This is a genomic window from Paenibacillus fonticola DSM 21315 (assembly GCF_000381905.1).
In the GTDB taxonomy this organism is placed as follows: domain Bacteria; phylum Bacillota; class Bacilli; order Paenibacillales; family Paenibacillaceae; genus Fontibacillus; species Fontibacillus fonticola.
In genome coordinates this window covers 102894-156986 of record NZ_KB907259.1, presented here as the reverse complement: position 1 = coordinate 156986, position 54093 = coordinate 102894, and the positions used below count along the sequence as shown (strand labels likewise).

General features: G+C 49.3%; 46 protein-coding genes, 1 tRNA gene, 1 rRNA gene and 2 other annotated features. Of the genes, 2 read left to right on the top strand and 46 right to left on the bottom strand.

Annotated features, from left to right (window positions below; all coding sequences use genetic code 11):
- From G358_RS0116280 to G358_RS0116045, 46 genes are all read right to left on the bottom strand, one after another.
- Window positions 1–82: ribosomal RNA gene (locus G358_RS0116280) — 16S ribosomal RNA — on the bottom strand; the annotation flags it as partial.
- A gap of 503 nt (window positions 83–585) precedes the next feature.
- Window positions 586–2304 carry a muramidase family protein gene (locus G358_RS31805; protein ID WP_019638303.1) on the bottom strand — a complete coding sequence of 573 codons (1719 nt, stop codon included), beginning with the start codon at window positions 2302–2304 and terminating at the stop codon, window positions 586–588.
- Window positions 2305–2459: 155 nt separating this feature from the next.
- Window positions 2460–3338, bottom strand: a complete 879-nt coding sequence (gene ilvE, locus G358_RS0116270; RefSeq protein WP_019638302.1) for a branched-chain-amino-acid transaminase — start codon at window positions 3336–3338, stop codon at window positions 2460–2462.
- Window positions 3338–4237, bottom strand: a complete 900-nt coding sequence (gene pheA, locus G358_RS0116265; RefSeq protein ID WP_019638301.1) for a prephenate dehydratase — start codon at window positions 4235–4237, stop codon at window positions 3338–3340. Before pheA ends, ilvE begins: the two co-directional genes overlap by 1 nt.
- On the bottom strand, window positions 4234–5202 hold the full coding sequence (gene thrB, locus G358_RS0116260) for a homoserine kinase (RefSeq protein ID WP_019638300.1): 969 nt from the start codon (window positions 5200–5202) through the stop codon (window positions 4234–4236). The genes pheA and thrB overlap by 4 nt, the downstream gene beginning before the upstream one ends.
- Window positions 5199–6269, bottom strand: coding sequence for a threonine synthase (gene thrC / locus G358_RS0116255; protein ID WP_019638299.1), 1071 nt, complete (start codon window positions 6267–6269; stop codon window positions 5199–5201). The genes thrB and thrC overlap by 4 nt, the downstream gene beginning before the upstream one ends.
- A 36-nt stretch (window positions 6270–6305) precedes the next feature.
- Window positions 6306–7592: a homoserine dehydrogenase gene (locus tag G358_RS0116250; protein WP_019638298.1), complete on the bottom strand. Its 1287-nt coding sequence runs from the start codon at window positions 7590–7592 to the stop codon at window positions 6306–6308.
- Between the two features lie 63 nt (window positions 7593–7655).
- Window positions 7656–8093 (bottom strand): ACT domain-containing protein, encoded by a 438-nt coding sequence (locus G358_RS0116245; RefSeq protein ID WP_019638297.1) that lies wholly within the window; start codon window positions 8091–8093, stop codon window positions 7656–7658.
- A gap of 264 nt (window positions 8094–8357) precedes the next feature.
- Window positions 8358–9668, bottom strand: a complete 1311-nt coding sequence (gene obgE, locus G358_RS0116240; RefSeq protein ID WP_019638296.1) for a GTPase ObgE — start codon at window positions 9666–9668, stop codon at window positions 8358–8360.
- Window positions 9669–9681: 13 nt separating this feature from the next.
- Window positions 9682–10425: a Spo0B domain-containing protein gene (locus tag G358_RS0116235; protein WP_019638295.1), complete on the bottom strand. Its 744-nt coding sequence runs from the start codon at window positions 10423–10425 to the stop codon at window positions 9682–9684.
- Between the two features lie 282 nt (window positions 10426–10707).
- Window positions 10708–11019: a 50S ribosomal protein L27 gene (gene rpmA / locus G358_RS0116230; RefSeq protein ID WP_019638294.1), complete on the bottom strand. Its 312-nt coding sequence runs from the start codon at window positions 11017–11019 to the stop codon at window positions 10708–10710.
- A gap of 1 nt (window position 11020) precedes the next feature.
- Complete coding sequence (locus tag G358_RS0116225) at window positions 11021–11371, bottom strand: ribosomal-processing cysteine protease Prp (protein ID WP_019638293.1); 351 nt, start codon at window positions 11369–11371, stop codon at window positions 11021–11023.
- Between the two features lie 14 nt (window positions 11372–11385).
- The gene (gene rplU, locus G358_RS0116220) at window positions 11386–11697 is read right to left on the bottom strand and encodes a 50S ribosomal protein L21 (RefSeq protein WP_019638292.1); all 312 of its coding nucleotides are present in this window, start codon (window positions 11695–11697) and stop codon (window positions 11386–11388) included.
- 13 nt (window positions 11698–11710) lie between these two features.
- Window positions 11711–11795 (bottom strand) — a sequence feature (ribosomal protein L21 leader region).
- Window positions 11796–11884: 89 nt separating this feature from the next.
- Window positions 11885–13078, bottom strand: coding sequence for an Rne/Rng family ribonuclease (locus G358_RS0116215; protein WP_019638291.1), 1194 nt, complete (start codon window positions 13076–13078; stop codon window positions 11885–11887).
- A gap of 60 nt (window positions 13079–13138) precedes the next feature.
- On the bottom strand, window positions 13139–13999 hold the full coding sequence (locus tag G358_RS0116210) for a M50 family metallopeptidase (protein WP_019638290.1): 861 nt from the start codon (window positions 13997–13999) through the stop codon (window positions 13139–13141).
- Entirely contained in the window at window positions 13992–14927 is a 936-nt protein-coding gene (locus G358_RS0116205; protein ID WP_019638289.1) for a M23 family metallopeptidase, read from the bottom strand. The genes G358_RS0116210 and G358_RS0116205 overlap by 8 nt, the downstream gene beginning before the upstream one ends.
- Before the next feature lie 162 nt (window positions 14928–15089).
- Entirely contained in the window at window positions 15090–16238 is a 1149-nt protein-coding gene (locus G358_RS0116200; RefSeq protein ID WP_026342302.1) for an FtsW/RodA/SpoVE family cell cycle protein, read from the bottom strand.
- Window positions 16239–16244: 6 nt separating this feature from the next.
- A complete protein-coding gene (minD, locus tag G358_RS0116195; RefSeq protein WP_019638287.1) occupies window positions 16245–17039 on the bottom strand; it encodes a septum site-determining protein MinD in 795 nt (264 codons plus the stop codon).
- A 3-nt stretch (window positions 17040–17042) separates the two neighbouring features.
- Window positions 17043–17705 (bottom strand): septum site-determining protein MinC, encoded by a 663-nt coding sequence (minC, locus tag G358_RS0116190; RefSeq protein ID WP_019638286.1) that lies wholly within the window; start codon window positions 17703–17705, stop codon window positions 17043–17045.
- A 77-nt stretch (window positions 17706–17782) separates the two neighbouring features.
- A complete protein-coding gene (gene mreD / locus G358_RS0116185; protein WP_019638285.1) occupies window positions 17783–18313 on the bottom strand; it encodes a rod shape-determining protein MreD in 531 nt (176 codons plus the stop codon).
- Window positions 18313–19188, bottom strand: a complete 876-nt coding sequence (gene mreC / locus G358_RS0116180; RefSeq protein WP_019638284.1) for a rod shape-determining protein MreC — start codon at window positions 19186–19188, stop codon at window positions 18313–18315. The genes mreD and mreC overlap by 1 nt, the downstream gene beginning before the upstream one ends.
- 128 nt (window positions 19189–19316) lie before the next feature.
- Window positions 19317–20348 carry a rod shape-determining protein gene (locus tag G358_RS0116175; RefSeq protein ID WP_019638283.1) on the bottom strand — a complete coding sequence of 344 codons (1032 nt, stop codon included), beginning with the start codon at window positions 20346–20348 and terminating at the stop codon, window positions 19317–19319.
- A gap of 39 nt (window positions 20349–20387) precedes the next feature.
- Window positions 20388–21077 carry a RadC family protein gene (gene radC, locus G358_RS0116170; RefSeq protein WP_019638282.1) on the bottom strand — a complete coding sequence of 230 codons (690 nt, stop codon included), beginning with the start codon at window positions 21075–21077 and terminating at the stop codon, window positions 20388–20390.
- A 145-nt stretch (window positions 21078–21222) separates the two neighbouring features.
- The gene (locus G358_RS0116165) at window positions 21223–21834 is read right to left on the bottom strand and encodes a Maf family protein (protein ID WP_019638281.1); all 612 of its coding nucleotides are present in this window, start codon (window positions 21832–21834) and stop codon (window positions 21223–21225) included.
- A 372-nt stretch (window positions 21835–22206) separates the two neighbouring features.
- Entirely contained in the window at window positions 22207–23271 is a 1065-nt protein-coding gene (locus G358_RS0116160; RefSeq protein WP_240480046.1) for an SPOR domain-containing protein, read from the bottom strand.
- Window positions 23272–23593: 322 nt separating this feature from the next.
- Window positions 23594–24913: a UDP-N-acetylmuramate--L-alanine ligase gene (gene murC, locus G358_RS0116155; protein WP_019638279.1), complete on the bottom strand. Its 1320-nt coding sequence runs from the start codon at window positions 24911–24913 to the stop codon at window positions 23594–23596.
- A gap of 59 nt (window positions 24914–24972) precedes the next feature.
- Window positions 24973–26349: a bifunctional folylpolyglutamate synthase/dihydrofolate synthase gene (locus G358_RS0116150; protein ID WP_019638278.1), complete on the bottom strand. Its 1377-nt coding sequence runs from the start codon at window positions 26347–26349 to the stop codon at window positions 24973–24975.
- A 176-nt stretch (window positions 26350–26525) separates the two neighbouring features.
- Window positions 26526–29201: a valine--tRNA ligase gene (locus G358_RS0116145; RefSeq protein WP_019638277.1), complete on the bottom strand. Its 2676-nt coding sequence runs from the start codon at window positions 29199–29201 to the stop codon at window positions 26526–26528.
- Window positions 29202–29283: 82 nt separating this feature from the next.
- Window positions 29284–29554, bottom strand: a binding site (T-box leader).
- An 88-nt stretch (window positions 29555–29642) separates the two neighbouring features.
- Entirely contained in the window at window positions 29643–31043 is a 1401-nt protein-coding gene (locus G358_RS0116140) for a LysM peptidoglycan-binding domain-containing protein (protein ID WP_019638276.1), read from the bottom strand.
- Between the two features lie 146 nt (window positions 31044–31189).
- Complete coding sequence (locus G358_RS0116130) at window positions 31190–32053, bottom strand: RluA family pseudouridine synthase (RefSeq protein WP_019638274.1); 864 nt, start codon at window positions 32051–32053, stop codon at window positions 31190–31192.
- Window positions 32054–32097: 44 nt separating this feature from the next.
- Window positions 32098–33399: a glutamate-1-semialdehyde 2,1-aminomutase gene (hemL, locus tag G358_RS0116125; RefSeq protein ID WP_019638273.1), complete on the bottom strand. Its 1302-nt coding sequence runs from the start codon at window positions 33397–33399 to the stop codon at window positions 32098–32100.
- Between the two features lie 247 nt (window positions 33400–33646).
- Complete coding sequence (gene hemB / locus G358_RS0116120; RefSeq protein ID WP_019638272.1) at window positions 33647–34648, bottom strand: porphobilinogen synthase; 1002 nt, start codon at window positions 34646–34648, stop codon at window positions 33647–33649.
- An 888-nt stretch (window positions 34649–35536) separates the two neighbouring features.
- The gene (gene cobA / locus G358_RS0116115) at window positions 35537–37081 is read right to left on the bottom strand and encodes a uroporphyrinogen-III C-methyltransferase (RefSeq protein ID WP_019638271.1); all 1545 of its coding nucleotides are present in this window, start codon (window positions 37079–37081) and stop codon (window positions 35537–35539) included.
- A gap of 8 nt (window positions 37082–37089) precedes the next feature.
- Window positions 37090–38064, bottom strand: coding sequence for a hydroxymethylbilane synthase (gene hemC, locus G358_RS0116110; protein WP_019638270.1), 975 nt, complete (start codon window positions 38062–38064; stop codon window positions 37090–37092).
- Entirely contained in the window at window positions 38061–38729 is a 669-nt protein-coding gene (locus tag G358_RS0116105; RefSeq protein WP_019638269.1) for a precorrin-2 dehydrogenase/sirohydrochlorin ferrochelatase family protein, read from the bottom strand. Before G358_RS0116105 ends, hemC begins: the two co-directional genes overlap by 4 nt.
- 262 nt (window positions 38730–38991) lie before the next feature.
- Window positions 38992–40467 (bottom strand): glutamyl-tRNA reductase, encoded by a 1476-nt coding sequence (hemA, locus tag G358_RS0116095; protein WP_019638267.1) that lies wholly within the window; start codon window positions 40465–40467, stop codon window positions 38992–38994.
- Window positions 40468–40727: 260 nt separating this feature from the next.
- Window positions 40728–41126: an adenosylmethionine decarboxylase gene (speD, locus tag G358_RS0116090; protein ID WP_019638266.1), complete on the bottom strand. Its 399-nt coding sequence runs from the start codon at window positions 41124–41126 to the stop codon at window positions 40728–40730.
- Between the two features lie 312 nt (window positions 41127–41438).
- On the bottom strand, window positions 41439–42026 hold the full coding sequence (locus G358_RS0116085) for a hypothetical protein (RefSeq protein ID WP_019638265.1): 588 nt from the start codon (window positions 42024–42026) through the stop codon (window positions 41439–41441).
- 209 nt (window positions 42027–42235) lie between these two features.
- On the bottom strand, window positions 42236–42856 hold the full coding sequence (gene yihA, locus G358_RS0116080) for a ribosome biogenesis GTP-binding protein YihA/YsxC (RefSeq protein WP_019638264.1): 621 nt from the start codon (window positions 42854–42856) through the stop codon (window positions 42236–42238).
- 14 nt (window positions 42857–42870) lie between these two features.
- Window positions 42871–45207 (bottom strand): endopeptidase La, encoded by a 2337-nt coding sequence (lon, locus tag G358_RS0116075; protein ID WP_019638263.1) that lies wholly within the window; start codon window positions 45205–45207, stop codon window positions 42871–42873.
- A 156-nt stretch (window positions 45208–45363) separates the two neighbouring features.
- Window positions 45364–47073: an ATP-dependent protease LonB gene (lonB, locus tag G358_RS0116070; RefSeq protein WP_026342297.1), complete on the bottom strand. Its 1710-nt coding sequence runs from the start codon at window positions 47071–47073 to the stop codon at window positions 45364–45366.
- Between the two features lie 376 nt (window positions 47074–47449).
- Window positions 47450–48574 (bottom strand): flavodoxin-dependent (E)-4-hydroxy-3-methylbut-2-enyl-diphosphate synthase, encoded by a 1125-nt coding sequence (gene ispG / locus G358_RS0116065; RefSeq protein ID WP_019638261.1) that lies wholly within the window; start codon window positions 48572–48574, stop codon window positions 47450–47452.
- A gap of 118 nt (window positions 48575–48692) precedes the next feature.
- Window positions 48693–49949 carry an ATP-dependent protease ATP-binding subunit ClpX gene (gene clpX / locus G358_RS0116060; protein WP_019638260.1) on the bottom strand — a complete coding sequence of 419 codons (1257 nt, stop codon included), beginning with the start codon at window positions 49947–49949 and terminating at the stop codon, window positions 48693–48695.
- A 12-nt stretch (window positions 49950–49961) separates the two neighbouring features.
- A complete protein-coding gene (gene clpP / locus G358_RS0116055) occupies window positions 49962–50552 on the bottom strand; it encodes an ATP-dependent Clp endopeptidase proteolytic subunit ClpP (RefSeq protein ID WP_019638259.1) in 591 nt (196 codons plus the stop codon).
- Window positions 50553–50818: 266 nt separating this feature from the next.
- Window positions 50819–52195: a trigger factor gene (gene tig, locus G358_RS0116050; protein ID WP_019638258.1), complete on the bottom strand. Its 1377-nt coding sequence runs from the start codon at window positions 52193–52195 to the stop codon at window positions 50819–50821.
- A 202-nt stretch (window positions 52196–52397) separates the two neighbouring features.
- Window positions 52398–53222: a hypothetical protein gene (locus G358_RS0116045; RefSeq protein ID WP_019638257.1), complete on the bottom strand. Its 825-nt coding sequence runs from the start codon at window positions 53220–53222 to the stop codon at window positions 52398–52400.
- A gap of 346 nt (window positions 53223–53568) precedes the next feature.
- Between G358_RS0116045 and G358_RS0116040 the strand changes: the two genes are divergently transcribed.
- A tRNA-Arg gene (locus G358_RS0116040) sits at window positions 53569–53642 on the top strand.
- Window positions 53643–53856: 214 nt separating this feature from the next.
- On the top strand, window positions 53857–54093 hold a 237-nt coding region (locus G358_RS33695; RefSeq protein ID WP_205621545.1), incomplete at its 3' end, for a hypothetical protein.

The window sequence follows — 54093 nt, the reverse complement described above, 5'->3', positions numbered from 1 at the left end:
TTCCAAAATAACCTCGCTCGACTTGCATGTATTAGGCACGCCGCCAGCGTTCGTCCTGAGCCAGGATCAAACTCTCCAATAAAGTTCGGATAAGTGCTCTTGCCCGAAAGCAAGAGGCCCTCCATCCGATTATCGAATAAGCTGATAGCTCATTTTGAATCTGACGAGATCAGATTTGCATCTGACTCTATTATTTAGATTTCACTTGCGTGAAACCCGCTCACTCGTTGTTCAGTTTTCAAAGATCAACTTCGTATCTTGCGTGTCACCGTTGTTTCAGCGGCGACTTAAATAATATAACATAGTCATCAAGCGATGACAAGTGTTTTTTTGATAGAAATAAATGTAATTCCTCTTTCTATCAAAATCCCTCGAAACTATTCAGACAATGTTTCGATGGAATGTTTACTATAACATACAATATAAACATAGAGCAAGCGATATAACAATCATCGAAAGTAGACAGATCGTGATTAGCAATAGTATTCCTTTCAGCTATATTGTGCAGCTCGCCAAAAGATTAATAAGTGCTAGAAACTTCAAAAAGGAGAGCAATAATTTGTATCTGCTCTCCTACTTATATATTTAATTATTAATCCAGGGATTTCGGCGGCTTCGATGCTTTTTTTTAGCGGATGGTTTGTTACCTTTAGATGCGGAATTACTGCTTTGTTGTTTACTTTTTTTATGTTCGGAGATTTTCGCTTCTCTCTCAGCACTCAGCTGTTGATCTGCAGCTTGAACTGTGTCTGGAGCCTTTCCAGTGGATTGTATTTCCGCTTGATTCTCTTCCTGCCTCTTTCCCCCTTTGTAGCATTCCTCATGCATGTGATCTGGGGCCCCGAATGCTCCCAAAGGTGCCATAGGTACGTTCGGGTGCCCCCCATAGTACGGCAAATAAGGTGCGTTAGCGTATGGATGCACCGGTCCAGCATTCCCCGAACAGCCACATGGTGAGTATCCGTGCATCGGTTCATAATAAGAAGGATGCGGTGCATTCGGCTGAATGCTTGCTGGCTGTAGAGAGACATTCTCAAGCGGGTAATTAGCCATATGCAAAGGAGCGATATTTTCGGTATGCATTGGGGCAATGTTTGCGGTGTGCATCGGAGAGATATTTGCGGTATGCATTGGAGAGACATTAGCTGTGTGCATTGGAGCGACATTGGCCGTATGCAGCGGAGCCGCATTGACTGTATGCAGCGGAGCGATGTTAGAAAATGGCATTGTCTCTCCCCAAGGCTTGTTGTCGCCGCCAGCAAATGGTGCAATATTTTCATGGTGTCCGTAATGGGAATAAGGGGCATAATGATCAGCGTGGCTATAAGGGTTTACATACTGGGGCTGTTGGTACATCGGCGCATTCGAAAGACCCGGGTATTCCCCCATTACATTTTCACTATGCCAAGTTGGAGGGATATCATAGTAAGAGGAGATCATTTGATTTTCAGTCTGGTATGGATGCACCAAATTTTCCGGTTTGGCACTGTGATCCGAACATCCGCAAGGTGGATATGGCATTGCTTGTTCAGCCATCAGCATCGGCGGCTCGACTTTAAATTGATACGGTGATACAAGTTCAGGGCAATGCGGCTTTGGCGGGCAAGGGTGCTCCTCATATTTTATCGGCTTCACTTCCATTTGCGGAAGCTGCTGCGGAAGGATCGGCATTACATTTTCGACGATTTTAATATTTTCAACCTTAATGCTTTCCAGCTTGATGTTTTCCGGCTTGATATTTTCGGGCTTGATTTCCGGCTTGATGTTCTCCACTGGTTTAGGCTGCACAGGAACAGCTTTAATATTCTCGGCTTTAATATTTTCCACTTTGATATTTTCCGGCTTGATGTTCTCGGGTTTAATGTTTTCGGGCTTGATGTTCTCCGGCTTAGGAGCCGTATTCTTCTTACCGGCCGGACCAATCGGTGCTGCTGGATTAGCCCCGGTATTATCAGGAGAATGATGCGCCCCCGGTGATGCAGCGCCTGGTATGTTGATAACCTCCCCGACTTGAAGAACATTAGGATCGCTCAACTGCGGATTCGCATTTACAAGTGTCTGCAAAGGCAGTCCCCATGCTTTCGCCAGTTTCCAGAGCGAGTCACCCTGCTTGACGGTATGCTTGTAAATAATTCCTTCATCAACGGGAACCGCCGAAGTCGGAATCTTCACCTTCATTCCAATGCTGAGTTGATCCGGGTTGCTAATTTGCGGATTAGCTTCAATTAACTTTTGTAAAGGAACGTTATACTTTTTTGATAAGTCAAATAAAGTATCTCCTTTTTTCACAATGTGTATTTTCACGCGCTAAAGACCTCCTAGGTTTCTTCTCCGGACCGTGATCTTCGCCCGGGGCCCATTTAATACATCCTATGCAGGAGCCCGGCATTTGACATCCATATAATGAAAAAAACCTACCCTCTATACAAAAAAAGGATAGGTTCGCTCATTTCATTCCATTACCATACTTTCAAACCGTCTTTATCGACGATGCTGCGGAATTCCTCGAGCAGTTGGAGCGTGATCGGCCCGGCATGTCCCTCGCCAATAATACGCCCATCCACTTCACGAACCGCAATCACTTCAGCTGCCGTTCCTGTCAGGAACACTTCGTCAGCTACATAGACATCATGGAGAGTAAACGGCTCTTCTTTAAGCTTATACCCTTTCTCATGACAAATATCGATAATAGCCTGGCGGGTAATCCCCTCCAATGCACCCAAGTAGCAGGGCGGCGTCGTAATTACACCATTTTTCACGATAAAAATATTATCCCCGGAGCCCTCAGTGACATACCCTTGCGAGTTCAGCATGATCGCTTCGCCCGCTCCGGAAAGGTTCGATTGGATTTTAACGAGAATGTTGTTCAAGTAGTTAAGTGATTTGATCTTCGGATTCAGCGCATCCGGAATGTTGCGTTTCGTGGAGACGGATACCGTCTTTAAGCCCGTCTTGTAAGCTTCTTCCGAATAAATCGCCAGCTGCTCAGCGATGATGATTACCGACGCTTTAGGGCAGCGGTTAGGATCCAGTCCGAGATTGCCCGGGCCGCGGGATACAACAAGGCGGATATAACCGTCGCGAAGTTCGTTACGGCGCAGCGTCTCAACGAGCGCCTCCTCCATTTCCTGATACGATAAAGGAATGTTCAGCATAATGGATTTTGCCGAATCGTACAATCGGTCCAAGTGCTCTTTGCATTTGAAAATATTGCCGTTATAGATGCGAATTCCTTCGAATATACCATCACCATATAAGAAACCGTGATCATATACTGATATCTTTGCATTTTCCTTTGTTACGAATTGTCCGTCTAAATATATTAATTGCTCTGCCATTATTTTCGCACCTCCAGTTTATGATTCATAATAGAATAACTCGGATATGAACCGAGTATACGAACGTGACACCCTAGAGCCTCTATTTCCCCAATCGCCGATTGCAGCAATACAGATTCCAAGGAAGACAGCACATCCATATAAAAATAATAATTTCCCAGACGTTTCTTGGTAGGTCTTGATTCAATGCGCGACAAATTCAGCTTGCGCCATGCAAATGCGGACAACACCTGATGAAGAGCCCCCGGAAAATCCTCGGGAAGCGTAACAAGAATACTTGTCTTATCCTGGGTCGGATAATTTTTGCTAAGCTTGATCGGCTCCTGCCCGATAAGAACAAATCGTGTAAAGTTGTTATCATGGTCAGTTACTTTATCCGCAAGAATATCCAGGCCATGCGTCTTGGCTCCCAGCGCAGTCCCTATCGCTGTCCAGCCTTCTCCGGGCCGCTCCTTAACGAGCTTCACCGCTTCAGAAGTACTGGCAACATGCTCAAGCTCCGCTTGAGGCATATGGGCACTCAGAAACTTCGTACACTGCGCCATAGCGACAGGATGGGATAACACTTTGCGCACTTTGGAATAGTCAAGCTTATTTGAATCTGAACCAGACATGAATTCCTCTTTATTCCCGATTAAATTTTGAATGGATGGATATACCCACTCTACCTGCATCGGAATGTCCACCTGATGTACAAGCCAATCCATATGCAAGCTGACGGAGCCCTCGATCGTATTTTCGATCGGAATTACACTGTATTGACTCCTGCCATTTGCTGTCGCCAGAAAGACATCGGAAATTTGCTTGCAATGGAGCAGCTGAACCGGCTCGTCGCCAAACAAATTAAGAACCGCTTCATGAGATACTGAGCCTTCCGGCAGTAATGCAATTACTTTCATGCTCTGACTTCCCCTTTTATGGAATCGATAAACCGCTCACTCTTCTCTATAGTAAGCACCGCGGCGCCTTGTGTGCAAGGTTCTAGCCAAATTGTCTGTGCCGTTATTCCATGCTCGTTGAGCACATCAATTAAAAATCGTTCAAGTTCTGCCCCGCGATTATCGCGCCGATCTGTCAGAGCCAGCAATGTCGGTCCGGCCCCGCTAAGCGCAGCACCTAGCGCGCCATGTTTCACCGCTTCCTCCAAAATGCGGGACATCCCCGGGACGAGCGGAGCGCGGTAAGGCTGGTGCAGCCGATCCTGCATGGCAGCGCGAATCAGATCCAATCTTCCGGCAGCCATGGCCGCAGTAAAAAGAGATGTCCGGCTGACATTGAACACCGCATCGCTTAAACTAACCTGTTCGGGAAGTACTTTTCGAGCTTTGGATGTAGCGAGATGAAACTGGGGAATCGCCACCAGCACCTGCAAATCAGCCGGCGGCTCTATCCGCAAATATTGTGCATGAGCACCGTCCCACACTGCCGTAATTATCCCGCCAAACAGCGAGGCTCCGACATTGTCAGGGTGGTTCTCAAGTGCTGTAGCCATATCGAACAGCTTGCTCTGATCGAGCGGAGAGCCGATCAGCTCATTCGCCGCCACGAGCGCGCCGACGATTGCTGATGCGCTGCTGCCAAGGCCTCTTGTGAGCGGAATATCCGAATACATCGATATTTCCAGCTCTGGAACGGACACGCCCGCCTCGCGAAAAACAGACTGTGCAACTTCGTAAATTAAATTGCTTTTATCTACTGGAATTCCCTTCATCTGATCCCCATACAAATGAATGACGGTTGATTCCGCAGGCTTAATCTCAATCCAGGCGTACAGCGAAAGCGCCATGCCAAGCGTGTCAAAGCCTGGCCCCAAGTTCGCCGTACTAGCGGGCACCTTTACGCGCACGCCTGTTTTGGATATCATTCTTGCTCTCCTTGCAGCTTGGCAATGGCCGCCATTACCGCTTCTTCCGTATCCTGCACAACAAGCGGCTCGCTGCCGATGCTCTTGATTGCAATGTTAGGGTCTTTGAGTCCATGGCCTGTCAAGACGCATACGACGGTTTCGCCGCCTTTGAAATAGCCTTCTTTCTTCAGCTTATACACACCTGCCACTGAAGCTGCAGATGCCGGTTCAGCAAACACGCCTTCACGCGCAGCAATCGTCTTATAAGCTGCCAGTATTTCCTCATCCGTAACATAGTTAATTTGCCCGCCGGACTCTTCTGCTGCCGCTACCGCTGTTTTCCAGCTGGCCGGATTGCCGATGCGAATTGCTGTCGCTACCGTTTCAGGCTCCAAAATCGGCTCTCCTTTAACGATAGCCATAGCGCCTTCAGCTTCAAAACCAACCATGCGCGGAAGGGAGTCTGTTTTGCCTAGCTCACGGTACTCTTTGAACCCTTTCCAATACGCAGAAATATTCCCAGCATTCCCCACAGGGATCGCAAGCACATCCGGAGCCTTGCCTAATTGATCACACACTTCAAAAGCTGCCGTTTTTTGGCCCTCAATGCGATATGGATTTACCGAGTTGACCAGAGTAATAGGATGCTTCGCCGTAATGTCACGTACGATTTCCAATGCGCGGTCAAAGTTGCCTTCAATGGCGATAACCTTTGCTCCATAAATCATTGCCTGCGCCAATTTTCCAAGAGCGATATTATTGTTCGGGATCAGCACGATACAGTTGATCCCTGCCCGGGCAGCATATGCCGCCGCTGCCGCTGAAGTGTTGCCTGTAGAAGCACACATAATCGTATTGCTTCCCTCTTCGATGGCCTTTGCAACCGCCATAACCATCCCGCGATCCTTGAAGGAACCCGTCGGATTCAGCCCTTCATATTTAAAATACAGATCGAGTCCTAATTCAGCAGACAAATTGTCGGCGCGAACAAGCGGTGTGTTCCCCTCATGTAATGTCAGCAGCGGCGTATTGTCGTTGACCGGCAAATATTGTTTGTACGTGTGCAGCAATCCTTGATATCTCATGAAATAAAACCCCTTTTATATTCGGAATAAATTAACCTAGCCTTCTACCCGGTACACACTTTTAATGCGGCGAATGACTTTCAGCGTCTCAAAATGCTTCAGCACCTTATCCATATTCGCCTTGCTGGCATGATGGGTCACAATAATAATTTCCGCATCCTGCGTCTGTTCATCCGGCGATTGAACTACAGATTCAAGACTTACATCATATTCCCCAAATACTTGCGTAATTTGCGCCAGCACGCCGGCTTTGTCATCCACCTCAAGCAGCAGAAAGTTCTTATAGGCAATCTGTTCGTCGCTCTTCAGTTTCTTCGGCTTATATGGAACCATCGCTTTTAAGCCGTTTACTCCCAGCTTCAGATTTTTAACTACCGCAACAAGATCCGCCACTATAGATGTAGCGGTCGGCATTTCCCCGGCGCCTGCACCGTAGAACATCGTCTCCCCCACCGCTTCGCCATGCACGTAAACGGCATTGAACACGCCGTTAACCGCTGCGATCGGATGGCTCTTCTTCACCATCGTCGGCTGAACGCTGATGCTGAACTCTTCATCCTGACGGTCGGCGATACCGAGCAGCTTCATCTCGTAGCCGAGCTTTTTCGCATAGGCGATATCCTCTTTCGATACGCTGGAAATGCCCCGGACATCGACATCGCTCAGTTCTACATTCGTACGGAAGCCCAGCGAGCCCAGAATGACCATCTTCCTTGCCGCATCCAGACCTTCCACGTCGGAAGTAGGGTCAGCCTCCGCATAACCGAGCTCCTGCGCCTCTTTCAGGACATCCCCATAGGATGCATCTTCCTGGCTCATCTTGCTCAATATATAGTTCGTTGTCCCATTTACGATCCCCATAATCTTGACTATGCGATCTGACGAGAAGCCTTCAATCAGCGTGCGGATGATCGGGATGCCGCCAGCCACACTCGCCTCATAAAATACATCGCATTGCTTCTCCAGCGCCTTGGCCATAATTTCTGAACCGTATAGAGCCATTAAATCCTTATTCGCCGTTACAATATGTTTACCGCGGTCCAACGCTTCGAGAATGTATCCTTTAGTTGCCTCAACGCCACCCATAACTTCGATGATAACGTCAATTTCCGGATCGCGGATAACTTCCCAAGGATCCTCCGTAAGCTTGCTTCGATCGATTTCGATACTTCTTGCCTTCTCCAGATTTTTAACAGCGACCTTCTCAATGACGATCGGAGATCCAACCTGACTGCTCAAATCCTCCTGATGCCCTTCCACTATACGGACGACGCCGGTTCCCACCGTGCCGAGCCCAAGCAAACCTACCTTAACGGGTTTCAATATGAGTCCCCTCCTGTTCCCTGTCCGGGTTTTATTATAATTGTAAATATTTACGGGAGATACTTATCCTTGACCGATAATTTGAATTTTCTTTACACCGGATATCGCCTGCAAAGCGGTTATCATCTCATCAAGTTCCTCCGTCAGCCGCGAAGTTTCCACAGAAATAACGACGTTAGCCCTTCCTTGCAAAGGAATGCTCTGATTGATCGTCAGCACATTTCCTCCTGACCCGGCTAGCAGGGACAATACTTCCGATAAAATACCGGAGCGATGCTCCAGGTCGAACGATATCGTCACAATTTCTTCCCGTTCCATTTGATTCAATGGATGAATGCCGTCTTTATACTTATAAAAAGCACTGCGGCTAAGCCCAACTTGCAGCGCAGCTTCATGCACCGTCTTGACGTCTCCAGCGGCAAGCAGCTGCTTCACTTGAAGCGTCTTGAGCACCGCTTCAGGCAAAATATCCTCACGGACCAAGTAATAACGCTCCTTCACAAACGTCCTCCCCTTAAAGACTTCTGTTCTCGTATAGTGGACATTATAACGGAAAGATGAGGATGAGGCAACCTATTTTACGCACAGATTAGCGCGGATTTTTTTCATGCATCTATTCCATCCTGAGGAAATAAATCAGCCTAAGCTCCACCTCGTAAGCACTCATTGATGATGAAAGCCCTTCATCCATGGCTGTGCACCAGAAACAGCAAAGAGCCCCCGCAGGTGCTCTCCCACCCGCGGGTGCTCTTCCCATTGCAAGCTTTAATAGTAGCTGCTTCCTTCAACGAATTCAAATTCAAAATCACCGATTCGAACGATCGTTCCATCCTTCGCCCCGCGTTTGCGCAGTTCATCGTCCACGCCCATATGACGAAGCGTGCGAGCGAGTTTCAGAATCGCATCATGGGAATTCAATTGCATCCGCTTCATCATTTTTTCAATTTTGACACTCTCGACTACAAAATCCTCATTTTCTCGCCTAATGACGAAGTCTTGTTCCTCTTCCTTGGCCAGCTTATAAATTTTCCGCTCATTCAGATCGGTTACTTCGTCAATGACAGGAGCTTCCGGTATTTGATCCAGTAAATCCGCGGTGCGATAAAGCAATTCCTGAATGCCCTGACGGGTTAAGGATGAAATCGGCATAATTTCCAGGTCAGGTCGGACTTCCTTCACCTGCTTACGGAATTTTTCTAAATGCTCAGCCGCCTCTGGCATATCCATTTTGTTAGCTGCGACAATTTGCGGACGATTCTCGAGCTCAGCATTGTACAGCTTAAGCTCCTCGTTTATTTTCAGCCAGTCATCAAAAGGATCTCTGCCCTCCGATCCGGCCATATCCACTACGTGAATAATGACTCGTGTACGCTCAACATGACGTAGGAACTCATGTCCCAAACCTACTCCTTCATGGGCTCCCTCTATTAATCCCGGCAGATCAGCCATAACGAAACTGCGCCCTTCGCTTACATCCACGACGCCGAGGTTTGGGGTAATCGTAGTGAAATGGTATGCTCCGATTTTTGGCTGAGCCGCCGAAACGACTGACAGCAGCGTGGATTTGCCTACGCTCGGAAATCCGACCAAACCTACATCAGCCATCACCTTCAGCTCAAGTACAATCCAGCGCTCCTGTCCTTCTTCTCCGTGCTCGGCCAGCTCAGGGGCTGGATTGCTCGGCGTGGCAAAACGGACGTTACCGCGCCCTCCGCGTCCGCCTCTGGCTACGACAATCTGCTGCCCATGTCTTGTCAAATCCGCCAGCACCTCCTGCGTATCATCATCGATGATAACCGTCCCAGGCGGAATCCGTACAATCATATTGTCCGCATTGGCGCCATGCTGGCTCTTATTTCGCCCCTTCACGCCGCGCTCTGCCTTAAAGTGCCGCTGATAACGAAAATCCATCAGCGTTCGCAGACCTTCGTCAACGCGGAAGATGACATCTCCGCCCTTACCGCCATCTCCGCCCGCAGGACCGCCTTCCGGGACGTATTTCTCGCGCCGGAAAGCTACGATGCCGTCGCCGCCGTCACCGCCTTTAACGTATACTTTCGCTTTATCTATAAACATGCGTTCACCCTCTTTATAAATTTCCGCATAACATTCGTAGTCTAACAGAGGACATTTGAGGATCTACCTGCTCGGCACGAACTTGTTTCCCCGATACAATTTCATTGACCCGCTCCAATAACATTTTCACATTGCAGGCAGTTCCATCCTGATCAAATCTGATGAGCACCTCGTTCTCTTCAAGGCAAAAGGACAGCTTAAGCTGCAGCATCTCGCCCCAAGAGGAGCGGCCAGCAAATTGAAACGCGCGAATCGTGGCAACAATCACTTCGGTTAGCTGCTCAGCATCCTCGGCGGACAACAGCTTGCCAAGCTCCACGTCACCTTCGATATCTACTGCAAGCTGAACAGAGCAATTCACTTCGCGAAAGGATTGCAAATAAAAAACTAACGCCGGGATGCCCAGTCGAGAAATTTTACTCTCCACGGCCATCCTTTCTTTTATTCTGTCCACACAGCTGACCAGTTTATCAACTTTGCCCAATTGGATGTATCCGTACAATATTTGCAGGTCGTTCATCCAATCATGCCGATGGTGACCAAGTGTAGCGGTTGCCGTCCTTTGAACGGATTCAAGCAGCTGTTTGCGCTCATTAGCCGCCTGTTCTTTCACATACTTGACATATCCCCACAACACGGCCAGCAGACATACGCATAACACAACATACCATACTGTCGATTCAACGAAGTATAATATCACTAACATAGCGAACATAAGCGTTCCGGCAATGACCGGCACTGTGAACCGATGTTTCATGACTTTCCCCGTTCCTCTTACAATTTGGACAAGCCTGACCTATTAACATCTTTACCCAGTATATCACAATCCTTGTCCCCGCAAGGAATTAAAGTACATTTTCACAACAATAATTACCAGAAATAAAACGACTGAAAGGAGTTGAGCGCTGAAATTGTTTTACTCATCTCAGCTGTAATCAATTTGCTTGTACTTCCCAGGTTTTCCGTGAAAATATCTCTAAAAAAGCCCCCGGCACAAGTGCCGAGGGCTTCAAGTCACGCTCTATGGCAGCAAAGCTTCTTAAGCTTCGACTGCAGCCGCTACAGGAGCGACTTCTACAGGGTAGACGCTCACTTTCTTGCGATCACGACCCCAACGTTCGAATTTAACGACGCCGTCAACTTTTGCAAACAGCGTGTCATCTTTACCGATTCCCACATTGGTACCTGGATGAATTTTCGTTCCGCGTTGGCGAACGAGAATACTTCCGCCTGTTACAGTCTGGCCATCAGCACGCTTCACGCCAAGGCGTTTAGCGATACTGTCACGACCGTTCTTCGTGGAACCAACACCCTTCTTGGATGCAAACAACTGGAGATCCAATTTCAACATTCTAGTCTACCTCCTTCTTCGAAATAATAACATCGTGTATTTGAATATACTTCCCGTATGACATTTCGATACTCTGCAGCATAACGACCATAGAAGCGAGAAGAAGCTGTACCTGCTCATACGCCTTCGGCTGGACGACAGCGGGAAGACTCGCATTCAGAAATCCGTTCTTCATCTTGGAGTCCATGACGATCCCCGTCAGCGATTCGACGGAATTCACTGTACCTACGGTAACAGCGGATACCCCGGCGCAGACAATGTCCTCGCCTGCCTTGGCAAAATAAGCATGCCCCTTCACTTCAAAGCCATGTATGCCTTGATCCTCATAACGCAATATGGAGACGTTAATCAAAGTACGTCACCTGCTTACGCTTGAATTTTCTCGATGGTCACTTTCGTATATGGTTGACGATGACCTTGTTTCTTGTGGTAGTTCTTCTTAGGTTTGTATTTGTAAACGACAATCTTGCGGCCTTTGCCGTGTCGTTCAACTTTCGCTGTAACACTAGCGCCGGATACTACAGGAGTTCCCGCTACCAAACCATCACCTTTGAATACTGCCAATACACGGTCGAACGTCACGCTTGCGCCGTCCTCTGCGTCCAATTTCTCGATGTAAAGCACATCGCCTTCTTGAACACGGTATTGTTTACCGCCAGTTTCGATAATTGCGTACATTTGCTTGCACCTCCTCATGTCTCAGACTCGCCTAATTCAGGTGCGCCGTCATCAATACGGCGATCTTGTTAACCCGATCGGAGCGGTTACAGCATGCGCACAAGACATACTCATGACACATACCCTAATATAATATCATGGAGGTTACATAAAATCAATTTTATTTTCCTCCTGACAATTTCCATTATTACTGGATGCTCTGAGTAGCCGTCTCCTCGCGAAGTCTCTTCCGTGTCATTTCAAGCAGACCGAGCCGAGTCCAGCCGAGAATATGATGCTGGGTCCGGTCGCTTTGCATGCAGCTGTGAAGCTTGTCCAATACCGCATCACGATGTTCGTCCCGATCCATATCGATGAAGTCGATAATAATAATGCCGCCCGTATCCCGCAGTCGAATTAATCTGGCCATTTCAGCCGCAGCCTCCAAATTCGTTTGGAACACCGTTTCTTCGAGAGAACTGCCGCCTATATACTTTCCTGTATTGACATCAATTACGGTTAGCGCTTCAGTCTGATCCCAGACCAGGTACCCTCCGCCCGGCAGCCATACCTTTCTTTGAAAGTCCCTCTCCAGCTGGTGCTGCACACCGTAATATTCAAATAAGGGAATTTCCTTATCATGCGTTTTGATCGGCTGCGGACCGCCTGGCAGCATCAGCTCAAGAAATGATGCCGCTTCCTCGGCCCGCTCGGAGCAGTCCATAATAATCTCGTCTGTTCCAGGACTGTATACATCCCTCATTAATCTTTGGACCATGCTCAAATCCTGATGCAGCAGTGCCGGTGCGATGCTATCGCTGCCCTTCTCCACTATGGCTGCCCATTGCTTGCGCAGCAGCGATAAATCATTGGCAATGGCATCGCGTTCCTCAAGCTCGGCTACCGTGCGTAAAATCAGGCCTTCTTCCTCATGGCGCAATTCTTCCCCAATCTCTTTTAAACGCTGCCTTTTGTCTTCTTCCCCAATTTTTTTGGAAACAGCCACATAAGCTGCTGAAGGCATATAGACGAGCCAACGGCCCGGGAGAGAGTAATGCGTCGTAATTCTAGGCCCTTTATTGCCAATCGCATCCTTGACCACTTGCACGATAATCTCTTGCCCCGGCTGAAGAAGCTCGGTAATCGGCGGCTTGACTTTCGGCTGCCGCTCCAAATGGGGATGCAGAACATCATCAATATATAAGAAAGCATTCTTCCTCTGGCCAATATCTACAAATGCAGCCTGCATGCCAGGCAGTACATTAACTACACGTCCTTTAAAAAAACTGCCAACAAGCCCTCTTGCCTGACAACGCTCTGCGGCAAACTCCACCAGCCTGCCGTCCTCCTGAAGCGCCATTTCGGTAGAGCCGGGTTTGCAGTGAACAATCATCCGTTTCATGATCTCACCCTTTGTCTACGTTTCTGCCAAAATTGCTATTTAATGATTATATCACGGCTATTACCTGTGCCACAGGCCACCTTTGAAAAAGGAATGAATTACCTTTTGCTCCGGCACGACCGCCATAATGCTTCCCTGCTCGTTCATCACATAAATAAAATGGTATTTTTCCCTTTTAAATAGACGCAAAATATCGTCCAAAGGTTGCACCTTATCCGCGACGATCGGCTGCGCCAAACTGCCATGCAGTAGATGGCGGGGAAAAGAACGCTCCCTGTTCATAAGAAAACGCATAAAGCGGTAAGGAATATTCCGGTAATCTACAAAATTAGAATAAAGCAGAAACAGGCCGACCAGCAGCATGTTTAACTGGATTACTCCATTTGGATACAAAAGCGGCGTCAGCGCGTACCCAACCACAAGCATGCTGAATAACAGGCTTAATCGCAGCGACCACACTAATGCCGCATGATAGGGCAGTAGGATGCTGCACCAGGACTGAAAGATCTTCCCTCCATCCAGCGGCAGTACAGGAAGCAGATTGAACAGGGCGATGAGCAGGTTGCCTTGAATGAAATAATCAAAGAAGGGCCCGTCCCAGAGTCCGCAAGCATGAAGCAGCCACGAGCAGCCAATGAGCAGCACATTTTGAAGCGGCCCTGCAAGGGCAATCAACATTTCCCGTCCTGCATTCAAAAATACGGTGTCCTCCATCACAGCTACGCCGCCAAAAGGCAGCATTTGAACCGAGATAACATTCACACCAAACCACCGGGCTGCGATAATGTGCCCCCATTCATGGATAAAGACGATCGCAAACAGCGTGATCAGTTCCAGAAAGTGTCCAGTAACGACGGAAGCTAACATGACAATGACGAAAAAAGGATGAAAGGATATTGCGATCCCCTTAAACCTAATCAAATGGAATCACATCCGCCGGATCTATGTACTGCTCATCCTTTTTTAAGGCAAAATAAAGAGCGGGCACACCCTGGTCCGCAACGGCTGGAAGCTTGCCGATCAACTCCCCGTTTTCCACCCAGTCCCCCTTCTCGATGAAAAACTGTTCCAAATGACCATATATGGATACATATCCGCTGGCATGCTGGATCACAACCGTCTTCCCGGTCAAGGCGTCATCGCCGGCACTAAGCACCCGGCCCGTTTCTACGCTTTTAACCTGCAGGCCTTCACTCGAATCACCCGCAGGCACAATATTCACCCCTTTCAGGCTAAGCGCAAAAGAACCGGCGATGCGGCCATCCAGAGGAACGCTGAAGTTAATGGCATTATCAACCTTCACTCCTTTCTCTGCGCTTTGCCTGAATATCGGAATAAAAGTAGGAGCCCCGCCAAAATGACGTTTATACCAGTCCTCCGCTGCTCCAAAATCCATTTCATAAGTTAACGAACGAGCTACAAATAGGCGAACCGGGCCGGACCAGGAAGGCTCGTACCGGTTAATGGCCCATAAGCTGCTGAATATAAGCACACTGATGATTAAGCGAATAAAAAACATACGCCAAAAAGAAGAACGCTTCCCGCCTGTAAATGCAGGGCTGTCCTGTTCTCCAAACGGAGAAGGGTCCTTCCAGCGTCCCTGTCCCAGCTTCCACATTAACTCGGGATCCCGCTCATATTCTTCTGAATTTCTGGGAGGAGAGGCACTTGCTTGGCCTTCACGCCCTTCAAGGCGGGACGTATAATCCCGCACTGCATTCAACGGGATTGTATCGCTGCTTTCTTGCTGCAATTGTAGGGAGGATCTCGCAGAGTTTCCCCCTTCTTGCGAGACCAGCTGCTTGATGCGCTCTTCTCTCCGCCTTTTCACATTCGATTTCACGTCCATTCTTCTCATTCCTCCCGCTAACATCAAACGCTTCTAAGCAAGCACAACCATCGTTTAAATAAGACATGTTGTACTTAGTTTATGAGCGGCAGGACTGGAATATGAACAAGCAAGGAAGGCCGGGACAATCAAAGAAAACCAGCGCCCTTTTGAGCACTGGTTCTATTCTACTTCATATTTCTCCTGATGCAGCTTAATGCTGAACACCAGTCCTATACACAGCATATTGAGCAGCAGGGATGTCCCGCCATAGCTAATAAACGGCAAAGTAATGCCCGTAATCGGCATCAGGCCGATCATCATGCCTACATTCTCAAATACTTGGAACAGAAACATCGCCGCAATGCCAACTATAATATATGCTCCTCGCTTATCGATACATCGGAGCGCAATTTGAATCATCCTGTAGATAAACAAAAAGTACAGCAGCATCAGTAAAGAGGAGCCTGCAAATCCGAATTCTTCTCCGACCACAACAAAGATCGAATCCGAGTAGGGATATGGAACAAAACGTTTGTTCTTCAGCTCTCCCTGCATGTAGCCATCCCCCAGCAATCCCCCGGAACCAATAGCTATTTTAGCATAGTTGGATTGGTGCTTTTCATCATTCGACGCCTCGTCCGGGTTAATGAATGTATTGATCCGCTGGTACCAGTGCAGCTTCCCCTTCTCCCCCAAATAATCGTGAATCTGCTGATTGTACACATTAAACAGCGTAACGAACACAATCAGGAAAGCGACGAGCGCTGTCAGGCCAATCAAAACGTGACTGTACTTAGTATTGCCAATCCAAAGCATGGCGCACAATACGATTAGATAAATAATCGCATTGCCTAAGTCCGGCTGGATCAGTACCAGCACAAAAGGAAGGAGGGTAACCGCCGTAACCGGAATAATATCGCGCCGAAACCTTAGCGGCCGGCCTTCCCGTTTCCCGAGCAAATAAGCGGTAGTTAAGATCAATATAATTTTAACCAGCTCGGCAGGCTGGAACAGAAGCCCCCCGGGCAGCTTAAACCAGCTGCGCGCGCCGTTAATTTCCGGAGTCAATAAAAAGACAAGAACGAGCAGTAAACAGCCCGTTCCGTAAATATACCAGCTATAGCGAAGTAACGTACGGTAGTCGACTAACGCCATCCCAAATACAACAGCAAAGCCAAGCGCGTAGAATAGTAATGTCTTCAAATCATAATTTTTGAAATCCGGTGCGAAAGGAGCAATTGCACTGCGTACGAGCAAAGTGCTCATAATCATAAAGCCGGCCAGGATGGCAACCATAAGCCAATCCACTTTTTTTAATTTGAAAAACAACAAGGATCAACCCATTCCGAAAAACTTCTTAAAGCGTTTAAACATCCCTTTCTTCTGATCGAGCAGCATCAATGGAACGGTATCCCCCAATATGCGGCGGGCGATATTGCGGTAAGCGATCGCCGCCTTGGAATCTGGATTCATGACGGTCGGCTCCCCGCTGTTCGCCGCTTTAATGACCAGCTCGTCATCCGGAACGACTCCGATAAGGTCAATATTCAGCACCTGTAATATGCCCTCGATATCTAGCATGCTTCCCGATTTCACCATATCTACTTTAATCCGGTTTACAACAAGTTTTGGCGAGCTGATATGCGAGCTCTCCAGCAAACCGATAATACGGTCAGCATCCCGTACGGCAGCGTGCTCCGGCGTCGTAACAACGATAGCCTGATCCGCTCCGGCCACAGCATTCTTGAAGCCCTGCTCAATGCCGGCAGGACAATCAATGATAACATATTCATATTCCTTCTTTAGCTCAAGAATAATATCTTTGACCTGCTCCGAGGTTAGGGCATTTTTATCTTTCGTCTGTGCAGCCGGCAGCATATACAGCTCATCGAACCGCTTATCCTTTACCAGCGCCTGATTCAGGCGGCAGCGCCCTTCGGCCACATCGATCAAATCGTAAATAATCCGGTTTTCCAGTCCCATCACGACATCTAAATTACGCAATCCGATGTCCGTATCAACGAGACATACCTTCTTGCCAAGCAGCGCCAGAGCCGTACCTATATTCGCAGATGTTGTCGTCTTGCCGACACCACCTTTGCCCGAAGTGACAACGATAGCTTCTCCCATAGTTTACACCCCTTTGAACACGTTAAAGTCCGGACGCACCCGGGTTATGTTCGTTATTTTATCAATTTGCATTTGCCCGTCCCGTAAAAAAGCAAACTCCATGCTGCTTTCCCGATGCTCCCATTCATCAGGCGGGCGACTGTAGATTTCCGCAATGCGCAGCTGCGTCGGTGATAAATAAGATGCGGCAATGATCGCCTCCTGCTTCCCCTCTGCACCGGCATGGGCCATCCCCCGCAAAGCCCCCAGAATAAATATGTCTCCACTGCATGAGATTGTTCCTCCTGGGTTGACGTCTCCAAGAAACAGCAGATTGCCATCATGATGAAGGACTTGGCCGGAACGGACAATCCCGCTGATTGTCGTCAGCTTGTCTTTCTGCGGCTGATCAGCTTCCGCCAGCGGTGCCTCAACTGAACGGATCAGTAAATTGCCCTTTTGCTTCAATATATCAAGGATCATTTCCTTTTGATCTTCGGTCACTATTCGCTTGCCCAGTTTAACATCAATATGAATAATCGGACCTGTCAGGATATTCTGATGGCTATGCTCTACCTTATATCGAAGTTCATCAAGAAGATTTTGCAAATCACACTCATCATCAAGCAGGAAAACCAGGCCATCCTTGATGCCCTTGATCGTAACGTAGTTAGATTTTACTGTCATAAGCCTGTCCCTCCCTCCTATTCAATTCGTGCAGAAGAGCAGAAGTTCCTGCTTCCTTAAAGGAAATGCACGAAAAGTCAGGATTGGCTGCTGGAGGATCGCTGTTTCGTAATCAGCTCCAGCTGGCGCCGAAGCGGTACGTAAATGGCCAGGGCAAATGCAAAGTTAACGAACACCGTTGGAAAAATATAATTTACGAGAGCCCAGGTGTACGGTTCATGCGTCAGCTCGAACAAAGAGTACGTTCCGAACAAGATGGAGTCCAGCAGCAGGCTGCCGATAACGACAACGATCATCATAAGCGGAAGCGGGGCTCTCGGCGAACGGAAGACGAGACCGAGCAAATAGCTGGATAACCCCATGGCAAAGGAATAGGCCCCGATCATTGCGCCGTAAAACACCACATCCTGCAATAAACCGAAAATCAGTCCAAGCACGAGTCCGCTATGCCGATTATCATACACAGTAACAAACAGGATGGCGACATATGCCAGATGGGGAACGATCCGCATTTGCCAGGAATCGGGAATAATCCAAGGGACAACCGTTCCCTCGATAATAAATAATAAGAACAGCAGCAGAATCAACACATATTTACGTTTCCGCACTACTCCAGAACCTCCGGTGTATACACCACAATTAGAGATTTCAAGTCCGAGAAGCTGGCCGTCGGCTCAATAAAAGCTGTATAAGTCATCCCGTATTCCCCAACCTGAATGTCTTTCACCTTACCGATTACCACGCCGCGTGGAAAGGCCCCGCCAACACCTGAGGAGACGATCGTGTCGTCAATCGCCAGCGAGGATGAATCTTCGATCTTGTTCATAAGAAACATTCCCTTGTTGTGGTCAAATGTCTCAACGATACCGAACACTTGATTCTCTTTCCCTAAAGCCGTCGCCGAAATTCCATTGGAATTTGGGTCCTTCGCATCCATCGTAGTTAAGAGCTTAACGGTTGACGTAAAGTTGCTGACCCGGCTGACCGTGCCTACCAATCCATCTATCGACATGACAGCGTAGCCGACCTTCACACCGTCGTTGCTCCCCAAATTCATCTTGATTGTCCGGTTGATCGGATCGTTATTGACGCTAACCACCTGGGCAATCTTGTACGTATAGTTGTATTGGTTTTTTTGCGCTTCCGTAAAATGAGACAGCTCCTGCAGCTCGATATATTCTTGTTCAATCCAGTTTAGTCTGGCCTTATCCCGCGTATAGTGGGAGAGCGCAATTTTGAGCGCCTCATTTTCTTCCTGCAGCGAACGCAAATTGGATACGTCCTCGATCAGCCCTGCGACATAAGATGTAGGTTTATAAAAAATGGACTGCACAAAGCCGACCGTATCTTTCAAAAACTTTTCCGGCCAAGATAAATTCAAACGCGGTCCAAGCGTAAAACCCATCACTGCGATAAATAAAATGAGCCCCATTAACAAAATAAACAGTCTTTTGTTGCCAAGCAGCTTAAACAGTTTAAGCACCCTCCAACCTTACAATTTCTCCTCTCCGCTACACCTCTGTATTCACAGAAAAAACGGCATAGCCGTCCATTTCAGGACGGCGCCGGTTTATCGTTAATAGTGCATGCTCTTCCTTGCTATCCTAAGCATTAGCGTTTACGAAGAGCTGAACTGCTTCTCGATTTGAACAAATGAATATTGTCGAGCGCTCTGCCTGTACCAATGGCCACACAATCAAGCGGGTGTTCCGCTACGATTACCGGCATTCCCGTCTCTTTAGCCAGAAGCTTATCGAGATTGCGAAGCAGCGCTCCGCCACCAGTCAATACAATGCCGCGATCCATAATGTCAGCGGCCAGTTCAGGAGGACACTTCTCCAATGTTACCTTCACCGCCTCAACAATAGCGTTAACCGTATCGCCGAGTGCCTCGGTAATTTCATCCGATGTAATCGAAATCGTCTTAGGCAAGCCGGTAACGAGATCGCGTCCGCGGATTTCCATCGTTTCAACCTGCTCCAAAGCGAGGGCCGACCCAATGTCCATCTTAAGCTGCTCCGACGTTCTCTCACCGATCATCAAATTATACTGGCGCTTAATATATTGAATGATGGATTCATCCATATCATCACCGGCCACTCTCGCTGATTTACTGGTCACAATCCCTCCGAGAGATATAACGGCAACTTCTGTCGTACCGCCGCCGATATCCACAACCATGCTGCCGGTCGGCTCCCATACTGGAAGATCAGCTCCGATGGCCGCTGCAAAAGGCTCTTCAATGGTATAGGCTTCACGGGCTCCTGCCTGCTTCGTCGCATCCTCAACCGCGCGCTGTTCTACAGCCGTAATTCCGGAAGGGACGCACACCATCACATTCGGGTGACGCTGGAACAACGAACGCTGCTTCTGTGCCTGGCGGATAAAGTATTTTATCATAGTCGCCGTCGTGTCGAAGTCAGCGATAACGCCATCCTTCATCGGACGAATCGCGCGGATATTCCCCGGCGTTCTCCCAATCATTTTCTTGGCAGACTCTCCGACTGCCACAATGCTTTTGTTATCTGTATTCATAGCGACGACTGACGGTTCTCTTACGATGATCCCCTTGCCACGAATGTACACCAACGTATTCGCCGTCCCCAAATCAATCCCTAAGTCTTTTGTGAAACCACCTAACATGCTGTAATCTTCCTTTCCTTCTGTATCTGGTCTATTATATTACATCAAGCCTTGCTCCTTCAAACTTATGAATTCCCCGTCCCCGATCACGATGTGGTCCAGTACATCAATTCCGACGATTTCCCCAGCTTCGCACAAGCGCTCCGTCATGCGAATATCTTCAGGACTTGGCGTCGGATCGCCGCTTGGATGGTTATGGGCGCATACGACGGACGCACTGCTGCATTTTATCGCCGCGCGAAACACCTCTCGCGGATGGACGATCGAGGAATTCAAACTTCCGATGGAAAGCGTCTCCTGAGCAATGATATGATTTTTCGTATTTAAAAATAAACAGACAAAATGTTCCTTCTGCAAATAGCGAAGCTGCTCCATCAGAATACCCGCAGCATCGCGTGGACTGCGAATAACAGGAGCTTCCGGCAATCGCGCTCTGGCAAGCCTTTGCCCTAGCTCAATTCCTGCCTTGAGCTGTACCGCTTTGGCCGGGCCGATTCCCTTCATTTCCATAAGCTCGTCCATGCTAATATCTATAAGATTGCGGATCCCACCCGTCCCGCTCAATACGCGCTGAGCCAAATGAATGGCCGATTCGTCACGGGTGCCCGTCCGAAACAGAATAGCTAGCAGTTCGGCATTGCTGAGCGATCCAGCCCCATATTGGATCATGCGCTCTCTCGGGCGCTCCTCATACGGCATGTCACGCAACAAGTATTGCGATGTATCCATTTATATCCCTCGCTTCCGAATAATTGGCGTTAGTCCGGCATTCCGGACGCAGCAGCAAAATTCTTTGCGGAAGGATATGCTTTACCTCTTCCTTTTCTTTAACAACGAACATATGAAGTTTTTTGTTACAAGTTTCGGTTTCGGCTTACTTCAATATTTCGACCCCGAAATGGCCGAGCATTTCACTTAACAAGGACAGCGGCATTCCAACGACGTTGAAGTAGCAGCCTTCAATGCCGGTTACAAATATCGAGCCCAAGCCTTGTATGGCGTACGCTCCCGCCTTATCCAGACCTTCGCCGGTTCGGGCATAGGCAGCGATTTCCTGCTCCGTTAAAGCTCTCATTGTAACCAGAGTTAAGCGGTAATCAACTTCCGATCTTCCGGTTATTCCGTCAATGCAGGCGACAGCAGTATACACACTGTGGCTTCGGCCCTGCAAGGAACGAAGCATTGATGCTGCTTCCGCTTGATCCTTAGGTTTGCCCAATACTTGTCCGTCGCGAACGACAATGGTATCGCTGCCTACGATAACAGCATTTATCGACGCCCCAGGAAGGGAAGCCACTACCGCCTTCGCCTTGCGCAGCGCCAGCTCCATAACGATTTGCTCCGGCGTCCAATGGGAAGGCGTAGACTCGTCGGCATCACTTGGAATAACTTCAAACGGAATATGTAGAGAAGCCAGCAGTTCCCGTCTGCGCGGCGATGTAGATGCCAGCACAACCAGTCTCGATGATGAAGCTTTGAATTCCAAGATGCAAACTCTCCTTTAGTTTCGATCGTTCAGAATCAAACGGCCAAGCGTCATTGCTCGACACTGCCCGATATGGTGCATCATTACTCGGCATTGTCACCATCATACTCGATATTACTAGTCATTTCTTGTGTCGATTCTTGTCTCGTTTCTGGTGTCGCTACTTGTGTCACTACTCATCAATACTTGTCATTAATTGTTACTACTCATCATTTACTTGTCATTTGAGCGAAGGCACCTTCCCGGGTGTCGACCTCGCCATTTTTTTACACTTTGACCTTTCATCATTATAAGGTTAATTGACCACCAATACAAACATAAAAAAGGCAGGGGGAACTATTTCCAATTCCCTGCCTCTAACGTAAATCTCTTCTATGTCCCGGTAACGATTTTCTGTTCAGCCAATATGAATCGCATCATTTCATTTTGCACTTCCCAGAGCATCGACTGTTCTCCCTTTCGGTTGAACTCCTCCATCGCTTCAACGGCGCTGTTCATCGCCTTTTCCATTTCCCTCGCTACGGTCTCAGCTTCTGACGGCAGCATCCCTCGAATCGCAGCAGCGCTTTTGGTCCAAAGCTGATGGCTTTCCAGCAATTGGCCGATTTCCTCCGTACTCTGCCGTGAGGGGACCGAATCGCCAAGCAGAGAAGCAGAGGAAGCGCTGAGCATGTATGCCAGATCGGCACTTTGTGCCAAATACTGCTGGAGCGAAGCGACATCCCCGCTGTATTGAATTGCGGCTGTTTCCGGGAGGGTAATTTCATGCAAAATAAGGTGGACTCCGTTAGTCTTAAGCCGGCCGCTTAACAGTTTTGCTTCTTCGCGATCAGGTGATACGCCCGCATACACCCGTTTCTCATCTACCGTATCCCGGGCAGCAGCTAGACCTGATGAGCGCAATTGCTCCTGTGCCAGCTGGACGCCTTCCGCTGTACTAAACACGCCGTATTGGAGAAAATGATAACTTTGCGATGGCAGGACAACATGCACTAAAGGCGCTTGTTCCTCAATCGCAATGCTGCCTAGCACGGGAACATCCGCAGCTTCTCCGGCGGCGTTATGTTTTGGTACGCCAATTCCCGGGATAGGGACCGTGATCTCCTGATTGAACATCGATAGGACTACAAATCCAAATAGAGCTCCTGTCATAATCGCGCCGGTCAGTGAGCCGGCAACCTTCCACCAGGAGGTGGTCGTCTTGCGGTAATAATACTCTTTGCCGTCCAATTCCTCATTCCCCGGAAAAACTGACATTTCCGTTCCGGTATGATCTGTAAACGGATCACCATAGTAATCCGATGTCTCCACTGCCCGATAAACCACCTTATTGACATCAGAAGGCAGGGGGGCCTCCTTTCGGTCAGATCCTGCTCCTTTATTACGGCTTTCACGCTCTTGCTCATCGAACCGGAATGTCATCTTGGCCTTGTTCACGATCCGCACGCTCCTTGTCCTCTCTTCTACCATACAATATGTGCAAGCATGCAATTATAGACCAGTCCAAATGAACGAGGCCTTACATTTCAAGAGAACTCCGGGCAGGCTGCTTAACGATCCGGAAGACACTGCCTTTTTCCGGTGGGGAGGGCACTGCTTTCCCGGACGCAGCTTCCTTTTTTTAATGAAGTGAAGGCCATGCGATGAGATAGAGGTAAAAAAAGACCGAGCAGGGATTTATCAATCACCCTTAGCTCGGTCTTTACTGCTCGCTTCACTTTGATTAGTTGTTTTCAACTGCTTTTCATTACCCCAAAAACTATGACAGGCTCTTGGCAAGCTCATGTCCCACCTTCCAAATATCCCCGGCCCCCATTGTAAGAACGAGATCGCCGGACTGCAGCCGTCCCTGTAAATCCGCAATAACGTCCTGCTTCGTCGGAAGGTATCTTGCCCCTGCATTGCTGTTCAGTTTAATCAGTTCCACCAGCTTCGAGGAGCTTACGCCCTCGATTTGCTTCTCCCCGGCCGGCGAATATATATCCGTAATGATCACTTCATCGGCCTCGCTAAACGCCCGGCTAAAAGCATCCAAAAGGAAATAGGTCCGCGAATAGCGCTGTGGCTGAAATACGGCGATAATTTTTTTCCCTGTGGCCTTGGCTGCAGTAATCGTCGCTTCAATTTCGGTCGGATGGTGAGCGTAATCATCAATGATCAGAATGCCCTGCTCCTCCCCGAGCACCTGGAAACGCCGTTTGGCGCCATGGAAATGCTGAATGGCTTCAGCTATATCAGCAAACGGAATTCCTGCTTCCAGACAAACGATGACTGTGGCCATGGCATTGTAGACGTTGTGCTTTCCTGGAACGGAGAGCTTGATTTGCCCTAACGGATGCCCGCCCTGCTTCATCGTAAACACGACCTTGCGATCGCCGAGTTGAATATGATCAGCCATATAGTCACAGGATGTATCAATGCCATAGGTCACGATCTGACAAGCTAAACTCGGCAGCAAATCCCGAACGTTCCGGTCATCGCCGCAAACAACTGCTTTGCCATCCGGCTTAATTTGATTCAAAAATTGCACATAGGCATCCTTCAGCCGTCCGAAATCCCCGCCATAGTTCTCAAGGTGATCTGCTTCAATATTGGTAACGATCCCTAGTGAAGGATGATACTGTAAAAAAGAGCCGTCGCTTTCATCCGCTTCGGCAACGACGCATTTTCCCTTGCCCGCTTTGGCGTTCGTGCCGATATCCATAATTTCTCCGCCGATGATATAAGTCGGTTCTGTTCCACACTGCTCCATTACAAGAGCAATCATTGACGATGTTGTCGTTTTGCCGTGCGCTCCGGCGACAGCAACGCCTGTACGCTCATTCAACAGCCTAGCAAGCATCTGAGAACGATGGAGAACGGGAATTCCCAGTTCTTCCGCTTTAACCCGCTCTACATTATCTTTTGGCAGCGCGGTCGAGTATACGACTATATCAGCCCCGTGAACCTGCTCAGCGGTATGTCCGATGTAAATTTTGGCCCCTTTTGCCGCCAGCTTCTCCGTCAATTCCTGAGAAGCAACGTCCGACCCGGTTACGGTGTAGCCCATTTCAAGCATAACGCGGGCAATAGCGCTCATTCCATAGCCACCGATCCCGATAAAATGTACATGTTGTTCTGTTGAGTTTATCAATATGGTCACCAGCCTTTTTCAGAATCGGTATGATGCAAAAGGGTTGCCCGGACGTCAGAAATCATATACAACGTACCTGTAACCACCCCAAGATCCTCCCGTTCCGTCCGTGACTGCAAAAGCGCCAAAGCACTCTTCCAATCGCGTTCCACAATAACTTCCAGATCCGGTTTCGCTGCATGAGGCCGCATTTCATTGATGAGATGATACAGCGCATCCGCATCCATCTTTTTGTGAATATCGGGCTCGGTCAGAATAAGCGTATCCACTATAGGTAATATATGCTCCAAGTATTCGCGATGATGCTTGTTGGCCAACATCCCCATCATCAAAATCAGCTTACGATAGCTAAATGCTTCCGGAAGGCTGCTAACAAGCGCTGCCGCGCCCTCAGGATTATGGGCACCGTCCAATACGATGCGCGGCTGCTCTGATACCTGCTCCAGCCGCCCTGCCCAAAAAGTCTGCTTGAAGCCGGCGTGAACGTGCTCATCCTCCATAACAAAAGCCATGTATTGGCGGAGTACTTCAAGCACCATCATCGTACCGGACGCATTTGTGCATTGATGCTCTCCTAGCATCGACAGCTCAATATCTATCTCGCGAAACGGTCCCTTGAACCGGATGCGCTGGGTCCCCCCGCTGAATGGCTTGCGCTCGTAATCAAATTGCTCACCGAGCAAATACAGCGTCGAACCTTTCGCTGCGGCGGTTTCTTTCAAGACAGCTGCTGCGGAAGGCTGGCTGACGCAGCTGACAACCGGTACGCCCGGCTTGATGATGCCTGCTTTCTCCCGGGCGATGTCTTCAAGGGAATCCCCCAGAATATCCGTATGATCCATCCCAACATTCGTTATAAGCGACACAATTGGAGTGACCAGGTTCGTTACATCCATTCTGCCCCCGAGCCCTGTCTCCCATACTATAACATCGGGGTAACAAACTTCCGCAAAATATAGAATCGCGAGCGCTGTACTGACTTCAAACATTGTCGGCGATCCCAGTTCACTTGCCGCAACTTCTCTCACGACAGGAGAAATCCGGTTGGCCAAGCTTAGTAATGTATCCTCCGGAATGTCCTTTCCATTAAATTGGAATCGGTTTGTAAATTTCGTGATGTAAGGGGAAGTAAACATTCCTACATCATACCCGCATTCCCGAAGCGTTGAACTTAAAAAAGCACAGGACGACCCTTTGCCATTCGTGCCTGCGACATGGATAAATTTAAGTCTCCGCTGCGGATTTCCGAAATATTCCATCATCGCTACAATGCGGTCTAAGCCCGGACGGATTCCAAACGGTATTAAGCTATTAATCCATTCTGCCGCATCTTTATAACTTGTAAACGGCAGTGGATGTTCTTCTGAAAGATTAACCCCCATGTCATATTCACCTTCACTAAATATTTAAATTCCTTTTCCCAGTTCACAAGTTAAAACATACCTTCATCAAACTATTTCTGTGACTAAGCTGCGGTTATGAAATGTTGGTTCAAATAAGGAAACGTACAGCAAGAGCTGGTGGATTGCGTTTAGCTCCTGCTGTACAAATGACAAGCTTAACCCTTTAATTCGGCGATCCGCGCCAGCACTTTATCGCGCTTGCTGGAGTAGTCAGCCATTTTGGCCTGCTCTTCCTCGATAACTTTCGCAGGGGCCTTTGCGACAAAGCCTTCATTCGCCAGCTTCTTCTCGACACGCTCAACCTCTTTATTCAAGTGTGCGAGTTCCTTCTCAAGCCGGGCGATCTCCTGGCTGATATCGATTAGGCCAGCAAGCGGCAAATACAGCTCGGCTCCTGTCACCACGGCCGTCATCGCCTTTTCCGGCACCGCTGCATTCAATGAAGCTTCATATTGTGAAGTATTACAGAAACGACGAATATAGTGACTGTTACGTTCCACTATTTCAAGCAGTTCCGCAGAAGCCGGCTTCACAATCAACTCAATTTGCTTACTCATCGGAACGTTCACTTCAGCCCGAATATTTCTTACTGAACGAATCATATCGATCAGCAAATTCATTTCACGGACAGCATCCGGCGCTTCCAGGGCAGGCTCGTATTGCGGCCACTCTGCTAGTGAAATCGTATCGCCGCGATGCGGCAAATGCTGCCATATTTCCTCGGAAATAAACGGCATAAAAGGATGAATCAAACGCAAGGTCCGGTCAAGCACATAGGCCAATACGGACTGCGTATTTTTTTTAGCAATTGGATCCTCGCCGTAGAATGACAGCTTAGCAAATTCAATATACCAGTCGCAAAGATCGTCCCAAATGAAGTTGTAAAGCTCCCGGCCGGTCTCCCCGAATTCATAAGCATCAATCAGACGGGTAATATTACGCGCCGTCTCATTGAAACGATGGAGTATCCAGCGGTCAGAAGTCGACAAATCTCCGCTGATATCAATATCGTTAAATGTAACACCTTCCAGATTCATTAAAGCAAACCTGGATGCGTTCCAAATTTTATTTGCGAAGTTGCGGGCTTGCTCTACACGCTCCCAGCGGAATCGGAGATCCTGGCCAGGCGTACTGCTTGTAGAGATCATATAACGCATAGCGTCCGCACCATATTTCTCAATAACTTCTAGCGGGTCAACGCCATTGCCACGAGACTTGGACATTTTCTCCCCTTCACTGTCCCGAACGAGTCCATGAATTAAGACATCTTTGAACGGAATTTCTCCCGTAAATTCGAGCGCGGTAAAGATCATGCGCGCTACCCAGAAATAAATTATGTCGTATCCCGTCACAAGAACGTCCGTCGGGAAGAAGCGTTTGAAATCCTCGCTTTCCTCATCCGGCCAGCCCAGCGTGGAAAATGGCCACAAGGCAGAGCTGAACCAAGTGTCAAGCACGTCATTGTCCTGCACAAGCGCATTCCCGCCGCATTTAGCGCAAGTATCGACTGCTTCCCTGGCTACATGCAGTTCGCCGCATGACTCACAGTACCAGGCCGGAATGCGATGCCCCCACCATAGCTGACGGGAAATACACCAATCGCGGACATTTTCAATCCAGTGCAAGTAAATTTTCTCGAAGCGTTCCGGAACGAAGTGTACCCCTTTGCCTGATTTCTGAGCCTCAATCGCCGCTTCCGCCAGCGGTTTCATCTTCACGAACCATTGCGTCGACAAGTACGGCTCCACGACTGCACCCGAACGCTCGCTATGGCCGACTTGATGAACATGATCCTCGATTTCGGTCAGAACGCCCTGCTCCTGCAAGTCCTTGACGATCTGCTTGCGGCATTCACTGCGGTCCATGCCCTGGTATTTACCGGCTGCCTCATTCATCTTTCCGCTCTCATCCATAACGGTAATTTGAGGCAAGTCATGGCGAAGCCCTACTTCAAAGTCATTTGGATCATGGGCAGGCGTAATTTTCACCGCCCCGCTGCCAAATTCCTTGTCAACATAATCATCGGCAATAATCGGGATTTCCCGGTTCACAATAGGCAGCAGCAGCGATTGACCGATCAGATGGCGATATCTCTCATCCTCGGGGTGAACAGCAACAGCTGTATCGCCTAGCATCGTCTCCGGCCTCGTCGTCGCTACCGTAATAAATCCGCTGCCATCCTTAAGCGGATATTTCAGATGATACAAATGGCCATTTACCTCTTTATATTCAACTTCAATATCCGATAGTGCTGTTCGGGCCGCGGGATCCCAGTTAATAATATATTTTCCGCGGTAAATCAAGCCCTTCTCGTACAGCTTGACGAACACTTCGCGAACTGCCTTGGATAAACCTTCATCCAAAGTAAACCGCTCGCGGGAATAGTCGAGAGAGAAGCCCATCTTCGCCCATTGGTCGCGGATCGTTCCAGCATAATGCTCTTTCCATTCCCATACCTTTTCTAGAAATTTCTCACGACCGAGGTCATAGCGAGATAATCCCTCTTCACGTAGTGTCTGCTCCACTCTTGTCTGCGTGGCAATTCCAGCATGGTCAGAGCCTGGAAGCCACAAAGCGTCATAACCCTGCATCCGTTTCGTCCGGATGAGAATATCTTGCAACGTGAAATCGAGCGCATGCCCAATATGAAGCATGCCTGTTACATTCGGCGGTGGAATGACAATGGTATAAGGCTTCGCATCAGGTCTTTGACCCGCTTTAAAAAAGCCCCCCTCCATCCAATAGCGATACCATTTCTGTTCTGCAGCCTTGGGATCATACGTTGTCGGCATATTAGCCGATGAATGCTCGTGCTCGTGGATCTCTGACATTAATTTCAACCTCCGTTACAATTCAGCATTGCCTTAGCGTAATCAGGATAGTCTTGCTTAAAAATACAAAAAGCCCCTCGTCTCAAAGGACGAAAGGCTTTACTTTCGCGGTACCACCTTTGTTTTGCGGGTTTGTTCAGCCGATCCCTGTACGGAATCATTTGTTGGAAACTCGCAACACTCATGCAGGTAACGGCTGCAACCGGCCAGCTCTAACAACTATGTAATACATAATTGCTCAAACAGGCGACTCCCGGGTGACTTCGGCCAGCTGCATCCTGCGGAATCTTCCAGCGTTGCAATCCCGCTCTCTGAAGGGCTCACTGCCTACTCTTCCCGTTCGATGTCTTTTCACACCAATAATTTAAGTTGATCTATATTATCATAGCGTGAAAGTACCATGGAGTCAATACGGAGTATGCCTTCGCTGCTCTTCTGTCATCAGGGGATATACAACACTTGACCTTCCGCCAAGCTATGCTCGGCTAGCCGATTATACAACTGGAGCTCCCGAATGCTAAGATTATACCGCTCGGCGATCTCTTCCAGCGTCTCTTCACGCTGAACAATCACCATGCGGATTTTTCGGAAAGGGCTCTGATCTTCATCGCGGCCGATGAATAGATTTTTCCAGCGGATTTCCTCTTCCTCGCTTCTTTCTTGCTCGGCAGCGGAGTGCGCATTTTCCTCCTCTGACTGCAGCTCACTTTCTGAATCTTTATTAGGCCTTTGCGTAGACAGGAGTTTGCTTATTCCATATTCTTCATTGAGCTCTGCAGCATCATTTTTTTTGCTGTTTAAAGCAATTTTCAGTTCTTTCTTCTCCTCGGGCTGAGGGCGGATTTCCGTTTCCGAATCCTCTTCCAGGCTATTATTCGCCAGTACTGCCGTCTCGACGCTATTCTCCTGTTCGTCTGCAATCTCTGCGGAAGCAGGTTCGTCATTCATTAATATTTCCTGATGAGCTTCTTCTCTAAACCATACATTGCTGTCTTCTTGCGGAGCAAGCTCCGGCTCTCTCGTTACTTCGCTTAAGTATGAGGATGCAGGCTCCTTGTCCGTCCAAAGCGCAGGAGACGACAGTGACGAATCCTCTGTCCAGGACTGCATCTCTTGTTCCTGCAGCTCCTGCTGTTCCTGCTCCCGCTCTTGTTCATCGTTCAGCTGCTGTAATCCCTCAGTTTGTGTTGAACCTTGCTGATCGGCCCCGTCCTCTCTGTAATCAAACGCCATCGACGGGGGAAACTCGTGCCATTCCTGTTGATATGCGGACAATTGCAGTTCTTGATCAAAGGGGGAAGAGGATTCATTTGTTGCATTTGTTGCATTTGTTGCATTTACCGAATCGGTCGCATGGATAGCTTGAGTCGCATCGTTCATATTGCTCGCATGAGTCTCAACACTCTGATGCTGTGTATCCTGAAACGATTCATGCGCGGCAGTAAATTCACTGTTTCTCCACTCGTCACTCTCCGCTGTCAGCGATGTCGTCTCAACACCCTGCAATGACAGAACGCCGGTAATGTTCAAGCTGCGGGCGCTAAGCAAATCCACGTCAAAATTCTCAATTTCAACGGCGATGTCCTCCAGCTTGTTTACCCGGCTAAGCGGAATTGTAATTTCTACAGGAATCCAGTGCTCGAGTTCACGACTCTCCCCTTGTCCGCGGTAAAGTCCCGACAGCAGCAAATGCCCGCGAAGCGCGGCATACTCCTCACCTGGGATAACCTGGATTTTAGGGAGCAGCTCTATCTCCTCCAGTTCCTCAATGCCTACTACATCGTCCGATAAATGTACACGTTCATAAATATCAAACCGCAGACCGTAGGATTGATCAGCCAAAAATGATACCTCCTTTCAGCATCTCCAAACATGATTTTGAATCCCATGAAATGCATGGCCCCAAATCATCGCTCGTTTTATTTATATGCTTGAAAAAGGAGTGCATGCCTGCTTTTTCCCGGATCTGCAGGTCCTTCATGGCAGCTTTACTTGCGCTGGAGCTGTTCGCGAAGCCGATCCCAGTTTGGAGGCCAAGGGTCCGACACCCGCAAGCTCTCTCCTGTCAAAGGATGTGTGAAGGTCAAGCTTTCGCCATGGAGAGCCTGATGGGGAAGCAGCTTAGTGCTTCCCCCATACAGTGCGTCCCCTATTAACGGATGTCCGGCATGGCTGAGATGGACGCGAATTTGGTGCGTACGCCCGGTCCCAAGCGTAAGCCGAACGAGGCTAGCGGCCGGATACGCCTCCAGCAGCTCAACATGCGTCACCGCAGGCTGACCCGATGGCGATACACGCCGCCGCGAATTATGATGGCGATCTTTACCGATTGGCTGATCGATTACATGAAGCGAAGGACTGATCACGCCTTGTACGAGCGCGACGTAGACCCGGCCGATTTCCTTGCGCGCCATCGCCGCATTCAACTTTAGCTGGGCATAGCCGTTTTTGGCATAAAGAACCGGGCCGGACGTAAATTCATCCAGCCTGTGTATATGCTCGGGCGCAACTGGCTCGCCGCGTTCCGAGTACATCGCCGCGACCATATTCGCTAAGGTCGGCGAACAGCCGTGTCCATCGGGATGGACCTTGATGCCTACGGGTTTATGTACGACAAGGCAGAAATCATCCTCAAAAAGTATCGTTAAAGGCTCCTTTGGCGCTAACGGCTCATACTGTGAAGTCTTTGGCGGGAACAGCCGTAAACGCAGCCGGTCCCCAGCCAGTTTAATTCCGTCCTCGGCTATGAGGGATCGCTGCAGCTTGGCCGGAAGGCCTAGTGTGCCTTCCAGCCAGGCCAAGACCGCCGCAAAGCGGTCCCCCCCTTCCAGCGGCGGAAGTTTGCCGGGCATAAGCTCCAGCCATTCCCCCCGCCTTTGCCCGGAAATAGGCGGACTCACAATTTTTGCAGCGCCAGCCGGTGCGCCTCAATCGTAGCATCAATATCTTCCTCGGTGTGTACGCCGGATACAAACATGCCTTCGAACTGAGATGGAGCGATACTGATTCCTTCCTTGACGAGTGCAGCAAAATAGCGGCGGAAAAGATCCAGATCACTGTTCTTAGCCGTGTCATAGTTTACTACCTGCTCATTCGTAAAGAATGGGCATACCATGGAACCTACACGATTGATCACGCTTGGAATTCCCGCTTCCTTCGCATTGGCTTCCAGGCCTGCCTGAAGTTTGGCGGAGAGCCGCTCCAGCCGATCGTAAACTTCCGGGGTCAGCAGGGACAACGTGGTAAATCCAGCCGTCATCGCAAGCGGGTTGCCGCTTAATGTACCGGCCTGATAAATCGGTCCGGACGGAGCGATCTGCTCCATAATTTCGCGTTTACCGCCATATGCCCCGACCGGAAGCCCGCCGCCGATCACTTTACCAAGACAGGTTAAATCCGGAGTAACCCCATACAGTCCTTGAGCGCAGTTTAAGTGGACCCGGAAGCCGGTCATCACTTCGTCAAAAATAAGCAAGCTGCCGTATTGCGTCGTAATGCGGCGCAAGCCTTCCAAGAAGCCAGGCTGCGGCGGGACGACACCCATATTGCCCGCTACCGGCTCAACAATAACGCCGGCGATTTCCTCGCCAAAACGTTCAAAAGCAAGCTGCACCGATTCAAGATCGTTGTAAGGAACCGTAACCGTGTTTGCCGCAACGCCTTCGGGAACGCCCGGGCTGTCTGGAAGCCCCAGCGTAGCCACACCGGAGCCGGCTTTAATAAGCAAGCTGTCGGCGTGGCCATGATATGAGCCTTCGAATTTAATAATTTTGTTGCGTCCTGTATAACCGCGCGCAAGACGAATCGCACTCATCGTAGCCTCCGTACCGGAATTGACCATCCGTACGATTTCAATAGAGGGTACGCGTTCCACGACGAGCTGTGCCATTTTCGTCTCAAGCAAGGTCGGCGCCCCGAAGCTCGTGCCTTTTGCAGCCGTTTCCTGCAGTGTTTTAACTACCTCTGGATGAGCATGTCCCATAATTAACGGGCCCCATGATCCAACATAATCGATGTAGCTGTTGCCATCGATATCATAAACATGCGAACCAATCCCATGGTCGATATAAATCGGCGTTAGCCCGACGGATTTAAAAGCACGAACTGGACTGTTCACTCCGCCTGGCAGCACTTTTTTCGCCGCTTCAAATGCTTGATGGGACCGCTCCTCACTCTTCCGTCCGATAGTTGTACTCATTGACGTCACACTCCCTGCTTCATCATTGATTTATGCAATAATCCCCATTGTCTTCCTTATAGCTTGCTTTCACTTCCGGCTTGCCGACCGCTTGCCGACCGCTTGCCTATCGCTCGTCTACCGCCTACCGGTCGAATACCTACCACTTACTTGCCGTTTGCCTGTTCAATGCCTCCAGTTGAATACCCACGGTAATGTAATTACCTGAATACCACTGGCATTACCTTTAGCATCATTTCTGGCACTATTATCTATCGCGCAGCCAACGGGCCGCATCCTTCGCAAAATAAGTAATGATGATGTCTGCTCCCGCACGTTTCATCCCGAGCAGCATTTCTGTTACAATTGCCCGCTCGTTAATCCATCCCTGTGCAGAGGCAGCCTTGACCATCGAATATTCGCCGCTTACATTATACGCTACGATAGGCAGATCAAACTGATCGCGCAGCGTCCGGATAATATCCATATAGGCGAGCGCCGGCTTGACCATCAGCATGTCGGCCCCTTCGAGCACATCCGTCTCCGCTTCACGCAGCGCTTCCCGGGCGTTGGCCGGATCCATTTGATACGTCTTGCGTTCCCCGAACTGCGGCGCCGAATCGGCAGCTTCTCGAAAAGGACCATAAAATGCCGAAGCATATTTTACAGAATACGACATGATCGGTACTTGGCTGAAGCCAGCTTCGTCCAGACCGGAACGAATCGCTTGCACAAAACCATCCATCATATTCGACGGTGCGATAATATCGGCGCCTGCTTGAGCTTGAGATACGGCCGTTTTGACAAGCAACTCCAACGATTCGTCATTCAATACGTCTCCGCATACGTGTCCATCCCTTTCAAAGGTGTGAACCATGCCGCAATGGCCATGATCCGTAAACTCGCACAGGCAAGTATCGGCGATGACCAGCAGCTCGGGATACCATGATTTAATTCGCCGCGTGGCTTCCTGCACGATGCCATTTTCTATGAATGCGGATGTGCCTACGCCGTCCTTTTCTTCCGGGATGCCAAATAACAGCACTGCCGGAATGCCCAGCTCGACAATTTCCTTGACTTCCTCCTGGAGCTGATCCAAGGAAAAATGGAACACACCTGGCATAGAAGAGATTTCATTCTTTATTCCTTGCCCATATGTTACGAATATCGGCTGGACGAAATCGTCCACCGTCAATACCGTTTCACGTACCATGCTGCGAATCCCTGCGGATTGCCGCAAACGGCGATGTCTAACTATTGGAAATGTCATGGCGTATAATCCTCCTTTTTATTTTTCCCATCCCACCCAAACCCTCCCTTGTCGTAAGGGAGGGCTCCAAGGGCTGCGCCCTCTGGACTCCCGCAATTGGAATAACGTTGGAGAAGCAGAGGCGCTCCTGCATCGCTGTCCCCTGACGGGGATGCGCTTAGGTTTGGTGCGTGGAACGCTTTTCCCCCTTCGGGTACGTCTTACTTTTGGCGCCCCTGGGTATCTGGGTAAACATTCTGCTCAACTCTGCAGCGGTCGACGCTCCCGGGAAGGCTGCGTGCAATCAGTCGCTTCCCGCCCTGACGGGCCCGCTCTACGTTTGGCGCTCCTACTGTTGGGTGGGTGGAGTTTATTTAGCTGTATATGAGTTAGGCTGGACGTAAGTGGCGCTCTCCCCTGCGGGGATACGCTCGCTGCGTCGAAGGGATTAATTACTTTTACGTTGTGCCTCTTACTGCTACTGACTACAGTACCGGCGCTGTCCCCTCACGGGGATGCGCTTAGGTTTGGTGCGTGGAACGCTTTTCCCCCTTCGGGTACGTCTTACTTTTGGCGCCCCTGGGTAACCTGGGTAAACATTCTGCTCAACTCTGCAGCGGTCGACGCTCCCGGGAAGGCTGCGTGCAATCAGTCGCTTCCCGCCCTGACGGGCCCGCTCTACGTTTGGCGCTCCTGCTGTTGGGTGGGTGGAGTTTATTTAGCTGTATATGAGTTAGGCTAGCTGTGAAAGGCGCTGTCCCTACGGGGATACGCTCACTGCAGCGCAGGGATTAGTTACTTTGGCGTTGTGCCTCTTCCTGCTACTGACTACAGTACCGGCGCTGTCCCCCCTGGGATGAGCTTACCGTCGCTTTTCAAAAAATATAAAGTATGAGTGCTACCGCCTAGTTAATCGCGAATGCTCGCCCGCCAGTCGCAAAGGGATTGGACCAGGCTGCTTATCGTAGATTCCTCAGCCATAATATCGACGGTAAAGCCGGCCTCTCTCGCGGTTTGCGCGGTAAGCGGGCCGATACAAGCGATAACGGCGCCTGCAAGAGCTTGAACTGGATCGGCGAGCCCCATGCCCTTCAAAGCGGCGATCAGGTTTCTTACGGTGGATGAGCTTGTGAAGGTCACGACGTGGATGCCGCCCTCTTCGATGAGCTTCAAAAGCTCATCATCTTCCTCACTCGCTAGCACGGTCTCATACATTACAGCATCCGTAACGGACAGACCCTGCTCGCTCAACACTTCGGGCAGCCATGACCGCCCGAGATCGCCGCGCGGCAGCAACACCTGCTGTCCGGCCTGCATTTGGCCGCCGTACGCCTCAAACATTCCTTCCGCCTGATATTGCCCAGGCAGCTCTTCGGCGGCGATCCCGCGGCTGCGCAGCGCTTCCTTCGTTGCCGGGCCGACCGCGGCTATTTTCGCTTTATGCAGCGAACGGATATCTTGTCCCAGTCTTTCCAGATGCATGAAGAAATACTCTACGCCGTTGACGCTCGTAAAGAATACCCAATCATAGTCATGAAGACGGCTTAGCGCTTCGTCCGTATGAGCAAGCTGATCCGCATTGCCGGGCAGCCGCATTTCGATTACGGGGAACTCGTACGGCTCCCCGCCCAGTTCCTCGATCTCGGCGGCAAGCTCGCTGGCCTGGCTGCGGGAGCGTGTCACCAGCACTCTTTTACCGAACAAAGGCAGCGTTTCTGCCCATTTCAAATGCTCGCGCTGGTTGACAACGTCACCGACGACAATCACAGCCGGAGGCTGAAAGTTCGCCTGCTGTACTTTTCGTTCGATATCCTCAAGCGTGCCGGTCAATGTTTCTTGCTCCGCGCGGGTACCCCAGCGGACAAGGGCGACCGGCGTATCCGGAGACCTGCCATAAGTGATTAGCTGTCTGCTGATATAACCGATCTTGGCAACCCCCATCATAAAAATGAGCGTTCCCGTCGCATTCGTGACCTTCTCCCAGTTGATGGACTTGTCGAGCTTCTCCGGGCTCTCATGCCCCGTAATGATGGACAGAGAAGAAGCCATGTCCCGATGTGTAACCGGAATGCCCGCATAAGCTGGGACAGAAATCGCTGCCGTAATTCCGGGCACAATTTCATAAGGGATTCCATGCTTGCGCAGCAGTTCGGCTTCCTCGCCAACCCGGCCAAAAATCGTCGGATCACCGCCTTTAAGACGTACAACCGTCTTTCCGGTCAATGCCAAATCGACAAGCAGTTGGTTGATCTCCTCCTGCTTCATCGTATGGCGGTCGGGAAGCTTGCCCACGTACACTTTCTCCGCGCCGGACTTCATCTTTTTCAGCAAGCTCGGATTAGCCAGGCGGTCGTAAACGACGACATCCCCTTTTTCCAGGCACTGCAGCCCTTTCACTGTGATCAGTCTTGCATCGCCGGGTCCCGCCCCGACTAAATATACTTTGCCAGCCATCCCATCGCTCACTCCCTGACTTCCGCCAAAATTTCATCTGCCCCTCTGGAGATCAGCTTATCGGCCAATTCTTGTCCCAGCTGCAGCGGATCTTCCCCGGTCAAGCTTTCCTTCAGGACAAGGCGTCCATCCGGCGTTCCTACTAGCCCTGTCAAAACGATACGAGGCGCAGGCGTATCCAAGCCAGCTTGCTCCTCATGTTCCCCATGCGGCTCCAAGGTCGCATAAGCTCCAATCGGAACTTGGCAGCCGCCGTTCAGCACACGCAAAAATTGCCGCTCGGCCGCTACCGTTAACGCTGTATCTGGATCATTATACAAGGACAGTAAATGACGCACCTCAGCATCGTCCTCGCGGCATTCAATACCGAGCGCCCCCTGTCCGACTGCAGGCAAACATATCTCTACGGGCAATAAAGAAGTAATGCGTTCTTCCCAGCCCATCCGGTGCAGCCCTGCGGCAGCCAGAATTATGGCATCGAAGCCTTCGCTCTCCAGTTTACGCAGTCTGGAATCGATATTCCCCCGGATCCACTCCAACTTAAGATCCGGACGGTACTTCTTCAACTGGCTGGAGCGGCGCAAGCTGCTTGTACCAATTTTGGCTCCTTCCGGAAGCTCGTCCAGGCTCAGTCCGTTCCGGGAAATCAGCGCGTCCCGCGGATCAACTCTAAGCGGAATTGCTCCGGTTATGAGACCATCCTGAAGTACAGAAGGCATATCCTTCATACTGTGTACCGCCAAATCAATTTCACCGCTTAGCATCGCCTGCTCGATTTCCTTCACAAACAATCCTTTGCCGCCGACCTTCGATAAGGTCACATCTAAAATGCGGTCACCCTTCGTAACAATTTTGCGAATTTCAAAATCATAGGGCAGCCCATGCTCCACACAAATTGCCTTCAATGCTTCGATCACATGCCCGGTTTGAGTTAGGGCCAGTTGGCTCTGCCTCGTTCCAACTACAATTGTTCGTTTGTTCATTCTCTTTCCTCCTGTTCCGCTTCAATCCAAGATGCCAGCTCATCATCACTCCAGGGCCGGAAACAGCCCTCCCGAATTTGCGCTAGTATATCCATTTCAGCCAGCGACCTATAAAGAGACTTGCGCCTTTCAGCATCATGCACACGGTCTTTAATTTGCCCCCTGACCCTACTTAAAAAATCTATATAAGCTTCGTAATGATCTCCAAATGCTGCATCTACTTCGCGACAGAGCTTGCGGGATACCAAGGGACCGGCGCCGGACGTAGATACAGCAACAATTAGCCCGCCCCGACGAAAAGATGCAGGTGTTATAAAAGTGCCACGCATACCATCGCTTGTATCGTTCACTGGAATTCCCCAGCCTTCTGCTTCCTTTACGACAGCCGCATTGACTTCCTCCTTGTCCGTAGCAGCATAAACGAGATAGGCCCCTTTCAAATCCCCTTCCCGGTAGTTCCGGTTATTCCATTTCATTTGTCCCTTCTCATAGCACGCCATCAAATGCGGCGCCAGTGACGGACTAATCACGATCGTATCGGCAGATGCAGCTATAAGCGCAGCTGCTTTCCGCGCAGCAACTTCACCGCCGCCAACAACGACGCAGCGTCTGCCCGTACAGTTCAGCATTAGCGGAATATAATGCGGCAGCATGTTGATCACCATTCCTTGGTTACACTTTCACTTAGTGAACCTAGATTATATCGTAAGCCTTGCGTAAACCTGTAATGATAGCATAACCTACCATTCCCGATTTTTCCACGTCATTAAAAGGAGCCGGCGGAACAAGCTGAACAGACATAAGAAAAGCCCTGCGCCCTTCCGCTTCGCTTCCCGATTGCACCCTAATGCAACCAGGAAAAAAAACAGAAGGCTCAGGGCATACAATGACGATCCCATCATATATTCAATCACGTAACCTTAAACCTTAAACCGATACCTGCACGAGTGAAAGAGCAGCTTGTTTCTCAACGTATGTCTCTTCCTTGTCTGCACGTTTCTCTTCTTGACTTGAAGCAGCTTCTTCCGCCGTATTCCTGTTATCCGCTGGAACTTGTGGCGAAGGCGTTGCTGATGACGAAGATGCAGATGATGAGGCGGTTGAAGAGGAAATTGAGGAAGCCGTCAAAACTTCCACCTGTTCTTCCAGCGCAAAAATTTGCGCAAACATGTCGAGTGCGTCCGCTCCATGCTCTTCACCGGCCATTTCCTTGATCCGATTAATCGGATCATGCATCATTTGATTCACGATGCTCTTCGTTAGCCGCCGGATAACTTTCCGCTGCCGTTCATCCAGCTCAGGCAGCTTGTTGAATAGACTTTCCATCGTGCTCTCGTGAATCGAGGACGATTTCTCCTGCAGCGCGCGAATGACCGGTCTGACTCCAAGCGTTTGCAGCCAGTTGGCGAACACACCCATCTCCTCTTCAATCATCCAGTCGATTTTAAGAGCTTCGCCGCGGCGCATTTCCATATTACTCTCCACGATGCCTTCCAAATCATCGATATCATACAAGAACACATTGTCCAGTTCTCCAATCGATGGATCGACATCCCGAGGAACGGCGATATCGATAATGAATAACGGACGGTTGGGCCGCTGCTTCATACTGTGCGCTACCTGAGCAGACGTAATAACATAGCCCTCCGCACCAGTAGAACTAATCAAAATATCAATGTCCTGAAGGCGTTGCATAGCCTCTTGCATCGAGCAAGGAATACCGTCACATTTGGCGGCAAGTTCCTGTGCACGGCCAAAGGTACGATTGGCTACCAACACTTCGGCAGCTCCTCCTCCGCTTAAATGCTTCGCCGTCAGCTCACTCATCTTTCCAGCGCCGAGTATAAGCACCTTCTTGCCTTCAAAGCTGCCAAATACCCGTTTGCCGAGTTCAACAGCGGCATAGCTTACCGAAACGGCACTTTCTCCGATCGCCGTCTCGGAATGAGCCCGCTTGCTAAGCGTAATCGCCTGTTTAAAGAGCATATTAAACCAAGTACCGGTCACCTTTTCACTTTGGGACAGCAAAAATGCATTGCGAACCTGTCCTAATATTTGTGTCTCACCAAGGACCATAGAATCAAGACCGCAAGCTACCCGGAACAAATGACGGATCGCCTGCTCATCCTCATACATATATAAATGCTGTGTAAACTCTTGTCTGGGAATACCAAACCACTGCTCCATGAAGCTGCGGATGAAATATCCGCACATGTGCAAACGGTCAACTACTACGTAAATTTCTGTTCTGTTGCAGGTTGCTATAATGACGCCTTCCAATACACTCTTGGTGCGTTTCAACTCTTGCAACGCTTGCGGTAAATCCCGTTCGGCAAAAGTAAAACGTTCTCTGACTTCCACAGGCGCTGTTCGATAGTTCAACCCGACTACGACGATGTGCATTGCAAGTTCACCTGCCTTGTTAAGATGTTACATCATCAACCGAAAATAAACTATGTTAATTATATCACACGACTAGCGTGTTCTCCGGTGCATTTAGTGAGCTTTTTATGAACTCTTTATGAAGATGAGCAAAGATAAGCAAATTTTTCCCATAAAACAAATAACCATGGAATTGCTCCATGGTTATCTTATTTTACCCAATTTTCCGTAATCAATAAGTTACGAAACCACTGAGTCATCAATTTCTTCTTTATATAAGTTTATACAAGCTCCACTTGTTTCATGTCAGGCGTTACTACTTCAAGCTCGCCTAACCCGCGAATAATTTTCTTCGCGTACATTTTCTCCGGTTTCAATACGGACACCAGGTAATCGATTGCCAACTGAGGATCAACCGTCTCCCCACAAGTATAGCAATCAATAGCAGCAAACCCTCTCTCAGGATACGTATGAATCGAGAGATGGCTCTCCGACAACAACACAAGTACCGTGGCACCTTGCGGTTCGAACTGTTTGGATTGCACGGACAATACCGTTGCTCCACAAGATTCAGCAGCTTCCACCAAATGAGCTTGCAACAGCTCTGCATTGTTCAGTACCTCAAAGTCGACTCCCCAAGTATCAACAGCAACGTGTCTTCCGAAAGTTGAATATTCCATCCTTCGGTTCCCCCTTCCTAGGAATAAAATGTTTGAAAAAATTTCATCCGCTAGGACCTACGTCATTCACTTCCCGAGGGAAAAATCTCTCGCAACATCTCCATGTCCTGAGTGAATCCTGGTTCCTATATTCTTTTCAACGAGATTAAAAATACCATCTATCCGTGACAATTGCAACACTTTTCGCAAAAAAAGTTTATTTCATTGTCCGGAAAAAAAACTACCCTATATTTAGAGTAGTTTTCCTTACCACTTTATGTCATTCCCTAGTCACTTGTGACAGAAGTCCAGAAGGCAATTTACATTGCCTGTTCAAGCTTCCAGAATGAACAAACGGCGGGTATGCTTGCGAAGCTGTTCGTCAATTTGCTTTACAGCAGCCGAGTCTTGGGCCACAAAGCGTCGATCCAGAAGAGAATTTACGTCGCGGTGAATCTTTTCAATCTCCTGTTCAACGTCATTGTTGCGATAAATACGCTGCAGCTCACCGACCGTATCCTTATGCTCATAAACTAATTTGTAGGAATCACGGGAATACTCTACAATTTTACGTACACGGCCCTCTTGATAATAATACATCATCATGAATCCGTTATAAATGCGTGTAACCATACCAGAACCTTTAAAAGCCGCAAATAAAAGGCGCATTACGTTTGTTAAATGGGGTTTTTCCAAGCGGAAAGACAATTCACAGACATAATAACCGTCCTTACGGTCAAAAGGCAGATGGACTTCTTCTCCGCTGTCATCCTCCAGCACCACCTCTTGGCCGCCATTATCCAGCACCTTCACACGCTGGCGGACATGAGGATCGTACACTTTGTGAATAAACTGAGACATCTGAACTTCCGACAACCGCAAACTGGCGTTAACATATTCTGTGGCTAACCGCTGAGCCATAAAAATCTCCTCAATTCTTTTAGCAATCCTTAATTATAATTATACACTACTCATTCAAGGTATTGCTCAGCGTTCAAAACGTGAATTCCTGCCAAATTTCAGAAAAAAACGGTTTAAGCCGTTCTCAGCTGCAAAAATCCCCCTGCATGCTCACTTTCCTGCTGAAACTTCTTCAAATCCCTTCATCATCCATCTGATTCTTAAAATTTTCAATCTAATACTCCCTGCTGCTCTTCCGGGTCCCCATGGATGATATGACGGCTGATATGGCTCCACAGCTCGTCCTTGCCGATCCCCTCTTCAGAAGAGAACATGACGAAATGATCCCTCGCTCTAAGAACAAGAGAGTCCTTAACAATTTTCACATGCTTCTGCCAGCGCGATTTAGGGATTTTATCGGCTTTCGTCCCCACAACACATACCGGCAAATCATAATGCTTCAGCCAATCATACATCATTTCGTCATCTTTGGTCGGAGGATGCCGCAAATCGATGACGAGAAGGATCAATTTCAGGTGCTCCCTCTCCAGCAAATATTTCTCAATCATTTGGCCCCATACTTGACGCAGCGTTTTGGACACCTTGGCGTAGCCATAGCCTGGCAAATCGACGAAATACAACTGGTCATTAATACGGTAATAATTCAAATGCTGCGTCTTTCCCGGCGTCGAGCTCGTACGTGCCAGGTTCTTGCGGTTAATCATCCGGTTGATCAGGGATGACTTGCCAACGTTGGAGCGCCCGGCCAGAGCAATCTCCGGCAGGGCATCTCCTGGATATTGATCAGGGCGTACAGCACTGATCACAAATTCTGCATTCGTTACTTTCATAGGTGAATTCCTCTCTAATGAATCCCGGATTGGTCTACAAGGGCATGCTCCAGCACCTGATCCATATGGGATACGGGAACAAACTCGACATCTTCCTTCACGCTGTCTGGAATATCCCGCAGATCGCGTTCGTTGTCTTTAGGGAGCAGGATCTTCTTATAGCCCGCCCGGTGGGCAGCCAGCGATTTCTCCTTCAAGCCGCCGATCGGCAGCACGCGCCCCCGCAGCGTAATCTCGCCCGTCATCGCCACGTCCTTGGATACGTAGCGGTTCGTGAGCGCAGAAATCAGCGCCGTGGCGATCGTAATGCCGGCAGAAGGCCCGTCTTTCGGAATCGCTCCTTCCGGAATATGAATATGGATATCGTTCTTTTCATGGAAATCAAGCGGAATATTCAGCTCTGACGCCCGGGATCTCGTATAACTGAAAGCCGCCTGAGCAGACTCCTTCATCACGTCGCCAAGCTTTCCGGTCAGCGTCAGCTTCCCGGTACCCGGCACGACCGTCACCTCGATGACGAGGGTTTCGCCGCCGACTTCCGTCCAAGCCAGCCCGGTAACCGTGCCGATCTGGTCTTCCAGATCAGCTACACCGTAGCGATATTTCGGGACGCCTAAATAGTCCTTGATATCGTCGGGCTCAATTTCAATTCGCTCCACGTGCTCCGATACGATCTTCTTGGCCGCCTTGCGGCACAAGGCAGCCACCTGCTGTTCCAAGTTGCGCACCCCGGATTCGCGGGTATATTCGCGGATCGTACGAAGCAGGCTGTCCTCGCCAATGACAAGCTGGTCCGCTGTCAAACCGTGATCGCGCTGCTGCTTCGGCAGCAAATAACGGGAGGCAATCTGCAGCTTCTCCAGCTCCGTGTAGCCGGGAATATAGAGCATTTCCATCCGATCCAGTAGCGGACGCGGAATGTTATGAACGGCATTCGCCGTCGTAACAAACATGACGTTAGACAAATCAAACGGAAGCTCGATGAAGTGATCGCTGAACGTATTGTTTTGCTCGGGATCCAGCACTTCAAGCAGCGCGGAAGATGGATCGCCCCTAAAGTCAGAGGCCATCTTGTCGATTTCGTCGAGCAAAAATACCGGATTAAGCGTGCCGGCCGTTTTCATCCCTTGGATGATGCGGCCCGGCATCGCACCTACATAAGTACGGCGATGTCCGCGGATTTCCGCTTCGTCTCTTACACCGCCTAGGGAAATCCGTACAAACTCACGGCCTAGAGAGCGGGCGATCGAGCGGGCAAGTGAGGTCTTTCCGACCCCTGGAGGCCCTACAAGGCACAAAATAGGACCCTTAAGCTTCTTAACAAGCTTCTGTACAGCCAAATATTCCAGCACTCGCTCTTTCGGCTTATCGAGACCGTAATGATCTTCATTCAACACCTGCTCAGCTTTGGCCAGATCAAGATCGTCCTCCGTTCTCTCCTTCCACGGAAGACTAAGCAACCAGTCCACATAGTTGCGTATGACGCCGCCTTCTGCAGAGCTGGCTGGCATTTTCTCCAGCCGATCGATTTCTTTCTCGACCTTTTCCCGGACCTTTTCCGGCAGTTCCTTTTCCTCGAGTTCAGCGCGAAGCTCCTCGACTTCTCCTGCACGGCCTTCCTTCTCGCCGAGCTCTTTCTGGATCGCCTTCATCTGCTCCCGCAAATAATATTCCTTCTGCGTCTTCTCCATTTGCTTCTTGACGCGCTGGCTAATTTTGCGTTCCAGTTCCAGCACTTCGCGCTCATTATTCAAAATGTCGAGCAGCTTCTCCAGCCGCCGCCTTACATCAATCGTCTCTAAAATTTCCTGCTTATCCTTTATTTTTAGCGACAAGTGGCTTGTAATGACATCAGCAAGGCGTCCGGCCTCTTCAATATCAGATACCGCAGCCAGCGTCTCAGGCGTCACCTTCTTGGACAAATTGATGTAATGCTCAAATTGAGTCAGCACAGTACGCATCAGCGCGTCTACTTCCGGATCGGCAAAGTCCTCCTCGGGACGCTCCTCCGCAATGACCTCGTAATGCTCATCATTGTCCAAATATTCGATAATTTCGGCGCGCTCTACTCCCTCGACCAGTACGCGTATCGTCCCGTTGGGAAGCTTCAGCATTTGCCGTACTTTCGCTACTGTACCAATACGGAAAATATCTTCCTGGGTCGGCTCTTCTATGTTCACTTCAGATTGAGAACAGAGGAGAATCAAATTGTCGTCTACCATCGCCTTTTCCAACGCCTTTACAGACTTCTCACGCCCAACGTCCAAATGCAATACCATGCTCGGGTAGACGAGAAGGCCCCGCAAAGGCAATAAAGGAAAACGACGGCTTTTGGATTTATGGGATCCCATCGCTTTCGCACCTCCATACGTTCTCGTTAGATATTAGTCCTATTTTAGCAAATGTTACATAAAAACACCAACGAAGAGCGACTGCACAGTGCAGCCGCCCTAATATAACACTTCGACTGTAGAGCCTTATTTTTGTACGGTACAGCTTGCAGTTAACTACATCGTTCCCCCTTGCGGGGACTCCGCATGCAAAAATGGCACCGGCGCAGGAACAAAAGACTCGCCCCCAAGTGACAGACCGAACTTTTTTTCTGCTTCGGGCCCGAATACATGGCGGAACACCTCGGACACCGATTCTACTGGAATTACACTTAACCCTTGCAAACCTTCAAACAGCGTCTGCCAATTATCCTTTGGAATAAGCACGGTCGTCGCCCCCGCTTGAAACGCCGCTTCCACTTTAGCTACAACGCCGCCTACCGGCTTCACCTTCCCGTGTATGCCCAGTTCCCCGGTCATGGCGATCCGGTTGTCGACGGGCACCCGCTTGATCGCTGAAGCAATCGCCGTCGCAATGGCCATTCCCGCAGAGGGGCCATCGATCGGGGTTCCTCCAGGAAAATTGATATGCAGGTCGTAATTGGCCGGATGAAGGCCAAGGCTCTTCAGTACGGTCAACACGTTTTCTACCGAGCCTTTAGCCATGCTCTTGCGCCGCAGCGTCCGGTTGCCTCCGCCGATCTCCTCTTCATCCACAACTCCCGTAATCGTGTAGATGCCTTTTCCTTTTTGCGCTGGTACCGCCGTCGCTTCAATCTCCAGCAATGTCCCCATATTCGGGCCGTATACAGCCAGCCCATTAACGACACCGACCTCTGATTGCTCGTTAATTTTCCGTTCTGGACGCGGAGCCAATTGACTGCTCGTAGCTACCCATTCCAAATCGGAAGCCAGCAAATGATCCCGCTGCTCGGTCAGGGCCAGCCCCGCGGCTAGCTGAACCATATTGACGGCTTCCCGCCCATTCGTCGCGAACTTTTTGATCACCTCGATCGCTTCAGGACAAGGCTGAAATCCAATTCTCTTCACCGCATCCTCGGCAATTTGGGCAATCTCCTCCGGCAATAGCGGACGGAAATAAATCTCCATGCAGCGCGACCGCAGAGCAGGGGGAATTTCATGCGGCGAACGTGTCGTCGCACCGACCAGCCGAAAGTCAGCAGGCAATCCATTTTGAAAAATGTCATGGATATAGGCCGGAGTCCCGGAGTCTTCCGAGTTATAGTAGGCGCTCTCCAGATACACCTTGCGATCCTCCAGCACCTTCAGCATTTTATTCATTTGGATGGAGTGAAGCTCCCCAATTTCATCGATGAACAGAATGCCGCCGTGCGCCTTCGTAACCGCTCCTGGCTTTGGCTGCGGTATTCCCGCAACTCCCATTGCACCGGCCCCTTGGTATATTGGATCATGAACCGACCCAATCAGCGGATCGGCAATGCCTCTTTCGTCAAATCGGGCGATCGTGGCATCCATCTCGATAAATTTGGCGTCTGCCTTAAACGGGGATATCGGATTTTTTTTCGCTTCCTCCATCACTACTCTGGCCGCAGCCGTCTTGCCCACTCCTGGCGGCCCGTAAATAATTACATGCTGCGGATTGGCACTGCATAACGCTGCTTTCAAAGCGCGTAATCCGTCCTTTTGCCCAACAATGTCGTTCATCGAAGCGGGACGCGTGCGTTCTGCCAGCGGCTTCGTCAAAGATACCGCCCGCAATTTCCGCAGCTTCTCCATCTCTTTGCGCGACTCTTTATCGACCGCAGTCCGGTTTCCCCGCTGACTCCGAAGTTGATTCCAGAAATAAAGGCCAATCACTACGGCAAAAAACATTTGAACGGACATCAAAATTACATTCAGTTCCATCATACAGAGCCTCCCACACTTTTACTGATACATGGTAGTATTGCCCTATTCGCCCCTCATAAAACACAAATAAAAGCTAATATGAAATTAAGAAAAGCGCCGATTGGATTAAATTGGCACAGAAGGAAGATGTTCGTCTCTAAATGTATTTCATGTACTTCATGCAGTTCGTGCACCGATTTTGAGTTGACTCCTTATAATTATGTAAATTCGTTTCTTAAAATAAAAGGAGCCATAGATAGAATCCTCAGTTAGAATGAAGTTGTCGAGACCCATTCATAAGGAGGTGTTCTATTTATGACTCAATATCAGATTAACCTTGCTACGATTCTCTTCATCAAGCTTCGTTCATCAATTAAGCAGTCACCCTAATCGCTTATACTTCAGCGCTGGCCGCCCGGTGCTCTTTGCGTCCGGGAATTTCGCCTGTCGCTTCATATACTTCGACAATGTGATCAATTTCTTTCTTTAATTCCGATACAAGATCAGCTTCCGGCACCTTGCGAATCATTTCCCCGTATCGGAACAGTAGACCTTCTCCACGCGCTCCGGCGATTCCGATATCCGCTTCTCTCGCCTCACCCGGTCCGTTCACGGCGCAGCCGAGCACGGAAACCTTAATCGGCACTTTCAAATTAGCGATATAATCTTCCACTTCATTCGCAATCGCAAACAGATCGATATCCAACCGTCCGCAAGTCGGGCAAGACACCAATGTAGCGGCGTTGGAAATCAAACCGAAGGTTTTAAGCAGCTCGCGAGCGACCTTCACTTCCTCCACAGGGTCCGCACTTAATGAAATCCGAAGAGTAGATCCGATGCCCATCGACAGCAGCGCCCCGATGCCAGCCGCACTTTTGACGGTTCCGGAGAAAAGGGTTCCGGCTTCAGTAATGCCTAGATGAAGCGGGTACGGTATCACTTCCGCCGCTTTGGAATACGCCGCGATAGCCATTGGGACATCAGACGCTTTGAGCGAAACGATAATGTCGTGAAAATCCAGTTCCTCCAGTATTCCGATGTGGAACAAGGCGCTTTCCACCATAGCCTCTGGCGTAGGATAGCCGTATTTTTCAAGCAGATGATTCTCCAGGGAACCTGCATTCACTCCGATCCGGATAGGAATCCCCTTCTCCTTGCAAGCCTGCACGACAGCTTCAACCTTCTCCCGGCGACCAATGTTGCCCGGATTAATCCTCACTTTATCGATCCCGTTCTCGATCGCAAGCAGAGCTAGCTTATAGTTAAAATGAATATCGGCCACCAGCGGTATGTGAATTTGTTTCTTGATTTCCTTGATCGCCGCAGCAGCTTCCTCATTGTTCACCGTCACGCGGACCAATTGACAGCCGGCTTCTTCCAATCGAAGAATTTCCGCTACCGTAGCGGTAACGTCAGCTGTTTTGGTGGTGCACATGCTTTGAATGATTACTTCGTTACTGCCGCCGATCGTCAGATTACCGACTTTAACCGGCCGGGTATCTTGTCTCAAGAATGTCATTTCAGGTCTCTCCCATAACGTCAAAGCTCCACCCCTGCAAGTCACGAGATAACTCGGTTCGCTCTTGCAAAGGTGGAGAACTTGACATCTATTTTGTAGCGGATACGGCTAATCTGCCTTATGCGCTCTCTTCCTGCTTCTTGTTCTTCTTCGGCTCCAGTTCAGGAACGGTCTTGTCCTGAACCACTTTCTCCGTAATGACGCAGTCCGTAATATCATCACGTGAAGGCACCTCATACATCAGGTCCAGCATAATGCCTTCAATGATCGACCGAAGTCCGCGGGCACCGGTGTTCCGCTTAATCGCTTCCTGAGCGATGGCCTCAAGAGCCTTCTGCTCAAATGACAAAGCTACATTATCCAGCTCCAGCAGCTTCTGATATTGCTTAACCAAGGCATTCTTCGGTTCGGACAAAATACGCACAAGCGTCTTCTCATCCAGCGGTTCCAGGGTAGAAACAACCGGCAAACGGCCGACGAATTCTGGAATCAAGCCGAACTTAAGCAAATCTTCCGGAAGCACCATGGAAAGATATTCGCCCGCCTTAAGATCCTTCTGGCCCTCGCTCACCGCGTTAAAGCCGATCACTTTCTTGCCGATCCGACGCTTGATGATTTGCTCCAGCCCGTCAAAAGCACCGCCACAAATAAACAAAATATTCGTCGTATCGATTTGAATGAATTCCTGATGCGGATGCTTGCGTCCGCCTTGCGGAGGTACGGAAGCAACGGTTCCTTCCAATATTTTAAGGAGAGCCTGCTGGACCCCTTCGCCCGATACGTCGCGCGTAATGGAAGGATTTTCGGATTTGCGAGCCACTTTATCAATTTCATCGATGTAAATGATGCCGCGCTCCGCCTTTTCCACGTCATAATCCGCAGCTTGAATCAGCTTAAGCAAAATATTCTCGACGTCTTCGCCTACATAACCGGCTTCTGTCAGAGAGGTTGCATCAGCGATGGCAAACGGAACGTTCAAAATTCTGGCCATCGTCTGCGCGAGCAATGTCTTACCTGAGCCGGTAGGGCCCAGCAGCAAAATATTACTCTTCTGCAGCTCGACATCTTCCACCTTGCCCTGTATATTTACACGTTTGTAGTGATTATATACCGCCACAGAGAGCGATTTCTTCGCTTGCTCCTGGCCAATTACATACTGATCGAGAATATCGCGGATTTCCTTCGGTTTCGGAATTTCCTTAAGATCCAATTCCTCTTCATGACCGAGTTCCTCTTCGACGATCTCCGTGCATAATTCGATACATTCGTCACATATATAAACGCCTGGTCCGGCAACAAGCTTGCGGACCTGCTCCTGCGATTTGCCGCAAAATGAGCACTTCAGTTGTCCCTTTTCATCGTTGAACTTGAACATGTAAACACCCCTTTATGATTTGATCGGCTTACTAATGACCTGGTCGATAATCCCATAGGCCTTAGCCTCTTCCGCGCTCATGAAGAAGTCGCGGTCAGTATCGCGTTCGATTTTTTCAAGGGGTTGACCCGTCCGATCCACGTAAATTTGATTCAGCTTCTCTCTCGTTTTGATAATCCACTCCGCATGGATTTTAATATCCGCAGCCTGACCGCGTATACCACCAAGCGGTTGATGAATCATCACTTCGCTGTTAGGGAGAGCAAATCGTTTGCCCGGCGCCCCTGCCGTAAGCAAGAGCGAGCCCATGCTGGCGGCCATTCCTACGCAAATGGTAGAAACATCCGGCTGGATGTATTGCATCGTATCATATATACCCATCCCGGCAGTAACCGAACCACCAGGCGAATTGATGTACAGATGGATGTCCTTTTCAGGATCTTCCGCCGCCAAGAACAACAGCTGGGCTATTACGAGATTGGCGACATCATCATCAATCGCGTTGCTGAGAAAAATAATGCGATCCTTAAGAAGTCTCGAGTAAATATCGTAAGACCGTTCTCCCCGGCTCGTTTGTTCTACGACCATAGGTACCAGACTCATGCGACCAACCTCTTTTCCTTTTAAAATTCTTACGCTTACAGAAATATTCTATCACGTTCAAAGGCGCATGTCATTTTTCATTCTATACAGTGTATGACTTCCTGAATTTATTATATAACTGAAGTCTTGTCCGGAAAACGTTGGGAATATATGTATTTTAAAAAGGTGAAAAATTAAGGCACGCATCTTATATACGTGCCTTAATCATTTTCATCATGTTCGGACTTAAAGCCTCAATCACATCAACCATTCACAGCAGAAAAATTCTACTCTTCGGTTGTTTCCTCTTTAGCTTCCACAGCCGCGTCTTCCTTAGCAGCTTCTGCTTCCTTCGCCTCTTCCTTCTTCTCCGCCGGAACCTCTTTGCTATTCTCCATCAAAAATTCGATCGTCTTGCGGAGAGTTACATCCTCATTCAGGCTGCCAAGCGAACCGTTTGCTGCCAAAATGTTGCGGATTTCTTCAGGACTACGCTTGTACGCTTCCGCCATATCGTTAAGCTCTTTGTTGATTTCTTCTTCGGTAGCTACGATATTTTCTTCCTTCGCGATTTGCTCCAGAACCAGGTTGTTGCGAACGCGCTTCTCAGCATCGGCTTTCATTTGCCCTTGGAGATCCTCGATCGTTTGACCGGAGAAGCTAAGGAACATTTCCAGATTCATACCTTGGGAACGCAGACGGTTGTCGAAATCGCGCACCATGTTCTGAACTTCGCTTTCGATCATCGACTCAGGGATTTCAACGTCAGCCTTCTCGCTTACTTTGTCAACAAGCACTCCTTCGCGAGCTGCTTTGCTGTCTTGCTCCTTGCGGGAAAGCAATTCTTTCTTCAAATCGGCTTTGTATTCTTCCAGCGTATCGAATTCGCTAACATCTTTCGCGAACTCATCATCGAGCTCTGGCAGTTGTTTGCGCTTGATTTCATGTACTTTTACTTTGAATACAGCTTCTTTGCTAGCGAGATCTTCCGCATGGTATGTCTCCGGGAAAGTAACGGTAACGTCTTTGAAATCACCAGTTGCCAAGCCGACAACCTGTTCCTCAAAGCCTGGAATGAATGCGCCGCTTCCAAGCTCTAGCGAATAGCGCTCAGCCTGGCCGCCTTCGAACGGAACACCGTCCACGGAGCCGTCAAAGTCGATAACGACAGTATCTCCGTTTTGTGCTGCTTCTTCGTCGATGACAACGAGTTCGGCATGACGCTGTTGCAGCCGCTCAAGCTCTTGAGCAATTTCTTCATCAGTTACTTCTACGGCTTCGACAGGCACTTCGATACCTTTGTACTCGCCCAGTGTAACTTCTGGTTTAACTGTTACTTTTGCCTTGAATTTGAATGGTTGTCCTTTTGCAAATTGCTCTACGTCCACTTCAGGACGGTCAACCGGGAAAATATCCGTTTGATCAACCGCTTCGCTGTAAACTTCCGGAAGGAGGATGTCAATCGCGTCCTGATACAGAGATTCAACACCAAAGCGTGCCTCAAAAATAGGACGAGGTACTTTACCTTTACGGAATCCTGGTACGTTAGCTTTTTTTACGACTTTTTGAAACGCTTTATCCAGTGCAGCAGATACGCGATCTGCTTCCACTTCAACCTCAAGAACGCCGAGGTTCTTCTCTATTTTTTCCCAAGTTGCTTTCATTTTATGCCTTCCCCTCCAAATTTCACATATTACTATATTGAAATACTGAAACCGAATCGCGATAAAGCAGCTATCATGGTTCCAGTATAGCTGTCTCTATGTCCACGTTCAGAATAACCACTATATTATAAACAACAATACATCTTTTTACAAGAGCAGATCCCGGTAGTTCTTAGACATTGTTATGCTGCCAAAATACCTGTTAACCTCCTGCCCCTGCTGCAACAAAATGCCGCATCGAACGGTATGCCTGTTCAAATCTTAAGCGCATATCATCCGTTATTCCGTAAAGATTTCTCAGTTCTTCGTCGCTTTTTCCGCCAGGAAGGCTGTCTGATACGATTAAGTGCAATGCTGCAGCCCATATGTCGATGACCTCATCTTCCTCGTCCAGCATCGAGCGGTAATTTTTCGTGCCGTAGATCGCCATAATGAACTGCGACCACAGCTCCTGGGCAAAATAAAACAGCGTTGGGTCATGCACCTGCGTCTCATTGCCGACACGTTCAAGTACGGCTTGAATCGGTTCCGGAAATTGCTCTGGCTTAAGAGGTACGGCCTCAATCTCGATTTCCACCTGTTCGCCGCCGCGATACAAGGTAAGCGTCCCCTGCATTCCCCGGCGCTGCAAGGTTTGAAGCACCCGATACTGCAGCAGCGGATGCAAGTCATTGTGCTCAATCCACTCTATAAGCACTTCATCCACCTCGGCCCGGTCTAAATAAACGAGCTGCTCCAAAGCAAGAAAGGTTTGCTCGGATAATGGCTTGTTCGTCACGGCATGGAGCAGCTTGTTTGCATAATCATGATCTTCAGCCAGCTTTGCTTCCGCATGCTGTCGAGCCATTTCCTCTTCAATATAAGGCTCCTCTTCAGGAATGCCGTCTTGGCCAGACGCAGGAAAAGCACTATTCAGCCAATCCAGCAGTGCCTGCCATTCATCATAATGTCTCGGATCCTGCCCCTGGCATTGAAGCAGAAATTGCAAAAGTTCAGCGGCTTCACGGTATCGCTCCGTTTCCAGCATGCGCGTGAGTTCAATCTGGTAGTAGTCTAATGTTTTGGGAAACAGTACGATGTTGTCCTTTTCGCCAGGTCGAGAATTGCTGATATGCGCAACCTCCTTTGTTTCATAATTACAATATTGAGATTATAGCATAGACATATTGGAAGTTAAAAATGTCTGTTCTCCCAAGCTAAACGGCCTATTTTTTCCCATGAAAACGACCGCCTTTCATTGAAGGCTTCTCCTGATTTTATTGTTGCTGCGGCTGATTCATCATTATTTAGGAAAATTTTTTTCAAATTTAGTATTGATTCATGACATTGGCTGTGATAAAATATTTTTTGCTTGCGTTTTTATTATTTGTTATGTCCCAGTAGCTCAGCTGGATAGAGCAACGGCCTTCTAAGCCGTCGGTCAGGGGTTCGAATCCCTTCTGGGACGTATAGTAAACTCTCCTTTGGGAGAGTTTTTTGCGTCCAGGGGGATGAGAACACCTGTAGGGGTTCGTCGAAGTGAGACCGCCAAGCGCAGAGGCAGGACGAACGCAGTCTCGCGCCGGAGCGCGAGTATCCCTTCTGGGACGTATAGTAAACTCTCCATCGGGAGAGTTTTTTTACGTCCAGGGGGATGAGAACACCTATAGGGGTTCGTCGAAGTGAGACCGCCAAGCGATGCGGCAGGACGAACGCAGTCTCGCGCCGGAGCGCGAGTATCCCTTCTGGGACGTATACAAACTCTCCATCGGGAGAGTTTTTTTGCGTCCCGGGGGATGAGAACACCTATAGGGGTTCGTCGAAGTGAGACCGCCAAGCGATGCGGCAGGACGAACGCGAAGCCGTACTCGTTCATCCGGGTGAACATAGACCAGAGGACTTCAGTTCTGTTCCGTTTG

Coding starts and splice junctions, on each gene's coding strand:
- ilvE (WP_019638302.1), bottom strand. CDS start 3,338: ATGGCAGAGCAATTAATATATTTAGACGGACAATTCGTAACAAAGGAA.
- pheA (WP_019638301.1), bottom strand. CDS start 4,237: ATGAAAGTAATTGCATTACTGCCGGAAGGCTCAGTATCTCATGAAGCG.
- thrB (WP_019638300.1), bottom strand. CDS start 5,202: ATGATATCCAAAACAGGCGTGCGCGTAAAGGTGCCCGCTAGTACGGCG.
- thrC (WP_019638299.1), bottom strand. CDS start 6,269: ATGAGATATCAAGGATTGCTGCACACGTACAAACAATATTTGCCGGTC.
- obgE (WP_019638296.1), bottom strand. CDS start 9,668: ATGTTTATAGATAAAGCGAAAGTATACGTTAAAGGCGGTGACGGCGGC.
- G358_RS0116235 (WP_019638295.1), bottom strand. CDS start 10,425: ATGAAACATCGGTTCACAGTGCCGGTCATTGCCGGAACGCTTATGTTC.
- rpmA (WP_019638294.1), bottom strand. CDS start 11,019: ATGTTGAAATTGGATCTCCAGTTGTTTGCATCCAAGAAGGGTGTTGGT.
- rplU (WP_019638292.1), bottom strand. CDS start 11,697: ATGTACGCAATTATCGAAACTGGCGGTAAACAATACCGTGTTCAAGAA.
- G358_RS0116215 (WP_019638291.1), bottom strand. CDS start 13,078: ATGAAACGGATGATTGTTCACTGCAAACCCGGCTCTACCGAAATGGCG.
- G358_RS0116205 (WP_019638289.1), bottom strand. CDS start 14,927: ATGGACGTGAAATCGAATGTGAAAAGGCGGAGAGAAGAGCGCATCAAG.
- minD (WP_019638287.1), bottom strand. CDS start 17,039: ATGGGAGAAGCTATCGTTGTCACTTCGGGCAAAGGTGGTGTCGGCAAG.
- minC (WP_019638286.1), bottom strand. CDS start 17,705: ATGACAGTAAAATCTAACTACGTTACGATCAAGGGCATCAAGGATGGC.
- G358_RS0116175 (WP_019638283.1), bottom strand. CDS start 20,348: ATGTTAGGTGGTTTCACAAAAGACTTAGGGATTGATTTGGGGACGGCG.
- radC (WP_019638282.1), bottom strand. CDS start 21,077: ATGGATACATCGCAATACTTGTTGCGTGACATGCCGTATGAGGAGCGC.
- murC (WP_019638279.1), bottom strand. CDS start 24,913: ATGAGCGCTATTGCCCGCGTTATGCTTGAAATGGGCTACACCGTAACC.
- G358_RS0116150 (WP_019638278.1), bottom strand. CDS start 26,349: ATGGGGGTTAATCTTTCAGAAGAACATCCACTGCCGTTTACAAGTTAT.
- G358_RS0116145 (WP_019638277.1), bottom strand. CDS start 29,201: ATGTCAGAGATCCACGAGCACGAGCATTCATCGGCTAATATGCCGACA.
- G358_RS0116130 (WP_019638274.1), bottom strand. CDS start 32,053: ATGCCCGGCAAACTTCCGCCGCTGGAAGGGGGGGACCGCTTTGCGGCG.
- hemL (WP_019638273.1), bottom strand. CDS start 33,399: ATGAGTACAACTATCGGACGGAAGAGTGAGGAGCGGTCCCATCAAGCA.
- hemB (WP_019638272.1), bottom strand. CDS start 34,648: ATGACATTTCCAATAGTTAGACATCGCCGTTTGCGGCAATCCGCAGGG.
- cobA (WP_019638271.1), bottom strand. CDS start 37,081: ATGGCTGGCAAAGTATATTTAGTCGGGGCGGGACCCGGCGATGCAAGA.
- hemC (WP_019638270.1), bottom strand. CDS start 38,064: ATGAACAAACGAACAATTGTAGTTGGAACGAGGCAGAGCCAACTGGCC.
- G358_RS0116105 (WP_019638269.1), bottom strand. CDS start 38,729: ATGGTGATCAACATGCTGCCGCATTATATTCCGCTAATGCTGAACTGT.
- hemA (WP_019638267.1), bottom strand. CDS start 40,467: ATGCACATCGTCGTAGTCGGGTTGAACTATCGAACAGCGCCTGTGGAA.
- speD (WP_019638266.1), bottom strand. CDS start 41,126: ATGGAATATTCAACTTTCGGAAGACACGTTGCTGTTGATACTTGGGGA.
- G358_RS0116085 (WP_019638265.1), bottom strand. CDS start 42,026: ATGGCTCAGCGGTTAGCCACAGAATATGTTAACGCCAGTTTGCGGTTG.
- yihA (WP_019638264.1), bottom strand. CDS start 42,856: ATGAAAGTAACGAATGCAGAATTTGTGATCAGTGCTGTACGCCCTGAT.
- lon (WP_019638263.1), bottom strand. CDS start 45,207: ATGGGATCCCATAAATCCAAAAGCCGTCGTTTTCCTTTATTGCCTTTG.
- lonB (WP_026342297.1), bottom strand. CDS start 47,073: ATGGAACTGAATGTAATTTTGATGTCCGTTCAAATGTTTTTTGCCGTA.
- ispG (WP_019638261.1), bottom strand. CDS start 48,574: ATGACATTCTTGAGACAAGATACCCGGCCGGTTAAAGTCGGTAATCTG.
- clpX (WP_019638260.1), bottom strand. CDS start 49,949: ATGTTCAAGTTCAACGATGAAAAGGGACAACTGAAGTGCTCATTTTGC.
- clpP (WP_019638259.1), bottom strand. CDS start 50,552: ATGAGTCTGGTACCTATGGTCGTAGAACAAACGAGCCGGGGAGAACGG.
- tig (WP_019638258.1), bottom strand. CDS start 52,195: ATGAAAGCAACTTGGGAAAAAATAGAGAAGAACCTCGGCGTTCTTGAG.
- G358_RS0116045 (WP_019638257.1), bottom strand. CDS start 53,222: ATGCTGGAAACGGAGCGATACCGTGAAGCCGCTGAACTTTTGCAATTT.